This is a genomic window from Streptomyces sp. NRRL F-5650 (genome assembly GCF_000721365.1).
In the GTDB taxonomy this organism is placed as follows: Bacteria; Actinomycetota; Actinomycetes; order Streptomycetales; family Streptomycetaceae; genus Streptomyces; species Streptomyces ardesiacus.
The window spans coordinates 1-55,558 of record NZ_JOGV01000017.1 but is presented as its reverse complement, the minus strand read 5'-3'; the positions used below and the strand labels follow the sequence as shown (position 1 = coordinate 55,558).

Here is a 55,558-nt window from a genome sequence, read left to right as displayed (position 1 = left end):
GCCCTCAGGCTCATGTCGCTGCCGCGCGTCGTCGGCACCGACGCGGAGGGCGTCGAGATCACCGCGCAGAACGGCCGCTACGGCCCGTACCTGAAGAAGGGCACGGACTCGCGGTCCCTCCAGACCGAGGAGCAGCTCTTCGACATCACGCTGGAGGAGGCGCTGGCGATCTACGCCCAGCCCAAGCAGCGTGGCCGGGCCGCGGCCAAGCCGCCGCTGAAGGAGCTGGGCACCGACCCGGTCAGCGAGAAGCCCGTCGTGGTCAAGGACGGCCGCTTCGGCCCGTACGTCACCGACGGCGAGACCAACGCGACCCTGCGCTCGGGCGACAGCGTCGAGGAGATCACGCCCGAGCGGGGCTACGAACTGCTGGCCGAGAAGCGCGCCAAGGGTCCCGCCAAGAAGACGGCGAAGAAGACCACGAAGAAGACGGCCACGAAGAAGACGGCCGCGAAGAAGGCCCCGGCCAAGAAGGCGACGGCGGCCAAGAAGACGGCCGCCGCGAAGACGACGGCGGCCAAGAAGACCGCCGCCCGGAGCACGGCGAAGAAGACGACCGCCAAGACGGCCGCCAAGAAGGCGCCCGCGTCGAAGACGACGGAGGACTGAGTCCCGCTCGGAAGGCGCCGGTGCCCCCGCCCTCTGCGTCACACGCTCTTCTCGTCACACGCTCTTCGCAAAACGAACGCCCCGGCATCAATTCGGTGTCGGGGCGTCCGTACGTTCGGCCGGGCACGCCGGACTGTCGGCGGCGACCGATAGGCTGAACGCATGACGCGAGCCGAGCAGCCAACGGCCTCTCCCCCCGCCCCGGACGACGCCCTGGTCGCGGACTCCCGCGAGCGCGCCGTCCGCGCCCTGCTGCGCCGTCCGCAGTTGAGGCGGTTGTGGAGCGCACAGCTCGTGGGGGGTGTCGGCGACATCCTCGCCCTCCTGGTGCTGGTCCTCCTCGTCGTGCAGGCCGCGATCGGCGCGGGCTCCTTCGGCGGGGGCTACCGGGGCGTGGCGTTCGCAGTGGCGACCGTTTTCGGCGTCCGCATCCTGGCGACGCTGCTCTTCGGCGCCGTCCTGCTCGGGCCCCTCACGTCACTCACCTCGCAGGACGGCCCGCTCGACCGGCGCTGGACCCTGGTCGGCGCCGACGGGCTGCGGGCCGCGCTGCTGATCGTCGCACCGCTGTGGATCGACTGGACCCCGGACAACGCGCCCGCCGTCCTCCTGGTGACCGTCTTCCTCACCGGGGTCGCCGAGCGCTTCTGGACGGTGTGCCGGGAGAGCGCGGCCCCCGCGCTGCTGCCCGCCCCGCCGCTGGAGGGCGCGACGGTACGGCCGCTGCCGGACCACATGGACGCGCTGCGCCGCCTGTCGCTGCGCACGAGCTTCGTCGCCGTCCCGCTCGCGGCGGTCGCCCTGGTCGTCGCGGGGCTCCTGAACAACCTGCTGGGGGCGGGGGTCGACTGGTTCGCCGAGCACCAGGCGGCACTCGGCTCGTACGTGGCGGCCGGACTGTTCGCCGCCTCCCTGTCCGTCGTGAGCTTCCTGGAGCTGCCCGCGGTGCGCACCCCGCGCGCGCGGTCGCCGCTGGAGGGCATGCGCCGTCCCAAGAGCGGCGGCGGCAACAGCGGCGGCGTCGACAAGGGCCGTACCGGCGTGCTCCCGCTGCTGGTCTTCGCCTGCGCCGCGGTCGCCGCGGTGGTGGCCGCCGCGGTCGCCGTGGCGGTGCTGCACGCCAAGGACCTGGGCGGCGGCCCGGTGCTGTACGGCCTGGCCGTGGGCGCGCTGACCGGTGGCGTCGTCGTCGGCATCCGCACCGCCCCCGCCCTGCTGCCGTCCCTGTCCCGCCGACGGCTGCTCGCCCTGGCGATCGCCTTCGCCGGGGTCGCGCTGCTGGCCGCCGGGCTCGTCCCGGACGACACCACCGTGCTGCTGCTCCTCGCGCTGGCCGGGGTCGGCGCGGGCGTGGCCGCGAACACCGGGCACGCGCTGCTCGACCAGGAGACCGAGGACCACCGCCGGGGCCGGATCACCGAGCACCTGCACGCGGTCGTCCGGGTCGGCGTCGCGCTGGGCGCGGTCGTCGGGCCCGTGCTGGCCGCGGCGATCGGACCGCACCGGCTGGAGAACGGCAAGTTCGTCTTCGCCCACGGCGGCGCCGCGTTCGTCCTGATGCTGCTGGGCGCCCTGCTGCTGCCGCTGGCCGCGCTGGTGCTGGCCAAGGTCGACGACCGCTCGGGCGTCCCGCTGCGACACGACCTGCGGGACGCGCTGCTCGGCGGCGACGACCCGGTGCCGACGCCCGCGGCGAACGGTTTCTTCATCGCCCTGGAGGGCGGTGACGGCGCCGGCAAGTCCACCCAGGCCGAGGCGCTCGCCGAGTGGATCCGCGGCAAGGGCCACGAGGTCGTGCTCACCCGCGAGCCCGGCGCCACCCCGGTCGGCAAGCGGCTGCGCTCCATCCTGCTGGACGTCTCCAGCGCCGGACTGTCGCACCGCGCGGAGGCGCTGCTGTACGCCGCCGACCGCGCGGAGCACGTCGACACCGTGGTCCGGCCCGCCCTGGAGCGCGGCGCCGTGGTCATCTCCGACCGCTACATCGACTCCTCGGTCGCCTACCAGGGCGCCGGCCGCGACCTGTCGCCGACCGAGATCGCCCGCATCAACCGCTGGGCCACCAACGGGCTCGTACCGCACCTGACCGTCCTGCTGGACGTCTCCCCGGAGACCGCGCGCGAGCGGTTCACCGAGGCGCCGGACCGGCTCGAGTCGGAGCCCGCCGAGTTCCACGCGCGCGTGCGCTCCGGTTTCCTCACCCTGGCCGCCGCCGACCCCGGGCGCTACCTGGTGGTGGACGCCGGCCAGGAGCCCGAGGCCGTCACCACCGTCGTGCGCCACCGGCTCGACCAGGTGCTGCCGCTGTCCGAGGCCGAGATCAAGGCCCAGGAGGAGGCGCGCCGCAAGGCCGAGGAGGAGGCCCGGCGCAAGGCCGAGGAAGAGGCCGCGCGCAAGGCCGAGGAGGAGCGTCTGGAGCGCGAGCGCCTCGAGGAGGAGGCGCGGGTGCGCGCCGAGGAGGAGGAGCGCAAGCGCCGCGAGCTGGAGGAGGCGCAGCGGCGCGAGGCGGAGCGGCAGGCCGAGGAGGCCAGGCAGCGGGCCGAGGAAGCGCGCCGCAAGGCCGAGGAGGAGCGGGCCCGGCTCCTGGCGGAGGAGAAGGCGCGCGCCGAGGAGGAGGCGCGGCTGCGGGCCGAGGAGGAACGGCGCCGCAAGCAGGCCGAGGAGGAGGAGCGGCTGCGCGCCGAGGCCGAGGCCCGGCGCCTGGAGAAGCAGCGCAAGGCCGAGGAGGCACTGCTGCGCGCCGAGGCGGCACGCCGGGCGGCGGAGGAGGCGGCGGCCGCGGCCGCGGCCGGTCCGAAGCCGGTCGCCCCCGCGGCGGCGGACGCGCCCCGCCCGAAGCCGGCGGCCTCGTCCCCCTCCGACGCGGTGACCGTGCCGACCCCGGTCGTGACCCCGGCCGATGCCCCGGGCGGTCCGGGGGAGGACACGGCGGTACTGCGGCCGGTGCGGGACACGCCGGACCAGGACCGGGCGGAGGAGGCCGGGGACGGCGCCCGGCGCGGGCGGGACGGCGGTGACGACCACGGCCTGGCGTCCGGCGGGTCGGCCGAGTCCGAGTCCGAGGTGACGACCGAGCTGCCCAAGCCGTCGTTCCCGACCGGCGCGGCCGACGAGACGGCGGTGCTGCCCGCGGTGCAGCCGCGCGAGGCGGACGAGACCGCGGTCCTGCCGCCCGTGCCGCCGCCGGGGCCCGCCGAGGAGACCGCCGTACTGCCGCCCGTGCGCGGCGCCGACCCCGCCGACCGGGTGCCGCCGGGCTACTTCCGCGAGGAGGAACCCGCCGGGGAGGCCCAGGACCGCACGCGCGAGCTGCCCCAGGTCGACCCCGACCAGGCACCGCCCCGCAGGCGCCGCTCCGACTGGGCCGAGGAGACCCCGCTGGACGATCTGCCGACGCTGGCGGACGAACTCCTCGGGCCGCACGACGAGCACGAGGGCGGCCCGGACGACGACGGCCGCGGCGGTCAGGGCGGCCGCAGGGGCGGCAGGGGCCGGGGACGGCGCTGAGCACCTGAGGACCGGGGCGTCCGGGGCCCCGCGCCCCGGGCGCCCCGCCGCGTTGTCAGTGCCGCCCCGCACAATGGAGGGCGTGCCGCGGATCAGCGCGGCGCCCAGTGGGCGACCGGTGTGACGGAAGGACGGCGTGACCCATGACCGTGTGGGACGACCTCGTCGGGCAGGAGAAGGTGTGCGAGCCGCTCGCCGCCGCTGCCCGGGACGCCGACGCCTTCGTCACCGCCGCCGCGTCCGACAGTCCGCTCCCGCAGTCGACGAGCATGACGCACGCCTGGCTGTTCACGGGGCCGCCCGGCTCCGGCGTGGCCCAGACGGCACGGGCCTTCGCCGCCGCCCTGCAGTGCGTCAGCCCCGACCGCGCCCTCGGCGGCGTCCCCGGCTGCGGCTTCTGCGACGGATGCCACACGGCGTTGGTCGGTACCCACGCGGACGTCAGCACGGTGGTGGCCATGGGCGCCGAGATCCGCGCCAAGGACATGCGGGACACCGTCCGCAAGTCGTTCACCTCACCCGCGAACGGCCGCTGGCAGGTCATCCTCGTCGAGGAGGCCGAGCGGCTCAACGAGAAGTCGGCCAACGCCGTCCTGAAAGCCGTGGAGGAACCGGCCCCGCGCACGGTCTGGCTGCTGTGCGCCCCCTCCGTCGAGGACGTCCTGCCCACGATCCGCTCCCGCTGCCGCCACCTGAACCTGCGCACCCCGTCGGTCCAGGCCGTCGCCGACATGCTCGTACGGCGCGAGGGCGTCGAGCCCGACGTCGCCGCCGCGGCGGCCCGCGCCACCCAGGGCCACATCGACCGTGCCCGCCGCCTGGCCACGGACCGCTCGGCGCGGGCCCGCAGGGAGGCCGTGCTGAAGCTGCCGCTGCGGGTCGAGGACGTCGGCGGGGCCCTCAGGGCGGCCCAGGAGCTGGTCGACGCGGCCGCGGAGGACGCCAAGCAGCTCGCCGAGGAGATGGACACCAAGGAGACCGAGGAGCTGAAGGCGGCGCTGGGCGCGGCCCAGGGCGGTCGGCTCCCCCGCGGCACGGCAGGCGTGATCAAGGAGCTGGAGGCCGACCAGAAACGCCGCAAGGCGCGCACCCAGCGCAACAGCCTCGATCTCGCCCTGAGCGAGCTCACCGGCTTCTACCGCGACGTCCTCGCCCTCCAGCTCGGCTCCCGCGTGGCGATCGCCAACGCCGACGCGGAGGACGCGCTGGAGCGGCTCGCCCGCGGCAGCACCCCCGAGTCCACGCTGCGCCGCATCGAGGCGATCGCGGCCTGCGGCGAGGCCCTCGACAGCAACGTGCCGCCGCTGCTCGCGGTGGAGGCGATGACGATGGCCCTCAGAGCGGGCTGAGCGCGCCTTCCCGGCCCGTCCCCGTCCGGCAGCGGCCAGCGGTCGTCACCGGCCGTTGGCGACCGGCCGTTGACGCCTGCCCTTTGGCGCCGCTCTTTGACACCGTCCGCCGGCACTGGATGTTGACGCCGTACCCCGTACGAGCCACGCGGCGCATCACGCACCGCGATGGTGCGGTCGCCGAGCGTTACGCTCGACGGATGCACACAAGGCGCACTCATCGCAGGACCCGCACCGGCAGCACCCGTTTCCGAGCCGCGCTGTTCGTCACCGCGTTGCTCGCCACCGCCTGCTCGGCCCAGGGCGCGTCGACGTCCGCCGGGTCCCCCGCGGCCGGGTCGGCCGGCTCCACGGAGGCGGCGACGGCGACGCTGGCCGCGCTGCCGAAGGCCACGCCCTCCGCGCTGGCCCCGTACTACGAGCAGAAGCTCGCCTGGCGCGACTGCGGCGTCCCCGGCTTCCAGTGCGCCACCATGAAGGCACCGCTCGACTACGCCAAGCCCACCGAGGGCGACGTCCGGCTGGCGGTGGCCCGCAAGAAGGCCACGGGGCCCGGCAAGCGGCTCGGCTCACTGCTGGTCAACCCCGGCGGACCGGGCGGCTCGGCGATCGGCTACCTCCAGCAGTACGCGGGCGTCGGCTACCCGGCCAAGGTCCGCGCCCAGTACGACATGGTGGCCGTCGACCCCCGGGGCGTGGCCCGCAGCGAGCCCGTCGAATGCCTCGACGGCCGCGAGATGGACGCCTTCACGCAGACCGACACCACGCCCGACGACGCGGGCGAGACGGACGCGCTGGTCGACGCGTACAAGAAGTTCGCCGAGGGCTGCGGGGCCGACGCGCCGAAGCTGCTGCGCCACGTCTCGACGGTCGAGGCGGCGCGCGACATGGACGTCCTGCGCACGGTACTCGGCGACGACAGGCTGAACTACGTGGGGGCGTCGTACGGCACGTTCCTGGGCGCCACCTACGCCGGGCTGTTCCCGGACCGGACGGGCCGGCTGGTCCTGGACGGCGCGATGGACCCCACCCTGCCCGCGCGCCGCATGAACCTGGAGCAGACGGCGGGCTTCGAGACGGCGTTCCAGTCCTTCGCGAAGGACTGCGTGAAGCGGTCGGACTGCCCCCTCGGCGGCAAGGGCACCACCCCGGAACAGGTCGGCAAGAACCTCAAGTCCTTCTTCGGCGACCTGGACGCCAAGCCGATCCCCGCCGGCGACGCCGACGGCCGCAGGCTCACCGAGTCCCTCGCCACCACCGGCGTGATCGCGGCCATGTACGACGAGGGCGCCTGGCAGCAACTGCGGGAGTCCCTCACCTCGGCGATCAAGGAGAAGGACGGCGCGGGCCTGCTGATCCTCTCCGACAGCTACTACGAGCGCGGGGCCGACGGCGACTACAGCAACCTGATGTACGCCAACGCCGCCGTGAACTGCCTCGACCTCCCCGCCGCCTTCTCCTCCCCGGACGAGGTGCGCGACGCCCTCCCCGACTTCGAGAAGGCGTCCCCGGTCTTCGGCGAGGGCCTCGCCTGGGCCTCGCTGAACTGCGCGTACTGGCCGGTGAAGCCCACGGGGGAGCCGCACCGCATCAAGGCGGCCGGCGCCGCCCCGATCGTCGTGGTCGGCACCACCCGCGACCCGGCCACCCCCTACCGCTGGGCGGAGGCCCTGGCCGGCCAGCTCTCCTCCGGCCGCCTCCTCACCTACGAGGGCGACGGCCACACCGCCTACGGCCGCGGCAGCGCGTGCATCGACTCGGCGATCGACACCTACCTGCTGCGCGGCACCGCCCCGGGGAACGGCAAACGCTGCTCGTAGCCCCCGCCGGCCCGCGCCCCGCCCCGGAACCCACGCCTCCGGGGCGGGTTCGGAGCACCCCGGGAAACTGTGTAGACTAACCGTCGTTGCTGATCGCACCATGGGTGCACAGCGCGCCGCCTTAGCTCAGATGGCCAGAGCAACGCACTCGTAATGCGTAGGTCTCGGGTTCGAATCCCGAAGGCGGCTCCACTCGAAGCCCAGCCCGGACAATGTCCGTGCTGGGCTTTCGCGTCTCCGCGGCCGTGCGGACCGTCAACGCGCCAACGGCTGTACCGACGCTCCCGTCGGGGCCGGCCGCGGTGCGCTCGTGCCGGTGGAGTCTCTGACTGATGAGCAGGCCGAGGCGACGGGAAGTTCGCCAGGAGCCGACCCGGCCCTGAGCCGGAGCGGTTCTTCCAGTACGACGATGCGGAGTGGGCTCGGCGGTTCCGTACGTTCCTGCACGGGCGCGCCGTTGCCCGTGATCCGAAACAGACCCGCCAGGTCGGTCACAGGAGGGCGCCGCCGGAGACCTCGACGCGCTGGGCGGTCATCCAGCGCAGGCCGTCGGACGCCAGCGTGGCGATGGCGTCGCCGATCTCCTCGGGTTCGCCGACGCGGCCGAGCGCGGTCTGGCCGGCCAGACCCTGGCGCACACCGGCGTCATCCCGCATGGCGCCGCCGTTGAAGTCGGTGGCGGTCGGTCCCGGGGCGATGCTGTTGACCCGGACACCTCGGGGGCCGAGTTCTGCGGCCAGAGTCCGGCTCAGGGCCTCGACGGCGGCCTTTGAGGCGGAGTAGACCGAGGTCGCGGGGCTGGTGTGGCGAGTCAACGACGACGAGACGTTGATGACGCGGGCACCTTCCGCCAGCAGCGGCACAAGCGACTGGATGAGGAAGAACGTGCCCCGCACGTTCGTGCCGAACACCGTGTCGAAGTCATCGGTCGTGACGGCTTCCAGTGGGCCGAAGACACCCACTCCCGCGTTGTTGACCACGATGTCGAGCCGCGAAGCCCCCCAGCGCTCAAGCAGTCCGCTCAGCTCGGAAGTGAAGGCTCCGAAGGAGGAGACGTCGCTGATGTCGAGACGCACGACAGCGGCGGTCCCGCCCGCAGCGTGCACGTGCTGCGCCGTCTCCTCGGCCCCGGCCGCATCACCGCGATGAGTGACCACGACCCGCACCCCGCGCGCCGCCAGTGCAAGAGCCGTACTCCGGCCCAGGCCACGGTTCGCACCGGTCACCAAAGCGATCCTGCCTGCTGTCATCCGCTGCTCCCTCATCGCACGGCACCGGAGAGACATCGGGCACCGCCATCAGATGCGAGTCGATCGACTCGCCTTTCCGTTGCAGCGTAGGCAGGCCCAAAGAGGCGAGTCAAGTGACTCGCCTCGGGTCTGGGGCATACTGCAGGCATGGCAGCAGAGCTCTCCGCACACCACCGCCGTCTCGCGCAGCAAAAGCGTGAGGCGATCATCTCCGCGGCCACGGACCTCTTCCTGAACCACGGTTACGACGGCACGTCCCTCGCGCGCATTGCCGAAGGTGCGGCGGTCTCGAAGTCCACCTTGTTCAAACAGTTCCCGACCAAGGCGGCCCTCTTCGAGGCCATCGTCACCGAGTCGTGGCAGCGTGACGCCACCGAGTCCGTCGCGCGGCCCCAGGCCGGAGACCTGCGTTCCGGCCTGACCTCCATCGGCCACCGTTACGCCGACCTGATCGGCCGGCCCGGCATGACAGCCCTGTTCCGCATCGTCATCGCCGAGCTGCCTCGCTTCCCCGAACTGGGACGGATGCAGTTCCAGCTCGGCAAGCTGCCCTACTTCACCTCTGTCCAGCGCTACCTGGAGTCGGAGCACGAGGCCGGTAACGCCGACGTCCCGGACGCCGAGAGCGCCGCCAACCAGTTCCTCGGGATGATCGCCAACTACGTCCTGTGGCCCCGCATGCTGCTGACCGACTGGAACCCCACAGCCTCCGACATCCGCTACGCCGTGGAGCAAGCGGTAGAGACCACGCTCGCCCGCTATGCCTCCGATCGAGCAGCATGATCCGAAGCTGGGATTCGTACGCCGCCGCCCCAGCGCCGGAGGGGCCCGCGGAGACGCGACCGTGCGGGTCGTCCCTGTCGGTGAATGTTTGACGACAGGCGGCCGACGCGTCCACCCGTGCAGTCCGGGGTTCAAGGCGGCGCGAATCCCATCAGGTCCGAGATGCTCCGCCTGGGGCGCGGCGCTGGGCACATCCTCGACGTGCTCGACGTCCTCCACCGCGACCAGCTCGCGCTGCGCATCCGCGACGGCGCGTGCTCCGCGATGGACCTCGGCGCCCGCCACCCGCGCACCGGCGAGCTGCTGCCCGCCCTGAAGTTCACGGTGCAGACCCTCGCCACCGGTGAACTCCAGCACGACCTCCACCACACCGTCACCGAGGAGGACGCCCCGGCCCCGGAGCTGCCGGTCGCCCTCGACATGCCAGGCAAGGTCGCCGACTTCCTCCGCACCGCGGACCCTCAAGGCGCCCCCTCACCGGGACCGGTGGCCCGGCGTGCGGGAAGTCCCCAGGTCGGGAGAGGCACGACCTGGGGACTTCCGGTTTGGGGGGTCAGGCCGGGAGTGCGGCCGGGGCGGCGGGTTCTTCCGTCGCCCACTGCTGGCTCTCCACCAGGTCGCGGTAGTGGGCGTTCGTCTTGATCAGGTCCGCGTGGGTGCCGGTTCCGGCCACCGAGCCGTCCTTGAGGACCACGACGTGGTCGGAGTGCATCACCGTCGACATCCGGTGGGCCACCACCAGCACCGCCCGGTCGCGCGCGAGGGTGTCGATGACGTCGCGCAGCCGCAGCTCGTTCAGGGCGTCCAGTTGGGAGGTCGGCTCGTCCAGCAGGATGATGTCGGCGGGGCTGAGCAGCGCTCTCGCGAGGGCCAGGCGCTGGCGCTGGCCGCCGGAGAGGTCGGTGTCCCGGCCCAGCATGGTGTCCAGGCCGTCGGGCAGCGACCGGACGGTCTCGGCGAGGTCGACCGACTCCAGCGCGCTCATCAGCCAGTCGTCCCCGCCGCTGACGCTGTCCTCCTCGTCGGGTTCGAAGCCCAGCAGGAGGTTCTCCCGGATCGTCGCCTCCAGCAGGGTGAACGCCTGGTCCACGTACCCGAGGCGGGCGCGCAGGTGGGGCAGCGGCCACTGGGAGACCTCCCGGCCGAGCACGCTCAGCGTGCCGCCCGTCTCCTTCATGAACCCCTCGATGAGCCCGAGGAGGGTCGACTTGCCCGCGCCGGAGTGCCCCACGACGGCGGTCAGTCCGTGCCGGGGAACCCGGAAGCTGACCTCCTTCAGCACGGGCATGCCGTCGTAGGCGAAGGAGACCCGGTCGAACCGGACCGCGTCCGGCGAGTCGGCGGCGACGGGCTCGACGGCCTTCTCCCGACGCGGTGCCTCCGCCGGCTCGACGGGCACGGCCAGGAGTTCCTCGAAGCGTCCCTTGGCCGCCAGACCGGTCTGCAGCTTCCCGAACCCCATCACCATGATCGTCAGAGGACTGACGAGCTGCAGCAGGTAGAGCAGGAAGGCGATGAAGTCGGGCAGGGCGAGCGCGCCACCGGTGATCCGGGCGCTGCCCACGATCACGATGCTGGCGAGGGCGATCTCCTGGCCCAGGGACATGATGGGCAGGACGACCGACTGCAGACGGGAGGCGTGGAGCATCGTCCTCGTGATGCCCGCCGCGTCCTGGGTCAGCGACTCGGCCGTGCGGCGTTCCGCCCGGTACGCCTTCACCGTCAGCAGGGAGGTGAGGGCGGTGGTGAACCGCTGCGCTAGCCCGCCGGTCGCGATCTGGATGGCCTCGTAGCCCTTGCGGACGCGGCGCAGGACGTACCAGATGGCACAGCCGGCGAGGGCGAACGCGGCGAAGGTGATCAGGACGAGCACCCAGTCGATCATCGCCATGAGCACGATGGTCGCCAGCCCGGTGAGGACGGCGACCGGGATCTGCACGGCACCCGCGTCGACGACGGAGCGGAGCAGCATGGCGTCGGAGGTGATACGGGCGACCAGGTTGCCCGCGCCGGCCGCGCGCACGGTCTGGAGGGGCATCCGCAGGGTGTGTTCCATCACCCTGGCCCGCAACTGGAGGATGAACTGCTCGCCGGCGCGGGCCAGCAGGTAGCCCGAGAGGGAGGAGGCGAGTGCGCCGCTGAGGGCCAGCGGCACCATCCACAGCAGGATCCGCGTGATGCCCTCCTCGCGCGTCAGGGCCTCGATCAGCTCGCGCACCAGCAGGGGGATGGCCAGGGTGGAGGCCGCCGCGACGAGGCTCAGCAGGAGGGCGAAGAGGATCTGCGGGAGTTTGTCCCGCAGCAGGGCGCTGAGGATGTCCGGGCGCTGCCGGACGCTCCCAGCGGTGGGGCCGAGCCTCATGGCGTGTCCCTTCCAAAGGAGTCCGAGAGGGGGAGTGGAACCGCGGCCGGTGTTCCCGGTGCAAGGTGCCGGGAACACCGGCCGCGGAGATCAGCAGCCGCTGGAGATGGTGTAACCGGCGCTGAAGCTGGCGGCACCGCCGATGGAGAAGACGGCGCTCTCGACCGACACGATGGTGATCGTGGTGGTCGGGGTGATCGCGGGGGCCTCGGCGGAGGCGTCGGCGGCGATCTCGGCCGAGTCGGTGTAGGCGGTGTAACCGGCGATGAGCTGGTCGGTGTTGTTCATTTTTCCTCCGTGAAGAGAAGGTGATTAATCTGACGGGGTATTTCTCTCACGAGTCCCGCGCGGGCGACCACCTCGTTACTTTGCGGCAGGTGTGACTTCTACTGCGGGAACGGCGGGGCAATATTCTTTACTGGCTCACTTCGGACCGGCTGATGCTTGGATTCCGTTTGTGTCGCGTGATGTGCCGCCGGGGCGTGCGACGCGTGGGGAATGGCAGGAGCGGCAATGGACGGGAAAACCGGTGGCAGCACTTCGCGAGTGGTGCCACCGGTGGGACCGGCCGGGCGGCGGCTCCTTCAGACGGCGCGGAGGTCCGGGGTGCCGGCGGCCGCGGTCAGCACCACGCCGGAGAACGCCTCGACCGGGTAGTGGCGGGCGAGGACGCCGGTCACCTCGTGCGGTGTCACGGCCCGGAGCTGCTCGGGAAAGTCGTGCAGCCAGCCCGGGTCCAGCCCGCCCGCGAGCACGCCGGCCAGGGCGGAGGCGAGCCCGGCCTGCGACGTCTGGCCGATGTAGGTGACCCCGATCATGTACTCGCGGGCCGCGTCGATTTCATGGCCCGTGGGCGGTCGCAGAAGGAGCCCCTCGATCTCGTTCCGCAGGTTCGTCAGGGTTTTCCCGGCCTTTTCCGGTGCCGTGGCACAGGTGATGACGGCGGCCGGGTTGGCCAATATTTCATCGATGGTTGATTCGATCTGGTAGACGAGTCCGTCCCGTTCGCGCATCCGCTGCATGAGGCGCGAGGAGAAATAGCCTCCGAAGAGGCAGTTGCCGATGCTCAGTGCGGCGAAATCGGGGTCCGTGCGGGGCGGTACGGGGGCCGCCAGAGCGAATTGGGCCTGCACCACCCCTTTCCGCTCGCGTACGTCGATGCCCTGGTCCGACCACGGTGGCGGGAGTTCTCCGGCGGGTGCCCCGGTGTCTTCCCAGGACTCGAACGCCGCGGTGCTCGTGGCCAGCGCCCGGCCGGGGCCGCCCGGACCGACCACCACGAGGAACGCGTCCCGCGGGCGGGCCGTGGCCCGGTGCACCGCGGCGACCTGGTGCGGGGTGACGGCGGCGAGCGCATCGGGGGACGGCTGCCGGGCGTGGGGGGAGGAGGGGAAGCAGTGCGCGACCAGTTCCTCCTGGGCGCTACGGCCGAGGGGGGCGGGCGCGCGCCGCGTGCGCTCGGCGAGCCCGTGCGCGACGGCCGCGCAGGCCGCGGGGGTGTGGTGCGGGTCCGTGAGGATACCGGCGAACAGGCCGAGGCACTCGCGGAGCCGGTCGGCCGGGACCGAGGCGCTGAGGACGAGGTGGTCTCCCGCCCGGGCCGCGCCGATGACCGAGCCGTCGTGGGCCGGTGCCGCTCCGGCCGCGGACGTCCGACGGGCGATGCGCGCCGAGACCAGGGCGGTGAGGACGGCGGCGGCGGCCGGGTCCGTGGTGTGGGCCGGCAGGGGAAGGAACAGCCGTACCTCCGCGAGGTGGGTCGTGGCCGCGTGCACGGCGACGACCCGCAGTCCGTTGGGGAGCCGGGTGTCCAGATGCGGAGGCAGCGGGATCGGGGGATGCGGGGCCAGCGGCGGGATCCCGCCCGCGCGGGTGGCGGCGCCGCTCATACGCCGGCTCCCTGACGGGTGCGCAGGCACAGGACCGCGCGGGGGTGGGCGAGGAGGCGGCCGGCCGCCGCGGCCACGTCGTCGGCGCCCACCGCGTCGACGAGGGAGGGCAGACGGTCCACCAGACCCGGCTGTCCGTGCAGCAGCTCGAAGGCGCCCAGGTGCCGGGTCCGGGTGAGCAGGCTGTCGTAGCCGCGGGCCGTGGAGGCGCGCAACCGGGCCGCCGCGCTGGTGAGTTCGGCCGGACCGGGTCCCCGCCGGGCGAGGTCGCGCAGCACGTCGTCCGTCTCGGCGACCACGTCCTCGACGGCCGCCTGGGGGAAGTGGGTGACGACGAACTGGAAGGTGTCGGGGTCCCGGGCCTGCAGCGGTCCGAAGGAACCGCACCCCGAGCGCACGGCGGTGGCGAGCCGGGTCTCCGTCAGCAGTCTCCGGCTCAGCGCGCACTGGTCGGTTCCGGTGAGGAGCGTGGAGAGGACCATGAAGGCGACGTACGCGGGGAGTTCGGAGACCGGGTCGGGCATGCGGTGGCCGAGGGCGAGCGCGGGCAGCGGCGCGTTGGCGTCCTCGTACGTCCCCCGCAGGACGGTGCTCGGCAGCGGCTCGGCGAGGCTCGCGGCGGGAGCACCGGTCCCGGCCGGGATCGCGCCGAAGTACCGGACGACGAGGTCCTCGGCCCGGCGGTCGTCGAAGCCTCCGGAGACCGTCAGCACGGCGTTGTCCGGCAGGTAGTGCTCCCGGTGGAAGGCCACGCAGTCCGGCAGCGTCGCCCGGGCCAGGTCGCTCAGGTCGCCGTAGCCGTTGTGCGCGTTGGCGTACGAGGAGTAGAGGACACCGGGGAGGACGGTCCAGGGGAAGCCGCCGTAGGGGCGGTTGGTGACGTTGGTGAGGATCTCCTCGCCGACCACGCGGCGCTGGGTGTCCAGGGCGTGCTGCGTCAGGCGCAGTCCGGCCATGCGGTCCGCCTCGAGGAACAGCAGGCGCTCCAGGGCCGCGGCCGGGGCGATCTCGTAGAAGTCCGTGTAGTCCTGGTGGGTCGACCCGCCGGCCGTCCCCCCGGACCGCTGGACGTGGGAGAAGTGCTCACCCGCCGCCACCCGGGCGCTGCCCTGGAACATCAGGTGCTCGAAGAGGTGGGCGAACCCGCCCCGGTCCACGGGCTCGCTGCGGAACCCGACACCGTAGTGCACGGCCACGCCGACGACGGGAGCAGCGGCCCGGGCGTCGAGTACGACGCGCAACCCGTTGTCCAGTGTGAGCCGCCGCATGGTCGAGTACGTCTCCTCGGTGAGGGGTTCGGGCCGGCGCCCTGGAGGCAGGGCGCCGGCCCGGAGTTCCGGTTCGCGCGTGGCGGAAGGGTCAGCAGCCCTTGCCGACGGTCCAGCCGACGCTCAGGCTGATGCCGGCGCCGCACGCGTACGAGGACTCGGTGATGGAGACGGCGATCGAGAGGCTGACCGGGCTGATCTCCGGAGCGCCACCGTCGAGGGTCGCGGCGATCTCGTCGGCGGAGGTGTAGGTGGCGTAGCCGGCCATCAGGTTGTCGGAGGTGTTCATAATGATTCCTCTGGTGAGTGGGCTCCGGCGGGAGAATTCCGCCGTCGAGATATTTCTACACCGGTGCCGAGAGGGGGGCCAGGAAAAAATAATGATGGCTCATTGTTCCCGGCTCATAAATTGGGTCCGGGTGTCGCGGTGGGCGGTCGCACCTGGTCTTTTCGTTCCGGTGGTCCCCCGGCGGCCGAGAATCATTCTTGGGATGCTGGCTCGGAGAATTCGGGGAAGCGCCTTCCGGTTGCCGGAAAGCAGCGGCGCGGCCGAACCGGCTACCGGTTCGGCCGCGCCGCGTGCGGAGGGGGAGCCGGCGCCACCGGCCCCTCCCCAGCGCCGGAACTCGTCAACCTACGAGGGAAGTTCCTCCACGTACCGCTTCGCGAAGGCGAGCGACACGTAGGGGTAGTTCTCTCGGACCACCTTGATGGCGGACACGTTGCCCTTTTCCCGGCGGACCCTCTGGATCTTTTCCTCGTCGACCTGGGAGCGGAATCCCTCAAACGTTCCGTAGCGCTCCTTGAAGGCCTTCTTTCGCTTGTTCGCCGTGCGGTCGGTGGCTACTCCGAGCGCACCCGTCACGCCAAGGGCGACGGCTCCTGCGATTCCCTCGATCATGTCCCTCCTCAATCTTTTTCACTAGTGCCGGGCAGTGCTCAATTTACCCTCTCGTAGACAGAGATATGCCGCGGGCTGGCCGCCGTGTAGGGAGTCCGGCGCCAGTCGCTCCAGCGCTCCACGAGCTTCAGGCCGGCCAGTTCGGCCAGGGAGTCGATCTCGAACGGGAAGGCGTACCGGATCACGTGCTGGGTCGTCTGCGGCGGTCCGCCGTCCACGATGGTGTGGGTGGCGACCATGAGCTGCTGCGCGCGGTCGACCATCATCGTGTCGAGCATCAGCGAGCTCTCGCTCAGGTGACGCACCGACAGCTCCGGCTTGGTCATCACGTGGTACGGCGACGGGTCGAAGGCCTCCAGGACGAACCGGCCGCCCTCCGCGAGCTGCCCGGCGGCGCCGCGCAGGCAGTTCAACTGGGCCTCGCGGGTGACGGCCACGAAGAACGTGTTGAGGACGACGGTGACCAGGTCGAAGCCGCCGCCCATGTCGAGCCCGGGCTGGGTGAAGTCGCCCAGTTCCACCGTGACGGCGCCCTCGGGGTCCCGCTCGGTGAGCTTGGCGAGCATCGCCTCGGAGGCGTCGATGCCGTGCACCCGGTGCCCCTCCTCGGCCATCGGGAGCGCGATGCGCCCCGTGCCGACGCCCAGTTCCAGCACCTTGGACTCCGGCTTGACCAGGGAGGACAGGAAGGCCACGGCCGCCGTGGTGTCGAAACCGATGGGGTACATCTGTTCGTAGACGCTGGCCATCTTCTCGTCGTAGTGCGCGTTCTGCGAGATCACTGGTCCTCCGTTGGGTGGGTGGGGCCGGGCGCGGTCTGTCCGCCGGTCGCGGCCTCCAGGGCCGCGCGGGGGTGGTCGATCAGGTCTGCGAGCAGACCCAGGTAGAGCGACAACTGGTCGGTCCACTGCACGAACGCGGCGAAGTCGTGGGCGTGGGCCAGGATCCGCAGGACGGCGACCCGGGCCAGTGCGTCCGGGTCGGCCGCGGGCGTCTCCCGGCCCGCGGCGGCGCGATATCCGTGCAGCAGGGCGGCACCGGCCTTCGCGCAGTGGCGGGCGGTGTCCTCCGCCGCGCCGTCCGCGAAGTGCAGCAGCCGGAACTCGGCCAGCTCGCCGAGTGCCCAGCCCAGGTCGTAGCCGGCCGGGCCGCGGGCGAGTTCCTCGCCGGCCAGGACGTGGCAGCCCCTCCCGTCCCGCGTGGGCACCACGGAGCCGAGCGTCAGGCCGCCCAGCAGCAGGACCTGTGGCCCGGTCCGGGAGTTCAGCGACGAGCACCACCGCGCCGCCCGATCCAGCCGGGCCTCTCCCAGCCGCCCGCGCGCCAGGTCGCGCAGTCGCCCGGAGTGACCCGGCGCGGCGCGCCCCGCCAGCCAGTCGGCCAGCCGGCCGGAGCCGCGGGGGGCCGCCAGGGCGGCCGGGGCGGGAGCCCGGGTGTGCACCTCGCCGAGGAGCCGGCCGCAGTGGCCCAGCAGTTCGGGCAGCGCGTCCCACTGCCGGGGCGCGGCCTGCGGACCGGCCAGCACGTGGCCGAGGGAGTAGGGGGACTCGACGCGGTACCGCCGTTCGGCGACGGAGCCGCCGTCCGGTCCGGTCCCCTCCGTGCCGAGCACCAGCCGTGCTCCGGGCCGGGGGCCCGCGGCGGCGCCCAGCGCCGCTCGCACCGCGGGCGGGACGCCGGTGAAGCCCGGGTCGCGCGCGGCACCCGGGGAACGGATCCACAGGTGGTCCGGACCGTCCGCCAGGATGCGGGTGCTCAGGTAGCCGGTGGCGAACTCGGCGACCGTGACGGGAGCCGCTGCCCCGGTCACGTCCGGCCGCCCGGTTCCGCGGCCGCCATGGTGCCGCGCAGGGCCTCGGCCGCGGCGAAGACGGCGGGCAGGGGCGGGTTGATCGTCGCGTCCCAGCGTCCCGTCGTCGCACTCAGCCCCGGGACGGGAGGGACCACGGTGACGTGGGGCATCTCCCCGATCACGGACAGGGCCCTGCGGTAGGCCACCGACTCGGCGCCCCCCGGCGGCAGGGACGGCGCGAGTGCCACCGGCGCCCGCGTGCACTGCAGGGCCAGCAGCAGGGGACTGTCGGTCAGACCGGCGGCCAGGCGGGAGCAGAACCCCAGCGTCGCCGGGGTGACGACGAACGTGTCCGCCCACTCGGCGAGTTCGACGTGGGGTGCCTCGGCCGCCGGGTCCTCGGGCCAGCCGTCGACCATGACGTCCGTGCCGCTGAGGGAGGCCAGTGCCTGCCGGGTGACGAACCGCTCGGCGGAGCGCGTGACCAGCATCCGGACGCTCACCTCGGGGTAGTAGAGGCGGACCCAGTTCACCCAGAACGGGGTGTGCGCGGCGGTCAGCGCCCCGGTGGCCGCGTAGAGCAGGCGGCGGCCCGTGAACGCCGGCAGGTCCTGGGGCGCGGGGGCGGTCGTGTCAGTCATCGGCCCGGACCGCCTCCAGGATCTCCCGCAGGTCCTCCATCGCGGAGCGGGGACCCTCGGTGAGGTAGACCCCGCAGACGTTGATGACGACCTCGTCGACGCCCGCGTCGCGGTGGGCGCGCACCACCTTCGCGATGTCCCCGGCGCTGCCGTGGGCGAAGACCTGCGCGTCGAGCAGTGCTTCGGCGCCCTTGACCGGCTCCTTGGGGTCCGCGGCCAGTCCGCCGCGGCGCAGCATGTCGGTGTAGTGCGGCGAGCCCAGGTGGGGGCCGGCGGCGGCGAATACCAGCCGCCGCAGATTGCGCCCGGGCCGGTCGAGGGCGGCGTGCACGATGCTCGCCACGCGGGGGGTGCGGGGCCGTTCGGCCTCCTCGGCGCCCTTCGCGATGGCGGGCATGAGCTGTTCGCCGATGTACCAGTGCGGGGTGAGCCAGGTGATGGCCACGTCCGCGACCTGCCCGACGGTCTTGGCCATGCCGGGGCGCAGCACTCCCAGACCCACCTCCACGGGCGGGGCCGGCACGTGCATCATGGGGCAGCTCGACGTGAAGTACTCGCCGTCGTGGACGACGTGTTCGCTGTCCAGCAGCCTGCGGATCACGCCGACGTACTCGGTCATGGCACGCAGCGGCTTCGCGTACGGCTCTCCGAGGAACTGCTTCTGGGAACCGACGGCTCCCGGTCCGAACCCGGCGACGTACGGGGCCTGCGACAGGGTGCTGAGGGAACGGGCCTCCACCGCCGCCTGGTAGGGGTGGCGCAGGATCGAGAGCGCCACGCTGCTGCCGAGCGGGACGCCCGGGACCCGGGCCGCGAACGCGGCGAGCGCCAGGTGGGTCTCCACCCGCAGGGACTGCCCGAGCCAGAGGCGGCGCACGCCGGCGTCGCGGGCGAAGGTCCCGAACTCGACCATGGGGTCCAGCGCGTCCGGCTGGATGGGGAAGATCGCGGATATGTGCCGAAGGGGCCCGGTCATTGCGATGCCTCAGCTCTCTTGGGTCGGGTACCGGTCGCCCGGCGGGTCATGCGCTGCAGGATCCGGGGAGCGATCAGGAAGCCCGCGACCGCCCACACGGTGTTGATCAGGTAGACCTTGGGCAGTTCCCAGGCTCCGACGGTCTCGGAGCCGAGCGCCGCGTCGGGCAGGAGCGCCGCCCGCACTCCCTGCCCGGTCCACTTCAGGGGGAAGGCCTGCACGACGTCCTGGACCGCGGCCGGCAGGTTGGACAGGGGGAAGTAGAGGCCGGAGAAGACCATCAGGACGAGCAGCGGGATCATCAGGAACCCGAGTGCCTCCCGGGCGTTGGGCAGGATCGCGCCGAGGATCGCGCCGAACGGGACGACCGCAAGCAGCCCGAGGAGCGTGACCGACACCAGGATCAGCCAGTGCCGCGGGCCGGAGGGCAGGGAGGAGCCGACGAACAGCGCCCCTCCCGCCAGGGTCAGCACGCTGCCGCCGAGCGCCGTGACCGTGACGACGACGGTCTTCGCGACCAGGTAGACGCCGATCCCGTGGGGGACGGCCCGCATCCTCGCCAGGGTCCCGTCCTCGCGTTCCACCGCGAGGGTCTGGGTGAGGGTGAGGAGGCCGGCCTGGACCACCATGGTGGCGATGCCGCCGGCCACCATCAGGTCCGCCATCGGGACGGGGGAGCCGGGGATGTCCCCGTCGATCAGGGTGCCCAGGACGACGAAGAGCACCGGCGTGCTGAGCAGGCCGAACGCTTCCCGGGGGCTGCGCAGCAGGTGGAGCAGTTCGAGGAGGCCGCGCCGGACCCCGGCGGCGGCCGTGCGGCGCGGGGAGAAGGTCCGCGCGGTGGACTGGGTGCTCACGGACACGGTCACGGTCAGTCCCCCGTTCCCGTGATCATGCGCAGGTAGATGTCCTCCAGCGTGGGCCGCTGCACGACCAGGCCCGGGATCGGGCCCTCGTGCTTCTGGTGCAGCTCCCACACGTACTGGGAGGGGTCGGCGGTCCGTTCCTCCTGCTGCCTGCCGTCCTCGTCGACCCACCGGACGCTGGCCTCCGCGCGGGCGGAGGCCGCCAGTTCCGCGCTCGTGCCGAAGGCGGTGATCCTGCCGTCCACGAGGATCGCCGTGCGGTCCGAGAGGCGTTCGGCCTCGTGCAGGTCGTGGGTGGTGAGTACGAGCGTCATGCCGTCGTCCTTGAGTCGTTCGATGAGTTCGTGGAACTCCCGCCGGGCAACGGGGTCGAATCCGGCGGTCGGTTCGTCGAGGAAGAGCAGCTCGGGGTCCCCGATGATGCCGAGGGCCACGTCCAGCCGCCTGCGCTGGCCGCCGGAGAGGCGCTGGCAGGTCTGTTGCGCCTGGGAGGTGAGACCGAGGGTGTCGAGGGTCTCGGCCACGGAGCGCGGTGCCGGGTAGCAGGAGGCCACGTGTTCCAGCAGCTCCGCCACGCGCCAGCGTGCGTGGTCGCGCCAGGACTGCAGCACGATGCCCACCCGGGAGCGCCACTCCTGGCCGGCCCGCTGCGGGTCCTCGCCCAGGACCCGCACGTCGCCGGCGGTACGGGCCCGGAAACCCTCGAGCACCTCGATCGTGGTGGTCTTGCCCGCCCCGTTCGGTCCGAGCAGCCCCAGCACCTCACCGCGCCGGACGTTGAGGTCCACCCCGTGCAGCACGGTTCTGTCCCCGTAGCGCATGGTGAGTCCCCGTACTTCAATCGCCGGCGGGTCCGGTTCCGTCGGGCCGGGCATCGTCATGGTTCACCTGTCCTCTGTGCTGCTGCAGCCTGCGGGTGTACGTGCGGCGCGGAATCCCCAAGATCACGCAGAACCTCGAAACACTGATTCCTAGTTCCGTGCGAACTGCTTCGAGGTGCCGGAAGGGACATGCCGGGGGACTCCGACCCGTCGGCAGGCCATCAGCTCCACGTACGCCTCTCCCAGCGCCTGCTTGAGCCGGTCCACCTCCTTCCGCAGCGCCGCCTCGCGTTGGCCGGCGGGACTGGCCGGCGCGCGGCCGGCCAGCGCGACGCTGCCGCCCTCGACGAACTGGCGGCGCCAGTTGGCGATGGACTGCTCCGAGACCCGGGCCATGCGGGCCGCCTCGGACACCGAGTGCTCCTTGGACAGCACGGCGAGCACGAGGCGCGTCTTCTGCTCGGCGGGGAGCGCCGGCGGACGCGGCATCTCTCAGTCCTCCTTCCGGGAGTCGGCGTGGGGTCGTCCCAGGCTCCGGGCCGGGTGGGCGGGGTCCACACCCGCCTCCGCGAACGCGGCCGCCACGGCCGCGGCCGCCGACCGGTGCCGGGGGGCGGTCCGGTGCGAGGTCAGGCCCGCCGCGACCGCGGCCGCCCGGTGCTGCCCGAAGCTCATGGTCCTGCGGCCGGGCCGGTCGTCGTCGGGTTCCCAGGCGGCGGCGAAGCCGGCGGTGATCCGGTCGGCGAAGGGCGAGGTCTCCGCCCCGATCCCCGCAAGGCCGTCCACGGCCGCGCCGACGGTGTCCACGGCGTGCAGAGCCTCTTCGCCCAGGTAGACGACGAGCGCGTCCCGGCGGGGGTAGAGCAGCGGCGAGGAGCTGATCTTGGCCCGGTACGGAACCCCCGCCGCCTCCAGGGCCGTGAGCACCGCACGCCAGACGCCCGGGGCGTACGTCGCCGCCACGACGTGGACGTACAGCCGCAGCACCGAACCCCGGGACGGCCGGCCGCGGGAGCCGTCCACCAGGAAGAAGCCCGGTGAGAGCGCGGGGCGTGCCGACGCGATGCGCACCTGCGCGTAGACGGCTTCGGCGCTGCGGGCGGAACGTTCCGCCGCCTCGAGCAGGGAGGCGGCCGCGGGCGCCCCGTCCTGGTCCTGGACGGCGGCGTCTGCCTCAGCGGCGGGGATCCGGACCCGTACGCCGTCGATCTCCACCACCGGAGAGCCCTCGACGACTCCGTGCAGCCTGCCGCGGCAGGGCGTCGTGGGGTGCGGGGTGGCCTCGTGCAGCAGGGACTCCAGAGCCCTGTCGCGCAGACTCCGGGGCATCGGGGCGTCGTTGTGGGGGCGGCCGGCGTGCAGGTGGTCGTAGAGGGCGACGGAGAGCCGGTCGCGCAGCCGGACAGGGGTGTCCGCGGTGATCTCGCGGCCGTCGACGTCGGCGGACAGGCAGTCCGGCGCCACCCGTATCCGGGTGAGGGCCTCGGCGACACGGCCGTTGAGGCCGTCGACCGTGGCGGGGGCGTCCTTCAGCGAGGTGGTCATCCGGTCTCCTCAAGACCCAGGGCGGACACGAACGTCTCGGGGTTCAGCAGCGCGTTGCGTCCGATCCCCATCGCGGCGCGCGCGACCGCCGGGAGGGTGCTGGCGCGTGCCGCCGTCGCCATGGCGCGGTCGATCATGTGCCAGCCGGCGAAGGCCGTGGCCCGGACGGCGAGTTCGGCGTCGCCCGGCCGCACGGAGCGGTAGCCGGACCAGAAGGCGGAGATCAGGGGCCTGGCCCGGTCCAGTTCCCGCACTCCCCGGGCCACGATCTCCTCGTGCGTGGGATCGGCGGGGGACAGGTCCTCCTCGTCCCGTCCGGTCAGTCCGGTGACCGCGCGGTAGAGCCATTCCCCGGCCATGGCACCGACGTCGCGTGCCGCGTCGGCCAGCCGGAACTCCTCGCCGTCGGTCAGGTACAGGTCACCGTCCGACCGCAGGAACTGGTCGAAGCGCAGGTCGCAGTGGGCGGGCACGACCGGCGCCGTGTCCTCCGCGGCGCGCAGCCGTTCCGTGGCGCGGGCGAGCACCGGATCGCCGTGCAGGATCTGCCAGAGGCTGGTCTCGGCGAACGTGAGCCCCATGAAGCCCGCCAGGGGCAGCGCCCGCATGAGCCCGAGGCTGGGGAAGGGAAAGGGCGAACGGTCCACCGGGGGTTCGGCGCCGTCGGCGTCGAGGGAGTGCAGCGCCGCCGTGGCCCGGCCCGCCCTGCGAGCGAGGGCGGGATCGGCCTCGTCGTCCGAGACCAGCTCCGCGAACGTCCGGGTGTTGTCGAGGAGCCGGTACACCAGGACCCGGGAAGCGGTGTCGAAGCCGATGAGCTGAGGGCTCATCAGGTCCCGGGAGCCCTGTTCCTCGATCAGCGCGGCGAACGAGCGGGACCGGGCGAGCCGCAGGGCGGCGTCCTCGGGACCGCCGTCGAGTGACACCCGCTTGACGAACACCCCCACGCCGACGGTCGTGGTGCCGGCCCAGTTCTCGTTGCGTCCGAAGAGAGAGTCGACGTCGTCCGTGACCAGGCGGCCGACGCCGATCCTGGTGAGCACGTCGTTGACCTCGGGTGCCGCTTCGAGGTCAACAGGTGCAAATACGCTGCGCCGCGAGAGCACATGTCCCCCTGTTGTCATGGTCGTGTGCCGGACTCTGCCGACGTGTCGATCATGCGTGTCCGCGGTGCGCGGCGCATCGGCAGAACGGCCGGTTCCAGCCCCCTGACCAGGGGGCGCACCCCCGCCAAGTGGGGGTGGTGACGGGGTGGTTGGCTGCTTTTCGGGCAGTTTTGACACCGGAAATGATCACTTTGGGTGGCATGGGCAACGATCGCGGTTTCCGCCTTCCCTCAAGTAACCCTCAATCTTGGAGAAGGAGTGGGGACGTCTGGTGAACTCGGTCGCAGGATGTGCGAGAGTCACTGCAGTTCGTTACGCATCACGGGGGTGAGCGGATGATCCGCGTTCTAGTCGCGTACGAGGCGGCGATCGTGAGAGCGGGGCTGGGTGCCCTGCTGGGAGAGTCGGCGGACATTGATGTGATCGACGGTTGTGATCCGTCCGACGTCATCGACGTCACGGCGCGACGGCGTCCCGACGTCGTGGTGATGGGGGGTCGGGCGGGGCTCCGCACGACCCTGGCGAAACTCGCCGAGTTGCAGCGCCTGCCCACGCGTCCGGAGACCATTTTGCTGGCTCACGACTGGGAGGGGACGCCCTTGTCGGAAGCGCTGCTCAACGGGGCCGCGGGGGTGCTCAGCCCGGACGCGGACTCCCAGACCATTCAGGACACGATCCGGGTCGTGGCCGCGGGGAACCGGGTCCTCACCTCGGCCGCCACGCAGTCCCTGATCGACGAGGTGGGGCGCGAAGGGGTGCCGCGCGAGATCAGGGAGCGGGCGCGTGCCCTGACCCGGCGGGAGCGGGACGTGTGCACCATGCTCGCCGCCGGCCTCTCCAACGTCGAGATAGGCCGGTCGCTCCTGCTCAGCCCGGCGACGATAAAGGACCACATCAGCGCCATCTACTCCAAACTCGGCACGGGGAACCGGGTGTGCACCGCCGTGCTCGCCTACCGCCTGGGGCTGGGACAGACCGGCGGCGGCCTTCCCTACCGGCCCCGGGGACTGCCGAAGGAGGCGCTGATCTCCTCCTCGACACCGGACCGCAAGCGCCGTTCACGCGCGGACGGTGAGACGCCGCTGGGACGCGAGAACACCGCTGCGGGTCCGCGAGGCTCCTCCGGCGCGGTCCTCGGCGCGGGCGCCTGAATCACGCGCCCCCCGACGCCCTGACGCCCGGCACACGCCGGACGTCAGGGCGCGGCCCGCACGTGGGGTGTTCAGGGCGTGGCCCGCATGCCGGGTGTCAGGGCGTGGACCGTGCCGGGTGTCAGGGCGTGGATGCGCGTCGGGTGTGAGGGTGCGGTCCGCGTGCCGGGTGTCAGGGCGTGGATGCGCGTCGGGTGTCAGGGCGTGGATGCGCGTCGGGTGTCAGGGCGTGGCCCGCGTGCCGGGTGTCAGGGCGTGGACCGTGCGTCGGGCGTCAGGGTGCGGAACCGCGTGCCGGGTGTCAGGGCCGGACCGCGCGCCGGGTGTCAGGGCGTGGACGCACGTGGGGTGTCAGGGCGCGGACGCCCGTCGGACGCCAGGGCGTTGACGCGTGCCGGACGCCAGGGCGTTGACGCGTGCCGGACGGGCCCGCACCGCCGTCGGTCACTTCGCGTCCGCGTAGCACTCCACCACCGCCGTGGTGAACGGAAACCGCACCGGCGTCGGCCCGAACGTCAGCCGCCCCGCCAGCTCCGCCGCCTCCCGGATCGCCGCGACGACGGCGGCGGCCTCCTCCTCGGGACAGTGCACGATCACCTCGTCGTGCTGGAAGAAGACCAGCTCGGCCGCCATGTCCGCACAGGCCCGGCGCAGCGCGGCGAGCAGCAGCAGGGCCCAGTCGGCCGCGCTGCCCTGGACGACGAAGTTGCGGGCGAAGCGGCCCCGGGCGCGGGCGTCGGCGGACGCGTAGCCCGGCACCCACTCCTGCGGGCGGACCGCGGGGCCCGCGGGGTCGTCCTGCGGCAGGCCCGCCTCCTCCGTGCCGTCGGCCGCCGAGACCGCGGGCGGGCAGGTGCGGCCCAGCCAGGTGCGCACCAGCCGGCCCTCCTCGCCCGCGCGGGCCGCGTCGTCGACGTACGCCACCGCCCTCGGGAAGCGGCGTCTGAGCGTGGCGAGGTTCTTCAGGCCGTCGCCGGAGGTCTGGCCGTAGACGGCGCCGAGGACGGCGAGCTTGGCGTGGGCGCGGTCGCCGGAGAAGGCGCGGTCGGAGACGGACTGGTAGAGGTCGGTCTCCCGGCCGGCCACCTCCATCAGGCCGGGGTCGCGGGAGACCGCCGCGAGCACGCGCGGTTCCATCTGGTCGGCGTCGGCGACGACCAGCCGCCAGCCCGGGTCGGCGACCGCGGCCCGCCGGATCACCTTGGGGATCTGCAGCGCGCCCCCGCCGTTGGTCACCCAGCGTCCGGTGACGGTGCCGCCGGCCAGGAACTCGGGGCGGAAACGCCCGTCGCGCACCCAGTCCTGGAGCCAGGACCAGCCGTGGGCGACCCAGATGCGGTACAGCTTCTTGTACTCGAGCAGTGGTTTCACCGCCGGGTGGTCCACCGACTCCAGCTCCCAGCGGCGGGTGGAACCGACCTTCACGCCCGCCTGCGCGAACGCCTTGACCACGTCCGCCGGCAGGTCGGGCCGCACCCGTCGGCCGAACGCCGCCGACACCTCCCCGGCCAGCTCGGCCAGGCGGCGCGGCTCGCCCCCGCCCGCATACCGCTCGCCCAGCAGTCCGTGCAGCCCCTCGCGGTGCACGTCGGCCCGCCAGGGCAGCCCCGCGTGGTTCATCTCGGCGGCCACCAGCATCCCCGCGGACTCCGCCGCCGTCAGCAGCCGCATCCGCTCCGGGTGCGCGCAGCGCTCGTGCCGGCGCTGCTGCTCGGCGTAGACGGCGAGCAGGTCGTCGAGCGGGAGGTGTCCGGACTCGGGCTCGAACAGCGAGGACTGCGCGCCCGGCTCGGCGGAACGCTGCGGCGGGTCGGGCGGCACGGGCCCGCCGCGCAGCCGGGCCAGGGCGGCCGCGGCCGAGCGCGGCTCGCCGTACCGCCCCTCGTGGCCGAGCAGGAGGGTCTCGGCGGCCTCCACGTCGTAGCACCGCTCCACCCGCACGCCCGCGTCGAGCAGGTGCCGTGCGATCTCGGCGGTGGACCGCCACACCCAGCGCGTGACCTCCGGCCTGGCCCGTACGGCCTCGGCGGGGCCGGGCTCCCGACGCACCGGTCCGGCGGGCAGCCCGTCGGGGCCGAGGGGCGCGACGTCCACGCCACCGCCCTCGGCCACCGCGAGCGCCCACCTGCCGGCCATGTCGCGAGTGTCGCACCCGGGTCCGACAACGGCCCGGGGGCCGCCGGGGCTCAGGCTCCCGCGCCGCCCGGTGCGCCCTCCCCGGCCCGGCCGCCCGCCGTGCCGCCCGTGCCCTCCTCGCCCTGCGTGTCCTTCCCGCCCCCGGTGTCCTTCTCGGTCACCCCGATGAACTGCGCGATCGCCGCGGTGACGTGGCGCTCGACGGCCTCCTTGCCGATGCCGAGCCCGCTGAGCACGCCCTCTCCGTGCTCGTGCTCCAGCAGGGCGAGCAGGATGTGCTCGGTGCCGATGTAGCTGTGGCCCAGGCGCAGGGCCTCGCGGAAGGTGAGTTCGAGGACCTTCTTGGCGGCGGGGCCGTAGGGCACCAGCTCGGGGACCTCGGGGACGGCGGGCGGGAGGGCGGCGAGCGCCGCCTCGCGGACCGCGTCGAGGGTGACGCCCTGGGCGGCGATCGCCTTGGCGGACAGGCTCTCGTGCTGCGTGAGCAGCCCGAGCACGAGGTGCTCGGGCAGGCCCTCGGCGTTGCCGGCGGTCCTGGCCGCGTGGTGGGCGGCCAGCACGGCCTCGCGCGCGCGGGGCGTGTAGCGGCTGAAGCCCTGGCTCGCGTCCAGGTCGGTGGACTCCTTGGGCACGAAGCGCTTCTGCGCCGCCTGCCGGGTGACGCCCATGCTCTTGCCGATGTCCGTCCAGGACGCGCCCGAACGCCGGGCCTGGTCCACGAAGTGGCCGATGAGGTGGTCGGCCACCTCGCCGAGGTGCTCGCCGGCGATGACGGCGTCCTGGAGCTGTGCCAGGGGTTCCTGGTGCACCTTCTTGATCGCGGTGATGAGTTCGTCGAGGCGTACGGATGACGTGATGCTCGGGTCGGTCGTCATGTGTCAACCGTAGGTTGCGCCCCAGGTGCTGTCAACCGATGGTTGACAGTCGTCTTCCGCTGCGCGGGTCGTGGCACCATCGCCGGGTGAGTACGCCCCGCACCGTCGACCGCGCCTTCGAGGCCGCCCTGTACGACACCGCCGACGACGCCCTCGACACGGCCGCTTCGCTGCTCGCGGCCGACCCGGCGGCGGACACCGAACTCCTCGCGCGCGGCGAGGAGTTCGTGGCCACGGCCTGGCGGCGCGGCTGGCAGCCCGCCGACCTGGTGCGGATCGTGCGGCGCGAACTGGACGAGGTGCACGTACGGCTGGTGGCCGCGCTGATCCGCGCCCGGGCGCCGCACGACCGTCCGCGCGGACCGCGCTGGGCCGCCCAGCTCGACGCCGTGCCGGACGAGGCGGCGCCCCGCACCGACCGCTTCTCGCACGCCACGGCCGTACTGGAGCTGTACCGCCTGCTGCTGCGACTGCCCGCGCTGGAGCCGCTGGAGCCGCTGGAGCAGCCGGGCGCACCGCGCCGTGCGGTCCGGCCGGAGTCCCGTGCCCTCGCCCGCATCCGGGCGCTGCTGGCCAAGGCGGAGGCGACCGGGTACCCCGAGGAGGCGGAGGCGCTGAGTGCCAAGGCCCAGGAGCTGATGACCCGGCACAGCGTCGACGAGGCGCTGCTGGCCGCCGGCGCCCCGGCCCCCGACGCCCCGGGGGCCTGCCGGATCGGGGTGGAGCCGCCCTACGAGCAGGCCAAGGCGGTGCTGCTGGACGCGGTGGCCGACGCCAACCACTGCAGGGCCGTGTGGAACGAGCCCTTCGGCTTCTCCACCGTCGTCGGTTTCGAGGCCGACCTGGAGGCTGTCGAACTCCTCTACACCTCCCTGCTGGTGCAGGCCGAGGCCGCGATGACGAAGGCGGAGGCCGGCCAGCGGGCCGGCGGGCGCAAGCGCACCAAGACCTTCCGGCAGTCGTTCCTCGCCGCCTACGCCCACCGCGCGGGCACCCGGCTGCGGGCCGCGGCCGAGGCGGCCACCTCCGCCTCCGCCACCACGGGCGCGGCGGCGGAGGCGGACCTCCTGCCCGTACTCGCCTCCCGCGAGGCCGCGGTCGCCGACCGCGCGGAGCGCATGTTCCCGCAGACGACCACGACCCGGCTGCGCGGCGGCGCCGACGCGGCCGGGTGGACCGAGGGCACCCGCGCGGCCGACGCGGCCCGGGTCGGCCGCCGCAAGCCGCTGGGGTAGCGCCCGGTCGTCCGCTCAGGAACCGAGGCCGGCCGTCGGCAGGCCCGGCGGCAGGGAACCGCCCTCGGACCGCTGGTACGTCTCCTCGCCGAGGCCGCCCTCCCAGACCACCGTGAGCGAGGTCGCGCCGACCGCCCCGACCTTGCCGACCGTCCGCTCGTCGCTGCCGCCGGTGCAGGTGAGGCGGATGGTGCGGGTGCCGGAGGTTCCGGCCGTCGTGCCGCTGCACACGGTCCCGCCGGTGGCGAAGAGGGCCGCCTTGCCGCCGTTGACCATCAGCGCGACGGCCTGGCCGTCCCTGGTCGCCAGCCAGCTTCCCTCCAGGTCGCCGGCGGTCCCCGACGACGGCGTCCCGCCCGCGTCGCCGTCCTGACCCGGGCTCGCGGACGCGCCGGGTGCCGTGGCGGAGGCGGCGGCGCCCCCCGGTCCGTCGTCGCCGGAGTCGCCGGAGTCGCCGCCGTCCGAGCACGCGGTCAGCGCCAGGGCCAGCGCCAGCCCCAGGGCCGGCGCGGCCCCCCGCGCGTACCGCCGCCTTCGCCCCCGGGGCCGCCGGGGCGGGGCTCCCGCGCCGGACGTGCTCGCCGTGTTCGCCGTGCTCGCCGTTCTCCGCGCGGTCACCCAGGTCACCGGAAGCTCCAAGCTGTAGCCGGACGGCCGGTTCGGCCCCGAACAAGCGGCAAGCTACCAGGACGACTTGCGCACCCCGGGAAGATGCCCGGCGTGCGCCTGCTCCCGCAGGTTCACCCGGGAGAGCCCGAAGTCCCGGAAGTATCCGCGCGGGCGTCCGTCGACCTGGTCGCGGTTGCGCACCCGCGTGGGACTCGCGTCGCGCGGCTGCCTGCGCAGTTCCCGCTGGGCGGCGAGCCGTTCGGCCTCCGTCGACGAGGGGCGGCGGACGATCTCCTTCAGCTCGGCCCGGCGCTCGGCGTGGCGCGCGACGGTCGCCCGCCGCTGCTCGTTCTTCGCGATCTTGCTCTTCTTCGCCATCAGATCCTCACTCCCCGGGCACGGATGCGCGCCACCGCCGCCTCGACGCCGATCGCGTCGAGCGTCCTGATGCCCTTGGCGCTCAGCCGCAGCCGCACGTGCCGGCGCTCGCCGGGCAGCCAGTAGCGCTTCGTCTGGACGTTGGGGTCGAAGCGGCGCGAGGTGCGCCGGTGGGAGTGGGAGACGCGGTTGCCGAAACCGGGCCGGGCCCCGGTCAGCATGCAGTGGGCGGACACGGTGACGTACCTCTCCTCCGGGCCCGAGAGCCCTAACTGTTAATGGAATTCATTTTCAGTAAGATAGCAGGCATGGCACGCAACGAACTCCGACCGGTCGTCAGGCTCAGGTCCACGGCCGGGACCGGCTTCACCTACGTCACCCGCAAGAACCGCCGCAACGACCCGGACCGGCTGGTCCTGCGCAAGTACGACCCGAAGGCCGGCCGGCACGTCGACTTCCGAGAGGAGCGCTGAGACGCCGTGCGCAAGGGAATCCACCCCGACTACCGCCCGGTCGTCTTCCGTGACCGGGCCGCGGGCTACGCCTTCCTCACCCGCTCGACCATGACCGGCGGGTGCACGGTCGAGTGGGAGGACGGCCGCACCCACCCGGTCGTCGACGTCGAGGTCTCCCACGTCAGCCACCCCTTCTGCACCGGCACCGCCCGCGTCCTGGACACCGCCGGGCGCGTGGAGCGCTTCGAGCGCCGGTACGGCAAGGGGGGCGGGGCGTGAGCCGGCCGGAGCCCCGCCACGCGCTGCCGGTGGTGATCGTCGGCGGGCTGCACGCCGACGCGCGCCGGGCGGCCGTGGCACGGCTGCTGGCCGAAGTGCCCGGCAGCGTCGTCCTCCACCACGACCTCGCGACGGCCGCCGCGGGCACCGTCGTACGCACCGTGCGGGACGCCACGGGTGTCCTCCGCGCGGGCGAGGCGCCCCTGGTCGACGACTGCGCGTGCTGCGCCCTGCGCGAGGATCTCGTCCCGGAGCTGGTGCGGCTCGCGGAGGCCGGGGTCACCCCGCTGGCCGTCGTCGAACTGTGGGACTCCGTCGAGCCCAAGGCGATGGCGGAGGTGGTGGCCAACGGCGGCTTCGCCGTGACCGGCGTGATCACCGCCGTCGACCCGGCCCTGGTCCTGCCGTACCTCGGCAACGGCGACGACCTCGCCGAGGGCGGTCTCGCCGCGGCGGCCACCGACCGGCGCACCGTCGCGGACACCTTCGCGCGGCAACTGGAGTACGCCTCCGTCCTCGCCCTCGCCGAGTCCCTCCCCGGCTCGCCGCAGGCGGACGACGAGGACCGCGAGCTGCTCACCCAGCTCCATCCGACCGCCCGCCGGGTCACGGTCGGCGAGGGCGGCCCGGCGGGCTCCCCGGAGGCGTCCCCGCCCTCGGAGCTGGCGCGGGCCGCGCTCGCCGGGTTCGACGTGGAGGCAGCGGCGGCCGCACAGCACCCGGCCTGCGCCCTGCTGCCCGCCGAGGCCGACGCGCACGGTGTCGCCACCCTGGTCTGGCGCCGCCGCCGTCCCTTCCACCCGGAGCGGCTGTACGCCGCGCTCGAGGACCTGACCTGCGCCGCGGCCCGCAGCCGGGGGCGGTTCTGGCTCGCCGGCAAGGGGGACACGCTGCTGCACTGGGACGCCGCGGGCGGTGCCCTGTGCGTGGAGGGCGCGGGGCCGTGGCTCGCCGCGCTTCCGGACGCGGCCTGGGACCTGGTGCCGCCGGTGCGCCGTGCCGCCGCCGCGCTCGACTGGCACCCCGAGCACGGCGACCGCTGTCAGCACCTGGTCTTCACCTCCCCGGGCCTCGACCGCGACGGCCTGGAACGGCTCCTGGACTCCTGCCTGCTGACCGACGCCGAGTACGCCGCGGGGCAGGACGCGTGGGAGCGGCTGCCGCCCGCCTTCGACACGTTCCTGGAGGTCTGAGCGGGAGCGGACGCGGCATCCGCCGGCCGCTCCGCCGTACCTTGCTCACCAGCCACCGCACCGGGGTCCGTCCGTACCGGCCGGGCCCCGGTGCTGTCGTATGTTGTTGCATATTCTTCGAATCCGGGGGCACATGAGGGAACGACTTTCCCGGGCCCGGCGTCGTAGTGGGCAGGGCCCGCCAGGTTGGCCGCCACTGCTGTAACCGCGGGACCACCGCGCGTGCACGTGCATTTGCTCATGCATCTGCACGTGAACAGGGTTATGATCCGGATCAGTTGACCACTGCATCAATGGCCACATCAGCCAGTGCACCCCGGGGAGCGACCTGTGGACCACGACGTGTACGACGTGTACAACGGCATGGCCGCCACGCAGTTGCGCGACGCGGCCTGGCAGAAGAGCCAGCACAGCAACTCGCAGGGTTCGTGCGTGGAGTTCGCGCGCCTGCCCGACGGGGCGGTGGCGGTGCGCAACTCCCGCTTCCCCGACGGTCCCGCCCTCGTCTACACGCGCGCGGAGATCGAGGCCATGCTGCTGGGCGTCAAGGACGGCGAGTTCGACCACCTGATCGCGAGCTGAACCGGCCCCGGCCGGGCCCGCGCTAGACGCGGAACAGCGCCCAGACCACCTTGCCCTGCAGCGTCCCGGCGAGCGGGTGCCAGCCCCAGCCGTCGCTGAAGGAGTCGACGAGGAACAGGCCGCGGCCCGACTCGGCCGAGAAGTCGTCCGTCTCCCGGGCCACCGGGCTCTCGTGGCTGGGGTCGCGCACCGCGCACACCAGCCGCTCGGTCCAGCGCATCAGGTGCAGCCGGACGGGCCCGTGCCGCTCGTCGTGGCGCGGGGCGTCCGCGGGCAGCGCGTGGCGCAGGGCGTTGGTGACGAGTTCCGACACCACCAGGCAGACGTCGTCGAAGCGGTCGCCGGTCTCCCAGCCGTCGAGCGTCCTGCGGGTGAACCGCCGGGCCTCGCGCACCGCTTCGTGGCGGGGCGGCAGGGCGCAGGAGGCGGCGTTCGACACGGCCGCGGGGTCGAGTGGTGGAAGGCCCTGCCGTAACGGCTCGAGCATGGTCGATCCATTCGTCCCCATGCGAGGCACTCCCGGGAGTTCGCGGTCGTAGCGATGCGGCGCGGTGGTGCGGGGACCATGGTTTCGGATGCGTACGACAGATGCAAGGGCAGATGCACGTGCACGTGACCGAATTGGACCTGCCCGTACCGCTTGTTGGCCAATTTTTCCGTCATCTTCGCCCCCTCTTCACCTCCCGCGGCGGCTGATTCCGGTCCGGTGCGTGCAGAATCCCGCACGCTCCCGTTGGCTCGATTCCGTTTCCGTAACCGGACGAGTACTGCTCGAAGTGTTTTAGTGGCAGACTTCGGCCCCTGAACACGGTTGGGGAGGCTGGCGAACGTGAGCGCGGGAGAGCCCGGATCGGTGGTGCGGCGCATGCTGCTCGGATCACAACTCAGGCGACTGCGTGAGACGCGGGGGATCACGCGGGAGGCGGCGGGCTACTCGATCCGCGCCTCCGAGTCGAAGATCAGCCGGATGGAGCTGGGCCGGGTGAGCTTCAAGACCAGGGACGTCGAGGACCTGCTGACGCTGTACGGCATCACGGACGAGCAGGAGCGGGCCTCCCTGCTCTCCCTCGCCAAGGAGGCCAACGTCGCGGGCTGGTGGCACAGTTACTCGGACGTGCTGCCGAGCTGGTTCCCCACCTACGTGGGCCTGGAGGGCGCCGCCTCGCTGATCCGCGTCTACGAGGTGCAGTTCGTGCACGGCCTGCTGCAGACCCCGGAGTACGCCCGCGCGGTCGTCCGGCGCGGCATGAAGGGCGCCGGCGAGGAGGACGTCGAGCGGCGGGTCGCGCTGCGCCTGGAACGGCAGAAGCACCTGGTCGCGGAGAACGCACCCGAGTTCCACATCGTGCTCGACGAAGCGGCCCTGCGGCGTCCCTACGGCGACCGCGAGGTGATGCGCGGCCAGCTCCAGCACCTGATCGAGGTGTCCGAACGCCCCAACGTGCGCCTCCAGGTGATGCCGTTCGGCTTCGGCGGGCACTCCGGCGAGAGCGGCGCGTTCACGATCCTCAGCTTCCCCGAGTCCGACCTCTCGGACGTCGTCTACCTGGAGCAGCTCAGCAGCGCGCTGTACCTGGACAAGCAGGAGGACGTCACCCAGTACGAGCGGGCGCTGAAGGAGCTCCAGCAGGACAGCCCGGGCCCCGACGAGAGCCGGGACGTTCTGCGCGGTCTGCTCCAACTCTCCTGAAACATAAGTACGATGACGCTCCATCAGGCGGTCCGCGCTCGCGGCGGCTGCGGCAGTTGAGGGGATTGAGGGTTCTCATGTCGTCGTACTTCACCGACCTCGCCCAGCAGTACATCGACGGCGAGTGGCGCCAGGGCAGCGGCTCCTGGGACATCATCGACTTCAACCCGTACGACAACGAGAAGCTCGCCTCGATCACCATAGCCACGGTCGACGAGGTCGACGCCGCCTACCGGGCCGCCGAGCGCGCGCAGAAGCAGTGGGGCGCCACCAACCCGTACGCGCGCCGCGCGGTGTTCGAGATGGCGCTGCGCCTGGTGGAGGAGCGCGAGGAGGAGATCAGCGAGGCGATCGTCGCCGAGCTGGGCGGCACCCGCCTCAAGGCCGCCTTCGAACTGCACCTGGCCAAGGAGTTCCTGCGCGAGGCGGTCCACCTGGCGCTGGCCCCCGAGGGCCGCATCATCCCGTCCCCGGCCGACGGCAAGGAGAACCGCGTCTACCGCGTGCCGGTCGGTGTCGTGGGTGTCATCAGCCCCTTCAACTTCCCCTTCCTGCTCTCCCTGAAGTCGGTCGCCCCGGCCCTCGCGCTGGGCAACGGCGTCGTGCTCAAGCCGCACCAGAACACGCCGGTCGTCGGCGGGACCCTGGTCGCGAAGATCCTCGAGGACGCCGGACTGCCGGGCGGCCTGCTCAACGTCGTGGTCACCGACATCGCGGAGATCGGCGACGCCTTCATCGAGCACCCGGTGCCGAAGGTGATCTCCTTCACCGGCTCCGACAAGGTCGGCCGCCACGTGGCCACCGTCTGCGCCGCCCACTTCAAGCGCGCCGTCCTCGAACTGGGCGGCAACAGCGCCCTGGTGGTCCTCGACGACGCCGACGTGGACTACGCGGTCGACGCCGCCGTCTTCAGCCGCTACGTCCACCAGGGCCAGGTCTGCATGGCGGCCAACCGGGTGCTGGTCGACCGCGCGGTGGCCGACGAGTTCACCGAGAAGTTCGTCGCCAAGGTGAAGAGCCTCAAGGCCGGTGACCCGCGCGACCCGTCGACCGTCATCGGTCCGGTGATCAACTCCTCGCAGGCGGACGCCCTCTCCGGCGTCGTCGAGCAGGCGCTCGCCGAGGGCGCGACCGCCCTGGTGCGCGGCACGGTCACGGACAACCTGGTCGAGCCGTCGGTCCTCACCGGCCTGCCCGCCGACTCCGCGCTGCTGCGCCAGGAGGTCTTCGGCCCGGTCGCCTTCCTCGTCCCCTTCGACGGCGAGGAGGAGGCCGTGCGCCTCGTCAACGACACGCCGTACGGGCTGAGCGGCGCCGTGCACACCGGGGACGTCGAGCGCGGCGTCAACTTCGCCAAGCAGATCGACACCGGCATGTTCCACGTGAACGACGGCACCGTGCACGACGAGCCGATCGTTCCCTTCGGCGGCGAGAAGCACTCCGGCGTCGGCCGCCTCAACGGCGACACCATGCTGGACGCCTTCACGACCCAGAAGTGGATTTCGGTGCAGCACGGGCGCAGCGGGTTCCCGTTCTGAGAGTGCCGAGGGCCGCGAGGGCCCCGGCGGGCGGACCGCGGCGCGGGATCTAGGCTGGCCCCATGTCAGCGATCCGTCTCCTCGTGCTCGGCGCGGTCCGCCAGCACGGGCGGGCCCACGGCTACCAGGTGCGTAACGACCTGGAGTACTGGGGCGCGCACGAGTGGTCGAACACCAAACCCGGTTCGATCTACCACGCGCTGAAGCAGATGGCGAAACAGGGGCTGCTCCTCGCACACGAGATCGCCCCGTCCACGGTGGGCGGACCGCCGCGGGTGGAGTACGAGATCACCGAGCGGGGCACCGAGGAGTACTTCGCCCTGCTCCGCGCCTACCTCACCGCCTACGACCAGCGGCCGGACGTGCTCACCGCGGCGCTCGGCTTCATGGTCGACCTCCCGCGCGAGGAGGTCCTCGGGCTCCTGGAGGAGCGGGTGCGGAAGATCGAGGAGTGGCGGGCCGCCGTCACGGAGTACTACCTGCCCGCGGAGGGGCCCGGCCAGTACGGGCACATCGGCGAGATCATGAACTACTGGCTCCACTCGGCCGACTCGGGCGCCGAGTGGACCCGCGGCCTCGTCGAACGCGTCCGGGACGGCGCGTACACCTTCGCCGGCGAGGGAGCCCCGTTCGTCGGCGTACTGGCGGAGGGCGAGGAGAACCCCTTCGCCACGGGGCGGCCGCACGACGGGGACACCCGCTAATCAAGTTTGACCAACCGGAGGGCGGGCATTATCGTCCGCGGAGGTAGTCAAATTTGGCTAGCTTGTGTTCGCAAGCACAGTGGGGGGAGTGACAGTGGCCGACACGGCGATCACCGTCGAAGGCGCACGCAAGAGGTACGGCAGCAAGGACGCGCTGGACGGGCTCGACCTGACCGTCACGCGCGGCACGGTGCACGGCGTGCTGGGCCCGAACGGAGCGGGCAAGACGACCCTGGTCCGCATCCTGTCCACCCTGCTGCGGCCCGACGCGGGCCGCGTCGAGGTGGCGGGTCACGACGTCGTCGCCCAGCCGTACGCGGTTCGGCTGCGCATCGGCCTGCTCGGCCAGCACGCGGCGCTCGACGAGGAACTGGGCGGCCGGCAGAACCTGGAGATGTTCGGCCGTCTCCACCACCTGGGCGCCCGGCGGGCACGCGCGCGTGCCGACGAACTGCTCGCCCGTTTCGGCCTCGGCGACACCGGACGCAAGCCGGTCGGCGCCTACAGCGGCGGCATGCGACGCCGCCTGGACCTGGCCGCGTCCCTCATCACCGAACCGGAGGTGCTCTTCCTCGACGAGCCGACCACCGGCCTCGACCCGCGCGGCCGCGCCGAGGTGTGGAACTCGGTCCGCTCCCTGGTCGGCGGGGGCACGACGGTCCTGCTCACCACCCAGTACCTGGAGGAGGCCGACCAGTTGGCCGACCGCATTTCGGTCGTGGACGCGGGCCGCGTCGTCGCCGACGGCACGGCCGACGAGCTGAAGGCGGCCACCGGCGGCGACCGCGTCGACGTCGTCCTGCGCGACGCCGGCCGACTGGACGCCGCGGTGGCCCTGCTGCCGCTGCCCGGCATCCGCGTCGACGCCGACCGCCGGCTGCTCAGCGCCCCGGTCACCGACCGGATGGCGGCGCTCTCCGGCGTCGTACGGGCGCTGGAGGAGGCCGGCATCGAGGCCGAGGACGTGGCCCTGCGCCGCCCGACCCTGGACGAGGTCTTCCTTCACCTCACCGACCGCACGAAGGAGGCGGCGTGAGCACCACCACCCCCGCGCCCCGCATGTCCCACGCCCTGTCCGACTCCTGGACCATGACCCGCCGCGAGCTGGCCCGCTGGCAGCGTCAGCCGGTGACGGTCGTGGTCGGCCTGGTCTTCCCGGTCATGCTGCTGCTGATGTTCGGCTACCTGGTCGGCGGCGGCCGGGGCGTGAGCGGCGAGTACGTCGACTACCTCGTCCCCGGGATGCTCGCGCTCACCATGGCGTTCGGCCTGGAGGGCACGATGATCGCCGTCACCCGGGACCTCGACAAGGGCGTCGTCGACCGCTTCCGCTCCCTGCCGATGGCCAACGGTGCGGTCCTGGTGGGCCGTTCCGCCGCCGACATGCTCCAGTCGGCGCTCGGCCTCGTCGTGCTGATCGGCGTCGGCTCCGCGCTGGGCTGGCGGGCCCACGGCGGTCCGGGCGCCTTCCTGGGCGCTGTCGGCCTGCTGCTGCTCTTCCGCTTCGCCATGCTGTGGATCGGCATCTTCCTGGCCCTGGTGGCCGGGAAGCCCGAGCTGGTGCAGGCGGTGCAGATCCTGGTCTGGCCGGTCGGCTTCCTCTCCAATGCCTTCGCCACGCCCGACTCGATGCCCGGCTGGCTGGGCACGGTCGTCCAGTGGAACCCGCTGTCCCAGACCGCCACCGCCGTGCGCGACCTGTTCGGCAGCCCCGGCGGCGAGTCCGGCCACGTCTGGGCGGCCCTCGCCTGGCCGCTGGCCCTGCTCGCCGTGTTCTTCCCGCTGGCGGTGGCACGGTTCGCGCGGCTCAGCCGCTGATGCGGGCGGCCCCGGCCATCGGAGCGGGCGTCAGTGCACCGGTGCGGGGCGCCCGGCGGCGAGGCGGGCGGTGAGGCAGCGGGCGGCGCGGTCGAGCGCGGCGTCCGCCTCCTCCGGCCGGCCGTAGTGCTGCTGGAAGACGCGGGGGAGGCCGGGCCCGACTTCGAGCGTGACCTCCGCGCCACCTCCGGAGGCGGGCTCCCACGGCAGCCCGGGCCGGCGCGGACCGCCGTCAGTGGTGGAACCCCGTCGCCGCGCCCTTGTCCCGGGTCAGTGGGTGCGGCTGACGGCGCAGCTCCGGGAGCAGCCGCTCCAGGTCGTCCAGGAGCAGGTCCGCCAGGTCCGCCGAGAAGCCGTTGCGGCACACCACCCGCAGCACGGAGAGGTCCTCGCGGTGCGGCGGGAAGGTGTACGCCGGCACCAGCCAGCCGCCCTCCCGAAGCCGCCGGGACACGTCGAAGACGTCGTACGCCGTCACGTCGTCGGCCGTCGTGAAGGCGAACACCGGCAACTGGTCGCCGCGCGTCAGCAGCCGGAAGTCGCCCAGCGCCGCCACCCGCCGCGCGAGCGAGCCCGCGATGTCCCGCGCGTTCTGCTGCACGGCCCGGTAGCCCTCGCGCCCCAGCCGCAGGAACGTGTAGTACTGCGCCACCACCTGCGCGCCCGGCCGGGAGAAGTTCAGCGCGAAGGTCGGCATGTCCCCGCCCAGGTAGTTCACGCGGAACACCAGCTCCTCGGGGAGCGCCGCCGAGTCCCGCCACAGTGCCCAGCCCACACCCGGGTAGACCAGCCCGTACTTGTGCCCCGAGGTGTTGATCGAGGCGACCCGCGGGAGCCGGAAGTCCCAGACCAGGTCCTCGTCCAGGAACGGCGCGACCATGCCCCCGGAGGCCCCGTCGACGTGCACCGGGACGTCCAGCCCGGTCCGCTCCTGGAGGGCGTCCAGGGCCGCGCACAGGTCGGCGACCGGCTCGTAGGAGCCGTCGAAGGTGGAGCCCATGATGCCGACGACGCCGATGGTGTTCTCGTCGCACAGCTCGGCGGCGGCCTGCGGGTCCAGGTGGAAGCGCTCGCCCTCCAACGGGACCTGCCGGGCCTCCACCTCCCAGAACGTGCAGAACTTCTCCCAGCAGACCTGGACGTTCACCCCCATCACGAGATTGGGCCGCACGTCCTTCGCCGGGTAGCGGTCGGCGTTGCGCAGCGCCCAGCGCCGCTTCAGCGCCATCCCGGCCAGCATGCACGCCTCGCTCGACCCGGTCGTCGAGCAGCCCACGGCCTTCTGCGGGTCGGGCGCGTGCCACAGGCCGGCGAGCATCGCCACGCACCGCCGTTCCAGCTCGGCGGTGCGCGGGTACTCGTCCTTGTCGATCATGTTCTTGTCCCGGCACTCACCCATCAGCACCCCGGCCTGCGGCTCCATCCAGGTGGTCACGAAGGTGGCCAGGTTCAGCCGCGCGTTGCCGTCCAGCATCAGCTCGTCGTGGACCAGCCGGTACGCGGTCTCCGGCGGCAGCGGGGAGTCGGGCAGCCGGTGCGTGGGCGGGGCCTCGGTCATGCCGCCGAGGGGGTCCGCCGTCGCGTAGAAGGGGTTCAGGGCGAGCCGGCGCCGCTTCGGGTCGTCGTCCCGCGGCGGGCGGGGCCCGTGGTGCAGTGGCATACGACCGACGGTAGGACGGGGCCCCGGTCGCCGCACCCGGGGCCGTACCGGCCGGGCGGAGCCGTACCGGTTGGGCGGGGCGGCGCCGGCGGGACTTGCACCTCACGTCACGTGAGGAGGCAGCGTGGACGGCGTCACAGAAGGGAGCGGAAGTGAGCTACTCCGTGGGACAGGTGGCCGGCTTCGCCGGGGTGACGGTGCGCACGCTGCACCACTACGACGACATCGGCCTGCTCGTACCCGGCGGGCGCAGCCACGCGGGCCACCGGCGCTACAGCGACGCCGACCTCGACCGGCTGCAGCAGATCCTGTTCTACCGGGAGCTGGGCTTCCCGCTCGACGAGGTCGCCGCCCTGCTCGACGACCCGGCCGCGGACCCGCGCGCGCACCTGCGCCGCCAGCACGAGCTGCTGACCGCCCGGATCGAGAAGCTGCAGAAGATGGCGGCGGCCGTGGAGCACGCCATGGAGGCACGCAGCATGGGCATCAACCTCACGCCCGAGGAGAAGTTCGAGGTCTTCGGCGACTTCGACCCCGACCAGTACGAGGAGGAGGTCAAGGAGCGCTGGGGCGACACCGACGCCTACCGCCAGTCCAGGGAGAAGACCGACTCCTACACCAAGGAGGACTGGCAGCGCATCCAGGACGAGGCCGACGCGCTCACCCGGCGCTTCGTCGCCCTGATGGACGCGGGCGAGCCCGCCGGCTCCGAGGGGGCCATGGACGCCGCCGAGGACCACCGGCGGGGCATCGCCCGCAACCACTACGACTGCGGGTACGAGATGCACGCCTGCCTGGGCGAGATGTACGTCTCGGACGAACGTTTCACGCGAAACATCGACGCCGCGCGGCCCGGCCTCGCCGCCTACATGCGCGACGCGATCCTCGCCAACGCCGCCCGGCACACCCCCTGACCGGTGGTCGTGGCCCGGGTCTCACTCCCGGGCCACGACCACCGCCGTCCCGTACGCGCACACCTCGGTGCCCACGTCCGCCGCCTCCGTCACGTCGAAGCGGAAGGACAGCACCGCGTTGGCCCCCCGCGCGCGTGCCTGCTCGACCAGCCGCTCCATCGCCTGGTTGCGCGTCTCGACCAGCGTCTTCGTCAGCCCGCGCAGCTCACCGCCGACCAGCGACTTCAGCCCGGCGCCGATCTGGCTCCCCAGGTGCCGGGAACGCACGGTCAGCCCGAAGACCTCCCCGATCACCTCCTGCACCCGGTGGCCCGGCAGGTCGTTGGTCGTCACCACGAGCACGTCGGGCTGCGGGCCCTGGCCGCCGCCGTATTCTTCAATTCCCATGGTCCTCAGGTTTCCCCGGGAAACGTCGCAGTGCACCCCGAGGTACCCCGTGGAACCTGGGACACCGCGGCTGCGTTGTACGTTTGGGCAGCCAGGTCCAGCCCGCATCCCCCCTCCCAGCAGCAGGAGCCACATCCCGTGACCACCCTTGCGCTCGGTCCCGAGTGGATCAGCCCGGACTACCTGATCGAGACGTTCAGTCTGCCGGGCATCCTGCTCATCGTCTTCGCCGAGTCAGGACTCTTCGCGTTCCTGCCCGGCGACTCGCTGCTCTTCACCGCGGGCCTGTTCGTCGCCCAGGGCGAGTTCATCAGCCAGCCGCTGTGGCTGGTGTGCACCCTGATCGTGGCCGCAGCCGTCCTCGGCGACCAGGTCGGCTACACGATCGGCAAGTTCTTCGGGCCCCGGCTCTTCAGCCGCCCCAACTCCAAGCTCTTCAAACAGGAGAACCTGGAGAAGGCGCACGAGTTCATGGACAAGTACGGCCCCAAGGCGATCGTCCTGGCCCGCTTCGTGCCCATCGTGCGCACCTTCGCCCCCATCGTGGCGGGCGCCGGCCGCATGAAGTACCGCACCTTCCTCACGTACAACGTCATCGGCGGCGTCGCCTGGGGCACCGGCGTCACCCTCGCGGGCTACTGGCTCGGCCAGATCGAGTTCATCCGGAGCAACGTCGAGGCGATCCTCGTCCTGATCGTCGTGGTCTCCGTCGTCCCGATCGCCATCGAGTACCTGCGCGAGCGCAAGAAGAAGCAGCGCGCGGCCGAGGCCGCACCGGCACCGGCCCCCGCGGCCGCCCAGCCGCACCAGTCGCCGTACCCGGTCATGGACGACGCCACGACCCGGCTCCGCAGGGTCGACCCGTACGACGAGCCGCAGCAGCCCCGGCAGTACCAGCAGCCGCAGCAGTACGACGGGCCCCAGCAGTACCAGCAGCCCCAGCAGCCGCAGCAGTACGACCGGCCGCAGCAGTACCAGCAGCCCCCGCAGCAGCCGTACGCCCAGCAGTACCCGCGGGGCTACGGCGACCAGCCCCAGCAGTACGGCGACCAGTACCCGTACAACCAGGGCCGCTGACCCCGCGCTAGAAACCCCTCGTCCGCTTGGCAGCCCGGCGTCCCGCCGCACTCGCGGCGCCGGGCACCCTCAGGAACAGCCGCGAGATCTCCCCGCCCAGGTTCACCCCGATCGCGATGGCCATCGCCAGCGCCACCGCGTTGGACAGTGACAGCAGGCCCGCGTCGACCTCGCCCTGCGCGATCCCGAGCAGACCGAAGTACGTCGCCGAACCGGGCAGCAGCGGCCCGATCGCCGCCGTCGTGTACGGCAGCGCCGACGCGAACCGGTAGCGGGACATCAACTGCCCGAACAGGCCCACCAGCCCCGCCGCGGCGGCCGTGGAGGCCACCGGCGAGATGTCGCCCGCGTAGTGCATGGCGCCGTACACGCACCAGGCGATGCCGCCGTTCAGGGTGACCGCCAGCACCGTGGACCGCTCCTGCTGGAGCAGGATCGCGAAGGCCAGCGACAGCAGCATCGAGGCGAAGATCTGCACGAACGGTTCGTCGCCGGTGCCCAGCGCGGCGTCCGGATTGAGCTGGGCGCCGAGCTGGACGCCGAAGTACAGCACCACCAGCACCCCGGCGACGATGCTCACGAAGAAGTACATGACCTCCAGCAGACGCGCTGCGGCGGTGATGTAGAAGCCGGTCAGGCCGTCCTGCACCCCCGCGACCAGCGCCCGCCCGGGCAGCAGCGCGAACAGCCCACCGGTGATGACCGCGGACGCCTTCACGTCGACGTGGGTCACCGTCAGCGCCACGCCCATCGCGGCCGGCGGCATCGCGGCCACCGCGAACTGGTAGAACTCCGGCAGTCCCCGCCCGGCGCACAGCCAAGCCAGCCGGTCGCCGAGCATCGAGCCGAACATCGCCGCGAAGAACACGGTCAGGCCGCCGCCGACGAGCAGCGAGGCGCCACCGGCGAGCAGACCGCTCGCCACGGTCAGGACCCAGGTGGGGTACGGGTGCCGGTTGCGGCGGATCTCCGCGAGGCGCCGGTAGGCCTCCTCCAGCGAGATGTTCGTGTCGGGGTCGCTCAGGTCGTCCACCAGATGGAAGACGGCCGCCAGCCGGGTGTAGTCGGTGCCGCGGCGGCGCACCGTCCGCGACGCGGTCACCGGATCGTCGACCAGCGACGGCTGGTGGGAGATCGACAGCAGGGTGAAGGTGACGTTCGGCTCGCAGCGGTCCAGGCCGTAGGAGCGGCAGACGGCGAACATGGCCGCCTCCACGTCCTCGGCGCCCTCACCGCCCGCCAGCAGCAGCTCCCCGATACGCAGCGTCAGGTCGAGCACGCGCGGGACGGCGGGGCCGGTCTCGTCGTCGTGCTTCTGCGAGGGCTCCGGCGCGGGCCGCTCGGCCACCGGCATGCGCAGCATGGCGCGCATCCGGTCCTGCCAGGGCACGTCCGCCAGGTTGACCGCCGGGAAGCCGCTGGCCGGGGTGAAGGCGGCCGGTGCGGTCCACGCGCTGTGCGTGCTCGGCATGCTGAACGCCGAGCCCTCGGTGTCCGCGGGAGCGGCCGGCGGCGCCTCCAGGCCCTCGGGGAGCGAGAACTCCGAGGTCGTCTCGGACTCGCCGCCGGTGTGCCGCGGGACGGCGAGTCCCTGCGGGATCTCGAACTCGGACGTCGTCGACGACTCGCCGTCGGCCACCGCCGGGACCCCACTGGGCTGCCGGAAGGCACTGCGGGCCTCGTCCGACTGCGGCTTGGGCTCCTCCGCCTCCGTCACCTGCGCAACGCTCCCTGGTACCGACACACCCTCCTGTTGACCTCAGTATGGTCACTCAAACGCGAACGGGCCGCACGCGTGTGCGTGCGGCCCGTTACGGGAAGCCGACTGCTCAGTGGCCGCCCTGGTCCTTGAAGCGCTTGTAGGACCGCTCGATCTCCGCCTCGGCGTCGGCGCGGCCGACCCAGTCGGCGCCCTCGACGGACTTGCCGGGCTCGAGGTCCTTGTAGACCTCGAAGAAGTGCTGGATCTCCAGGCGGTCGAACTCCGACACGTGGTGGATGTCACGCAGGTGCTCCACACGCGGGTCGGTCGAGGGGACGCACAGCAGCTTGTCGTCGCCGCCGGCCTCGTCCGTCATCCGGAACATGCCGATCGCGCGGCAGCGGATGAGGCAGCCCGGGAAGGTCGGCTCGTCCAGGATGACCAGCGCGTCCAGCGGGTCGCCGTCCTCGCCGAGGGTGTTCTCGACGAAGCCGTAGTCGGTCGGGTAGGCGGTCGAGGTGAACAGGCGGCGGTCCAGGCGGATACGACCGGTCTCGTGGTCCACCTCGTACTTGTTCCGCGAACCCTTCGGGATCTCGATCGTGACGTCGAACTCCACCGGACGCTCCTCCATGATCAGCACATAGTTCTGGTGGTTAAGTGTCCCTCACGCAGGCGTGTGATCGCGAAAGGGGCTGGTGACAGTGCCAGAGCTGAGACCGTGGCGGACCGCGGGACCGCATCTGGCGCGGGCCGCCGAAGCCGTACGTCCCCGTCTGACCCGGTTCGCCCGGAGTGCCCGACCGCGGGTCGCGCGCTTCGCACGGGCCACGGCGCCGCAGCTCGCCCGGATCACGCGGCCCGGGACCTGGCAGTACACCGCCGGTGCCGCCACCGCCGGGCTGGCACTGGCCGCCGGTGTGGTGACCGCCGCCGGCCCCTGGGACTCCACGGGTCAGCGTACGGCCGAGCGGGACCGGGCCGCCGCGCTGGAGCGCACGGGTGGCGCAGATCACGGCCGCGGACCCGGGGCCTCCGGTACGGCGTCCGGTTCGCCCCGTCCCGCACCCAGCGCCGGGCCCGTCCTGACCGGCCTGGGCGGCGCCACCACCCCGGGCGGTGTCAGGGCCGCACCCGGCACCGAGAACCTCGCGGACCTCCTCGGCCCCCTGCTGAAGGACGACCCCGCGCTGGGCGAGCACCGCGCGGCGGCCGTCGTCGACCTGACCACCGGCAAGCGCCTGTACGGCCTCGACGCCGACGCCGCCCTCGTCCCCGCCTCCACCACCAAGATCGCCACCGCCGTCGCCGCCCTCACCGCCCTCGGCCCCGACCACCGCCTCACCACCCGCACCGCCCTGGAGGCCGACACCGGCGAACTCGTCCTGGTCGGCGGCGGCGACCCCACTCTCACCGCCCGCGAGGACACCCGGGGCCTCGCCGGCCTGCGTCCCCTCGCCGAGCGGACCGCCGCCGCCCTGAAGAAACGCGACGTGCGCAAGGTGACGCTGTCGTACGACACGACGCTCTACGCCGGCCCGGAACTCCACCCGATCGGAGTCAACGAGAACCTCGCCCCCGTCACCGCCCTGATGGCCGACGAGGGCCGCACCGACGACTCCACCAGCGGCCCCGCCCCGCGCGTGCCCGACCCCGCCGCCGACGCCGCCCGCACCTTCGCGGACCTCCTGAAGCAGCACGGCATCACCGCCTCGCCCCCCGGCCCCTCCAAGGCCACGGCCCGCGCCGCCACCCTCGCCACGGTCTCCTCGCCCCCGCTGTCGGCCCTGGTCGAGCGGATGCTGACCAACAGCGACAACGACCTCGCCGAGGCCCTGGCCCGCCACACCGCCGTGGCGACCGGCGAACGCGCCGACTTCGCCGGGGCCGGCGCGGCCGTCGCCGCCCGCCTCGAACAGCTCGGCCTGCCGGTGCGCGGTGCCCGCTTCCACGACGGGAGCGGCCTGGACCGCACCGACCTGATCACCCCCGGCCTGCTCACCGCCCTGCTGACCGAGGCCGCCGCCCCCGACCGCCCCCGGCTCCGCCCGGTGCTCACGGGCCTGCCCGTCGCCCACTTCACCGGCACCCTGGCCGCCCGCTACACGGACGGCGCAGCGGGCCTCGTCCGCGCCAAGACCGGCACCCTCACCGGCGTCAACACCCTCGCCGGCACGGTCACCACGCCCGACGGCCGCCTCCTGGGCTTCGCCTTCCTGACCAACGACACGACGGACCCGTGGGCGGCGCAGTCGGCTCTGGACGGGGCGGCGACGGCGTTGGCGCTTCCGTGACCGCGGGCCGTCGCGGGTGGCGCGGCCGGCACCCCGCCGGCGCCGGGCCGCGCACCCACCGCGCCCGCACAGGCCCCCGCACGACTGCCCTCCGGCGGCGGCGCTCCCGTACCGTTGACCCATGACGAGCATCGGCGCACAATCCGGCATGGTCGACTGGAACCTCGCGGTGGCGACCGCGACCCGGCTCGTACGTCCGGGCCCCGAGGTGAGCCGCGACGAGGCCAGGGCCGTCGTCGCGGAACTCCGCCGCCATGCCGAGTCCGCGGAGGCGCACGTCCGTGGTTTCACCCGGATGGGCACCGAGGAGACCCACGACACCCCCCTCCTGGTGGTCGACCGGCCCGGCTGGGTCCGGGTCAACGTCGCCGGCTTCCGGGAACTGCTCAAACCCCTGCTGGAGAAGATGCAGGAGCGGCGCGGCAGCGGCCCGGGCAACGCGGTCCTCGGCGCCGTCGGCGGCAAGGTCACCGGCGTGGAGCTGGGGATGCTGCTGTCGTTCCTGTCCTCCCGTGTCCTCGGCCAGTACGAGACGTTCGCCCCGGCCACCCGCGAACTCCCCGCGGGCGCGAACGGCGGCGGGCGGCTGCTCCTGGTCGCGCCCAACATCGTGCACGTGGAGCGCGAACTCGACGTCCAGCCCCACGACTTCCGCCTGTGGGTCACCCTGCACGAGGAGACCCACCGCACGCAGTTCACCGCCGTGCCCTGGCTGCGCGACCACATCGAGGGCGAAATCCAGTCGTTCCTCGCCGAGACCGACGTCGACCCCATGACCGTGCTCGAACGGATCCGCGAGGCCGCCCAGTCCCTCGCCGGAGGCCGCCCCGACGCGGAGGAGGACGACGGCGGCCGCTCGCTCGTCGAACTGGTGCAGACCCCGGCCCAGCGCGAGGTGCTCGGCCGCATCACCGCCGTGATGTCCCTCCTGGAGGGCCACGCCGACTACGTGATGGACGGCGTGGGGCCGGAGGTCGTGCCGAGCGTCGAGGAGATCCGCGAGAAGTTCCAGCAGCGTCGCGCCAAGGGCGCCTCCCGCCTCGACCTGGCGCTGCGCAGGCTGCTCGGCCTCGATGCCAAGCTCCGCCAGTACCGGGACGGCGAACGCTTCGTACGGGCCGTCGTCGACGAGTGCGGCATGGACGGCTTCAACCGCGTCTGGACCTCGCCCAACACGCTCCCCACCAAGTCGGAGATCGCCAAACCGGCGGACTGGATCGCGCGGGTGCACCGCAAGCCGGAGGCGTGAGCGGCGCGTGCGGGCGTGCACGATTCCGGCCGACGGCAGACGAACGACCCTCCAATCACCCGTCCGAGGGACCGTGAGCCTTCGGCAGGCGTGCGATGCTCGGGGAACGGCCCGTTTCTGTCACCATCTACACACTCTGCGTGACCGAACCTCGGGCTCACCCCCGACAACTTCATGAAGGGCACCGGACATGGGTCCCCATCCTGCGGTCGCGGCGATACGCCTGGCGGTCCGCCGCGTCCTCCACGACATCCTCACCGAACTGAACACCCCGGCCGGCGTTCCCGCCACGACGGCCGCCGGACGCCCGCCCGAGGGCGCGTCCGCACTCCCCGACTCCCCGCTCGTCCTCGTGGCCTGCTCCGGCGGCGCCGACTCCATGGCGCTCGCCTCCGCCCTCGCCTTCGAGGCGCCCCGGCTCGGCATCCGCGCCGGCGGCGTCACCGTCGACCACGGCCTGCAGCACGGCTCCGACCTGCGCGCGGAAGAGGTCGTCCTGCGTCTGCGCGCACTCGGCCTCGACCCCGTGGAGGCCACCGCCGTCACCGTCGGCCGCGAGGGCGGCCCGGAAGCCGCCGCCCGCGACGCACGCTACGCGGCGCTGGACGCGGCCGCCGCCCGGCACGGCGCCGCCGCCGTGCTGCTCGGCCACACCCGCGACGACCAGGCCGAGACCGTCCTGCTGGGCCTCGCCCGCGGCTCCGGAATCCGCTCCCTGTCGGGCATGGCCGCGGTCTCGGGGGCCGGCGGCCGTTACCGGCGCCCCTTCCTCCAGGTCGACCGCCAGACCGCCCGCAAGGCCTGCATGGTCCAGTCCCTCCCCGTCTGGGACGACCCCCACAACGCCGACCCCGCCTACACCCGCTCCCGGCTGCGCCACGAGGGCCTGCCCGCCCTGGAGAAGGCCCTCGGCAAGGGCGTCGTCGAGGCCCTCGCCCGTACGGCCCAGCTCTCCCGGGACGACGCCGACGCCCTCGACACCTGGGCCCGCCAGGCCGAGGCCGGCGTCCGCGACGCCACCGGCGGACTGGAGTGCGCCAAGCTGTACGCCCTGCCGCCCGCCGTACGCCGCCGGATCCTGCGCCGCGCCGCCCTGGAGGCCGGCGCCCCCGGCGGTGCCCTGTTCGCCCGGCACATCGAGGAAGTCGACCGGCTGATCACCGGCTGGCGCGGCCAGGGGGCCATCAACCTCCCCGGCAAAGTCGTCGCCCGGCGGCAGGGTGGCAGACTGGTGATCCGGCAAGGCTGAATCCGGACCCTCCCACCGATCCGCGCACGGATCGCCGGGACGTTCCGGAGTGGCCGGTGGGACGACCGAAAGTGATGCGGGTGGACGCGAACGACATGGGTGCCGACCTCGAGAAGGTACTCATCACCAAGGAAGAGATCGACGCGAAGCTGGCCGAGCTGGCCGCGAAGATCGACGCGGAGTACGCGGGCAAGGACCTGCTCATCGTCGGCGTGCTCAAGGGCGCCGTGATGGTCATGGCCGACCTGGCGCGCACGCTGTCCACCCCCGTCACGATGGACTGGATGGCGGTGTCCTCGTACGGCGCGGGCACCCAGTCCTCCGGTGTGGTGCGGATCCTCAAGGACCTCGACACGGACATCAAGGGCCGCCACGTCCTCATCGTCGAGGACATCATCGACTCCGGCCTGACCCTGTCCTGGCTGATCTCCAACCTCGGCTCGCGCGAGCCCGCCTCCCTCAAGGTGTGCACGCTGCTGCGCAAGCCCGACGCCGCGAAGGTCGCCATCGACGTGGAATGGGTCGGCTTCGACATCCCCAACGAGTTCGTCGTGGGCTACGGGCTCGACTACGCCGAGAAGTACCGCAATCTCCCGTTCGTCGGTACGCTCGCGCCCCACGTGTACGGCGGCTGACGCTCCCGCAGCGCGTCCGGCGGCGTTTCGGCGGGCCACGGGAACCCCTGGGGCCCCCGCACCGTTGGAGGATGCAGACGGGACGTCGGCCCGCCCGTGCGGCTGAGGGCCGCCACGCTGGGGTACCGTCAGAAGAACTGTCTTATCAAACTCACTATGGCAGGAGGGACGGGGCGACACCGCTCCGTGTGGATGGACGTGAAGCGATACTTCCGTGGGCCAATCATGTGGATCGTGCTGGCCGTCCTTGCCGTGGTCGTGTTGATGCAGGTCGTGGGCTCGTCCGGCGGCTACAAGACGGTGGACACCGGCCAGGTCGTCCAGGCGATCAACGACAACAGGGTCGAGTCGGCCAAGCTGACCACCGGTGACGAGCAGAACATCAAGGTTCAGCTCAAGGACGGCCAGAAGGTCGAAGGCAGCTCGAAGATCCAGGCGAGCTACATCGGCGACCAGGGCGTGACCCTGGCCAACACCCTTCAGAACAAGTACCAGGACAAGCAGATCCCCGACGGCTACACGGTCTCGCCGTCGAAGCAGAACCCGTTCGTCGGGCTGCTGATCACCCTGCTTCCCTTCGTCCTCATCGTGGTCATCTTCCTGTTCCTGATGAACCAGATGCAGGGCGGCGGCTCCCGGGTCATGAACTTCGGCAAGTCCAAGGCGAAGCTCATCACCAAGGACACCCCGAAGACCACGTTCGCCGACGTCGCCGGGTCCGAGGAGGCCGTCGAGGAGCTCCACGAGATCAAGGAGTTCCTGCAGGAGCCGGCCAAGTTCCAGGCCGTCGGCGCCAAGATCCCCAAGGGTGTGCTGCTGTACGGCCCGCCCGGTACCGGCAAGACCCTGCTCGCGCGCGCCGTCGCGGGCGAGGCGGGCGTGCCGTTCTACTCGATCTCCGGTTCCGACTTCGTCGAGATGTTCGTCGGTGTCGGTGCCTCCCGGGTGCGTGACCTGTTCGAGCAGGCCAAGGCGAACGCCCCGGCCATCGTCTTCGTAGACGAGATCGACGCGGTCGGCCGTCACCGCGGCGCCGGCCTGGGCGGCGGTCACGACGAGCGCGAGCAGACCCTGAACCAGCTCCTCGTCGAGATGGACGGCTTCGACGTCAAGGGCGGCGTGATCCTCATCGCCGCGACGAACCGCCCCGACATCCTCGACCCCGCGCTGCTGCGTCCCGGCCGCTTCGACCGGCAGGTCGCCGTCGACCGCCCCGACATGCAGGGCCGGCTGGAGATCCTCAAGGTCCACCAGAAGGGCAAGCCGGTCGCGCCCGACGTCGACCTGTCGGCCGTCGCCCGCCGCACCCCCGGCATGACCGGCGCCGACCTGGCCAACGTCCTGAACGAGGCCGCGCTGCTGACGGCCCGCAGCGACCAGAAGCTGATCGACAACCACATGCTGGACGAGGCGATCGACCGCGTGGTCGCGGGCCCGCAGAAGCGGACCCGGATCATGTCGGACAAGGAGAAGAAGATCACCGCGTACCACGAGGGCGGACACGCCCTGGTCGCGGCGGCCTCCCCGAACTCCGACCCGGTCCACAAGATCACGATCCTGTCCCGGGGCCGGGCCCTCGGCTACACGATGGTGCTCCCGGACGAGGACAAGTACTCGACCACGCGCAACGAGATGCTCGACCAGCTCGCCTACATGCTGGGCGGCCGCGCGGCCGAGGAGCTGGTCTTCCACGACCCGACGACGGGTGCGGCCAACGACATCGAGAAGGCCACCGGCCTGGCCCGTGCGATGGTCACCCAGTACGGCATGACCGAGCGCCTCGGCGCGATCAAGTTCGGCGGCGACAACAGCGAGCCGTTCCTCGGGCGTGAGATGGCCCACCAGCGCGACTACTCGGAAGAGGTCGCCGCGCTGGTCGACGAGGAGGTCAAGAAGCTCATCGAGACGGCGCACAACGAGGCCTGGGAGATCCTGGTCGAGAACCGCGACGTCCTCGACAACCTCGTCCTCGCGCTGCTGGAGAAGGAGACGCTGGGCAAGGAGGAGATCGCCGAGATCTTCTCCCAGATCGTCAAGCGCCCCTCCCGGCCCGCCTGGACCGGCTCCTCCCGCCGTACGCCCTCGACCCGTCCGCCGGTGCTCTCCCCGAAGGAGCTGGCCCTGACGAACGGCGCGAACGGCACGGCGGCGGCGATCTCCACCACCAAGAGCAGCCCGGCCGACCCGGCACCGGAACGCTCCCCGGAGGACCGCCCCGAGAGCTGATCCCGGTCGCTCCCGGCCCGGAATGTATGCCGCACCCCCCAGGTTCTAGCCTTGGGGGGTGCGGCATTTCGGTATGCCGTTCGCAGGACGGATCAGGAACGAGGCATCAGATGACCGACCCCGTGACGCTGGACGGCGAGGGCCAGATCGGCGAGTTCGACGAGAAGCGGGCCGAGAACGCCGTACGCGAGCTGCTGATCGCGGTCGGAGAGGACCCGGACCGCGAGGGCCTGCGGGAGACGCCGGCACGCGTGGCGCGGGCGTACCGGGAGCTTCTGGCAGGGCATACGCAGGAGCCCGAGGATGTGCTGACGACGACGTTCGACATCGGGCACGACGAGATGGTTCTGGTGAAGGACATCGAAATCGTCAGTTTGTGCGAGCATCACATGCTGCCGTTCCACGGTGTGGCCCACATCGGATACATTCCGGCGGAGAACGGCAAGATCACCGGCTTGTCGAAGCTGGCGCGGCTGGTTGAGGTGTTCGCGCGTCGCCTGCAGGTGCAGGAACGTCTCACCACGCAGGTCGCCGACTCGCTCATGCGGATCCTCGAGGCCCGGGGCGTGATCGTCGTCATCGAGGCCGAGCACATGTGCATGTCGGTACGCGGGGTTCGTAAGCCGGGCGCCAAGACCACGACGTCGGCAGTGCGGGGTCAGCTCCGGGACGCTACGACCAGGGCCGAGGCCATGAGCCTGATACTGGCGCGCTGACCCGATCGTCGGCGGTACCCGATACCGTCCTTGATCGGCGGGATGATCGCTGGTCAAGGGGGTGACGGTGGGGGTACGGGCTGCCCAGCAGGCAGACCGTGAACGCGGTTGCCAGCCGTACACCCTCTACAGCTACCGACTCGATCCTCACCCCAGGGTTCCTCGGCAGCGGTCACCTGGCTCGGCAGCCCTGGTGAGTCGGGTGCGTCAGGCCGCTGTGGCCGCGCCCGGGTGGTCGTCGTCCTCGTCCTCCGGGAGTTTGCAGACGCGTTCCATGAAGAGGGCGGCCGCTATGACGGCGATGCCCGCCACGACCGAGGCGCCGGCGTAGATGGCCTGGTCGCGCCGGGCCGGGATGTCGAGGTGGCTCAGGAGGAAGACGCCCACGCCGCCGTACATCCCGGCGACGAGGGCGGCCACCAGGGCGCTGGCCTGGCCGAAGACGACCGCGCGGGCCGCCATCATCGGGTCGACGCCCTTGGCGCCGGGGACCCGCTCCCGCTGGGCCTTGAGGCGGGCGCGGATCGAGAGCGCGGTGGCCAGCAGGATCGCCGCGATCAGGGCGAGGACGACGGGGGCGGCCAGGGGGACGCTCGGGAGGGTGCCGACGGAGTCCCACAGGCGGGCCGCGGCCCAGGACAGCACCCCCGCGACGACGAACACGCCGGCCAGCACCCTGATGCGCAGCTCTTTCACGGTGTCCCGGTGTCCCTTCGCTTCCCCTGCGTGACCGTCCTGGCCTCGTCGACCTTAACGACTACTCGGGCAGCCGGAGTTCCAGGTCGGCGCGGGGCGCGACGCCGTCGCGGGTGACCTGGGCCAGGAGGTCGGCGACCCTGCCCTGCCCCGGCAGGGTCGCCCCGGGGTCCACGTCCAGCCAGGGGGCCAGGACGAAGGCGCGCTCGTGGGCGCGCGGGTGGGGGAGGGTGAGCTGCGGGTCCTCGGAGACGACCTCGGCGTACGACACGATGTCGACGTCCAGGGTGCGCGGGCCCCAGCGCTCGTCGCGGACCCGGTGGAAGGCCTCCTCCACCGCGTGCGCCCGCTCCAGGAGCGAGGACGGGGGCAGGGTCGTCTTCACGATCACGACGGCGTTGAAGTAGGAAGGCTGGCTGTCGGGTGCGACGCCCCACGGCTCGGTCTCGTAGACCGGCGAGACCCCTTTGACGCGCACGCCCGGGGTGTCCTCCAGGGCGTCGATGGCGCCCTGGAGGGTCTCCAGGCGGTTGCCCAGGTTGGCGCCGAGGGCGATCACCGCGCGTTTGGGGTTGGACAGGGTGGTGTCCGCGGCGTCGACCTGCTCGATGACGGAGGCGGGCACGGGCTGTACGGTCGGGTCGCTCGGACCCTCGGTGAAGGGGGCGCTCATACACGGCTCCGGATGATGGTGACGGTCACGTCGTCGAAGGGGACGGTGATCGGTGCGTCCGGCTTGTGGACGCAGACCTCGACCTCCTCGACCCCTTCGTGCTTCAGACAGACCTGGGCGATGCGCTCGGCGAGCGTCTCGACGAGGTCGACGGGCTCGCCTTCGACGACGGCCACGACCTCCTCGGCCACGACGCCGTAGTGCACGGTCTTCGCCAGGTCGTCGTCGGCGGCGGCCGGGCGGGTGTCCAGGCCAAGGACGATGTCCACGAGGAAGGTCTGGCCGTCCTCGCGCTCCTTGGGGAGCACACCGTGGTGTCCACGGGCCTTCAGGCCGCGCAGCGCGACACGATCCACGCGAATCACTCCTGCAGTCGTCGGTCTCGGCCGGTCGTTTCCACGTGCGGGTGGTACGGCGGCCCCAGTCGAATCTACCTGTGGGGACCGACAGGGCCGGGCCGCGGGGGTGCCGGGCGGGGCGGTGCGGGTGGTCAGGGGAGGCGGTCAGGGGGTGATTCCTCGGGGTCCTCGTCGTCGGTTTCGGCGAGCACGGGGGAGGCGTGGTGGGACCAGAGCTTCCAGCCGGCCGGGGTGCGCCGGAAGGTGTTGGTGGCGACCACGAGCTGTCCCACGAGCGGGCCGAGTTCCTCGTCGCCGTCGGGGGCGGGGCCGCCACTGAGGATGTTCTCGGTGCAGGTGACCAGGGCGGTGTCGCCGGTGACGGAGACGTGGACGTCGGTCAGGAAGAACTGGATGTAGTCCGTGTTCGCCATGATCAGGGCGTACGAGCGCAGCACCTCGCCGCGGCCGGTCAGCACCGGCCAGCCCGGATGCACGCAGGAGACGACGCCGGCGTCGGCCGGGTCGTGGTACGACTCGTCGATCCCCAGGTCGGAAGGGGTGAGCCAGAACTCGGAGACCTTCTCGAAGTCGCCCTCCTCCAGTGCCTCGTAGTAGGCGGTGTTCGCGGCCTCGACCTGTTCGACGTCGAGGTGCGGCGCGTTCACCGGGCGCCTTCGACGGCTCGGGCGACGCGTACGGCGTCGGCGGTGGCGCGGACCTCGTGGACGCGTACGGCCCATGCGCCGGCGTGCGCCGCGAGCGCGGAGACCGCGGCGGTGGCGGCGTCGCGCTCCCGCGCGGGGGGCGGGGTGGCCTCGGGGCCGGCCAGGACCCGGCCGAGGAACCGTTTGCGGGAGGCGGCGACGAGGAGGGGGTGACCCAGGGCGAGGAGACGGTCGAGGTGGGCCAGGAGGACGAGGTCGTGCTCGGCGTCCTTGGAGAAGCCGAGGCCGGGGTCGACGACGATGCGGTCGGGGGCGACGCCGGAGTCCAGGACGGCCTCCACGCGTGCGTGCAGTTCCTCGACGACCTCGGTGACGACGTCGGTGTAGGTGCCCCTGACGTTGCCGCCCTCCAGGAGGCCGCGCCAGTGCATGACGACGAACGGGGCGCCGGAGTCGGCCACGACCGGGAGCATGCGGGGGTCGGCGAGGCCGCCGCTGACGTCGTTGACCAGGGCGGCGCCGGCGGCGAGTGCCTGCTCGGCGACGGAGGCGCGCATGGTGTCGACGGAGATCGTGACACCCTCGGACGCGAGGCCGCGGACGACCGGGACGACGCGCCTGAGTTCCTCGTCCTCGTCGACTCGGGTCGCTCCGGGGCGGGTGGACTCGCCGCCCACGTCCACCAGGTCGGCTCCCTCGGCGACCAGGTCGAGGCCGTGCTTGATGGCGGCCGTGGTGTCGAAGAAGCGGCCGCCGTCGGAGAAGGAGTCGGGGGTCACGTTGACGACGCCCATGACCGCGCAGCGGTCCCAGGCGGTCAGTCCGGCGAGAGGGCGGCGGCGGCCGGTCTGCTTGCTCATGTGTTCAGCGTAGGTGGTGGGCGGGGGGTGCGGTGCGGGTGCCTGCGGCGCCTGCGGGGTTCGGTGGGGGTGCGGGGTGCCTGCGG

General features: G+C 72.6%; 55 protein-coding genes and 1 tRNA gene (1 of these 56 cut by a window edge). 25 read left to right on the top strand and 31 right to left on the bottom strand.

Going from position 1 to position 55,558, the window contains the following annotated elements:
* The 5 genes from topA to IG88_RS0117965 form a co-directional block, all read left to right on the top strand.
* A protein-coding gene (gene topA / locus IG88_RS0117985) for a type I DNA topoisomerase (RefSeq protein ID WP_031041790.1) crosses the window boundary here: on the top strand, positions 1-609 show its 3' portion. 2,265 nt of this gene lie to the left of the window's left edge; only the last 609 of its 2,874 coding nucleotides appear in the window; the start codon falls outside the window, past its left edge; its stop codon occupies positions 607-609.
* A gap of 162 nt (positions 610-771) precedes the next feature.
* Positions 772-4,116 carry a dTMP kinase gene (gene tmk, locus IG88_RS0117980; RefSeq protein WP_031041787.1) on the top strand — a complete coding sequence of 1,115 codons (3,345 nt, stop codon included), beginning with the start codon at positions 772-774 and terminating at the stop codon, positions 4,114-4,116.
* A 143-nt stretch (positions 4,117-4,259) separates the two neighbouring features.
* Entirely contained in the window at positions 4,260-5,465 is a 1,206-nt protein-coding gene (locus IG88_RS0117975) for a DNA polymerase III subunit delta' (RefSeq protein ID WP_031041782.1), read from the top strand.
* 200 nt (positions 5,466-5,665) lie between these two features.
* On the top strand, positions 5,666-7,285 hold the full coding sequence (locus tag IG88_RS0117970) for an alpha/beta hydrolase (RefSeq protein WP_031041779.1): 1,620 nt from the start codon (positions 5,666-5,668) through the stop codon (positions 7,283-7,285).
* 115 nt (positions 7,286-7,400) lie between these two features.
* Positions 7,401-7,477: transfer RNA gene (locus IG88_RS0117965), tRNA-Thr, on the top strand.
* Positions 7,478-7,776: 299 nt separating this feature from the next.
* Here the strand turns inward: IG88_RS0117965 and IG88_RS0117960 are convergent.
* Positions 7,777-8,535: an SDR family NAD(P)-dependent oxidoreductase gene (locus IG88_RS0117960; RefSeq protein ID WP_031041776.1), complete on the bottom strand. Its 759-nt coding sequence runs from the start codon at positions 8,533-8,535 to the stop codon at positions 7,777-7,779.
* A 147-nt stretch (positions 8,536-8,682) separates the two neighbouring features.
* Here IG88_RS0117960 and IG88_RS0117955 point away from each other — a divergent pair, with 147 nt between their 5' ends.
* Positions 8,683-9,318 (top strand): TetR/AcrR family transcriptional regulator, encoded by a 636-nt coding sequence (locus IG88_RS0117955; RefSeq protein ID WP_031041774.1) that lies wholly within the window; start codon positions 8,683-8,685, stop codon positions 9,316-9,318.
* A 553-nt stretch (positions 9,319-9,871) separates the two neighbouring features.
* On the opposite strand, the gene IG88_RS0117950 is transcribed toward IG88_RS0117955, so the two are convergent.
* The 15 genes from IG88_RS0117950 to lxmK all read right to left on the bottom strand — a co-directional run bounded on the left by IG88_RS0117950 (position 9,872) and on the right by lxmK (position 23,503).
* Positions 9,872-11,680: an ABC transporter ATP-binding protein gene (locus IG88_RS0117950; protein ID WP_051851946.1), complete on the bottom strand. Its 1,809-nt coding sequence runs from the start codon at positions 11,678-11,680 to the stop codon at positions 9,872-9,874.
* Positions 11,681-11,770: 90 nt separating this feature from the next.
* Positions 11,771-11,968 (bottom strand): LxmA leader domain family RiPP, encoded by a 198-nt coding sequence (locus tag IG88_RS0117945; RefSeq protein WP_031041768.1) that lies wholly within the window; start codon positions 11,966-11,968, stop codon positions 11,771-11,773.
* A gap of 296 nt (positions 11,969-12,264) precedes the next feature.
* Positions 12,265-13,569: a M16 family metallopeptidase gene (locus IG88_RS0117940; RefSeq protein ID WP_031041764.1), complete on the bottom strand. Its 1,305-nt coding sequence runs from the start codon at positions 13,567-13,569 to the stop codon at positions 12,265-12,267.
* The gene (locus tag IG88_RS0117935) at positions 13,566-14,837 is read right to left on the bottom strand and encodes a M16 family metallopeptidase (RefSeq protein ID WP_031041761.1); all 1,272 of its coding nucleotides are present in this window, start codon (positions 14,835-14,837) and stop codon (positions 13,566-13,568) included. Before IG88_RS0117935 ends, IG88_RS0117940 begins: the two co-directional genes overlap by 4 nt.
* Positions 14,838-14,928: 91 nt before the next feature.
* Positions 14,929-15,126 (bottom strand): LxmA leader domain family RiPP, encoded by a 198-nt coding sequence (locus IG88_RS0117930; protein ID WP_031041759.1) that lies wholly within the window; start codon positions 15,124-15,126, stop codon positions 14,929-14,931.
* A 345-nt stretch (positions 15,127-15,471) separates the two neighbouring features.
* Positions 15,472-15,738, bottom strand: a complete 267-nt coding sequence (locus tag IG88_RS0117925; protein ID WP_031041758.1) for a hypothetical protein — start codon at positions 15,736-15,738, stop codon at positions 15,472-15,474.
* Between the two features lie 38 nt (positions 15,739-15,776).
* A complete protein-coding gene (locus IG88_RS0117920) occupies positions 15,777-16,520 on the bottom strand; it encodes a class I SAM-dependent methyltransferase (RefSeq protein ID WP_107452212.1) in 744 nt (247 codons plus the stop codon).
* The gene (locus tag IG88_RS0117915; protein WP_031041755.1) at positions 16,517-17,548 is read right to left on the bottom strand and encodes a hypothetical protein; all 1,032 of its coding nucleotides are present in this window, start codon (positions 17,546-17,548) and stop codon (positions 16,517-16,519) included. Before IG88_RS0117915 ends, IG88_RS0117920 begins: the two co-directional genes overlap by 4 nt.
* Entirely contained in the window at positions 17,545-18,171 is a 627-nt protein-coding gene (locus tag IG88_RS0117910; RefSeq protein WP_037836112.1) for a flavoprotein, read from the bottom strand. The genes IG88_RS0117915 and IG88_RS0117910 overlap by 4 nt, the downstream gene beginning before the upstream one ends.
* The gene (locus IG88_RS0117905) at positions 18,164-19,147 is read right to left on the bottom strand and encodes an LLM class flavin-dependent oxidoreductase (protein WP_031041753.1); all 984 of its coding nucleotides are present in this window, start codon (positions 19,145-19,147) and stop codon (positions 18,164-18,166) included. Before IG88_RS0117905 ends, IG88_RS0117910 begins: the two co-directional genes overlap by 8 nt.
* Positions 19,144-20,004, bottom strand: coding sequence for an ABC transporter permease (locus tag IG88_RS0117900; protein WP_037836127.1), 861 nt, complete (start codon positions 20,002-20,004; stop codon positions 19,144-19,146). Before IG88_RS0117900 ends, IG88_RS0117905 begins: the two co-directional genes overlap by 4 nt.
* A 14-nt stretch (positions 20,005-20,018) precedes the next feature.
* Positions 20,019-20,894, bottom strand: coding sequence for an ABC transporter ATP-binding protein (locus tag IG88_RS0117895; RefSeq protein WP_051851945.1), 876 nt, complete (start codon positions 20,892-20,894; stop codon positions 20,019-20,021).
* 90 nt (positions 20,895-20,984) lie between these two features.
* Positions 20,985-21,323 (bottom strand): helix-turn-helix domain-containing protein, encoded by a 339-nt coding sequence (locus IG88_RS0117890; RefSeq protein WP_031041737.1) that lies wholly within the window; start codon positions 21,321-21,323, stop codon positions 20,985-20,987.
* 3 nt (positions 21,324-21,326) lie between these two features.
* Positions 21,327-22,379 carry a T3SS effector HopA1 family protein gene (locus IG88_RS0117885; protein ID WP_051851944.1) on the bottom strand — a complete coding sequence of 351 codons (1,053 nt, stop codon included), beginning with the start codon at positions 22,377-22,379 and terminating at the stop codon, positions 21,327-21,329.
* Positions 22,376-23,503 carry a class V lanthionine synthetase subunit LxmK gene (gene lxmK, locus IG88_RS0117880; RefSeq protein ID WP_031041732.1) on the bottom strand — a complete coding sequence of 376 codons (1,128 nt, stop codon included), beginning with the start codon at positions 23,501-23,503 and terminating at the stop codon, positions 22,376-22,378. Before lxmK ends, IG88_RS0117885 begins: the two co-directional genes overlap by 4 nt.
* A 317-nt stretch (positions 23,504-23,820) precedes the next feature.
* Here lxmK and IG88_RS0117875 point away from each other — a divergent pair, with 317 nt between their 5' ends.
* Positions 23,821-24,636, top strand: coding sequence for a response regulator transcription factor (locus IG88_RS0117875; RefSeq protein WP_158853971.1), 816 nt, complete (start codon positions 23,821-23,823; stop codon positions 24,634-24,636).
* Positions 24,637-25,080: 444 nt separating this feature from the next.
* Here the strand turns inward: IG88_RS0117875 and IG88_RS0117870 are convergent, their stop codons facing one another.
* Together IG88_RS0117870 and IG88_RS0117865 are read right to left on the bottom strand one after the other, a co-directional pair.
* Positions 25,081-26,772, bottom strand: coding sequence for a bifunctional 3'-5' exonuclease/DNA polymerase (locus IG88_RS0117870; RefSeq protein WP_031041727.1), 1,692 nt, complete (start codon positions 26,770-26,772; stop codon positions 25,081-25,083).
* A 50-nt stretch (positions 26,773-26,822) separates the two neighbouring features.
* The gene (locus tag IG88_RS0117865; RefSeq protein WP_031041726.1) at positions 26,823-27,647 is read right to left on the bottom strand and encodes a Clp protease N-terminal domain-containing protein; all 825 of its coding nucleotides are present in this window, start codon (positions 27,645-27,647) and stop codon (positions 26,823-26,825) included.
* A gap of 86 nt (positions 27,648-27,733) precedes the next feature.
* On the opposite strand from IG88_RS0117865, the gene IG88_RS0117860 reads away from it, so the two are divergent.
* The gene (locus IG88_RS0117860) at positions 27,734-28,882 is read left to right on the top strand and encodes a DUF2786 domain-containing protein (protein ID WP_031041718.1); all 1,149 of its coding nucleotides are present in this window, start codon (positions 27,734-27,736) and stop codon (positions 28,880-28,882) included.
* A 15-nt stretch (positions 28,883-28,897) separates the two neighbouring features.
* Here IG88_RS0117860 and IG88_RS0117855 read toward each other — a convergent pair whose 3' ends face one another.
* From IG88_RS0117855 to rpmB, 3 genes are read right to left on the bottom strand one after another with little or no spacing between them, the layout of a single operon-like run.
* A complete protein-coding gene (locus IG88_RS0117855; protein WP_078861525.1) occupies positions 28,898-29,509 on the bottom strand; it encodes a hypothetical protein in 612 nt (203 codons plus the stop codon).
* Between the two features lie 54 nt (positions 29,510-29,563).
* Entirely contained in the window at positions 29,564-29,869 is a 306-nt protein-coding gene (gene rpsN, locus IG88_RS0117850) for a 30S ribosomal protein S14 (RefSeq protein WP_031041714.1), read from the bottom strand.
* A complete protein-coding gene (gene rpmB / locus IG88_RS0117845) occupies positions 29,869-30,105 on the bottom strand; it encodes a 50S ribosomal protein L28 (protein WP_031041711.1) in 237 nt (78 codons plus the stop codon). The genes rpsN and rpmB overlap by 1 nt, the downstream gene beginning before the upstream one ends.
* A gap of 72 nt (positions 30,106-30,177) precedes the next feature.
* On the opposite strand from rpmB, the gene rpmG reads away from it, so the two are divergent.
* The 4 genes from rpmG to IG88_RS0117825 all read left to right on the top strand — a co-directional run bounded on the left by rpmG (position 30,178) and on the right by IG88_RS0117825 (position 32,378).
* Positions 30,178-30,342 (top strand): 50S ribosomal protein L33, encoded by a 165-nt coding sequence (gene rpmG, locus IG88_RS0117840; RefSeq protein ID WP_030404981.1) that lies wholly within the window; start codon positions 30,178-30,180, stop codon positions 30,340-30,342.
* Between the two features lie 6 nt (positions 30,343-30,348).
* The gene (locus tag IG88_RS0117835; protein WP_031041708.1) at positions 30,349-30,603 is read left to right on the top strand and encodes a type B 50S ribosomal protein L31; all 255 of its coding nucleotides are present in this window, start codon (positions 30,349-30,351) and stop codon (positions 30,601-30,603) included.
* Positions 30,600-31,796, top strand: a complete 1,197-nt coding sequence (locus IG88_RS0117830) for a CobW family GTP-binding protein (RefSeq protein WP_031041705.1) — start codon at positions 30,600-30,602, stop codon at positions 31,794-31,796. Before IG88_RS0117835 ends, IG88_RS0117830 begins: the two co-directional genes overlap by 4 nt.
* A gap of 330 nt (positions 31,797-32,126) precedes the next feature.
* Positions 32,127-32,378, top strand: coding sequence for a DUF397 domain-containing protein (locus tag IG88_RS0117825; protein WP_031041702.1), 252 nt, complete (start codon positions 32,127-32,129; stop codon positions 32,376-32,378).
* A gap of 22 nt (positions 32,379-32,400) precedes the next feature.
* Here IG88_RS0117825 and IG88_RS0117820 read toward each other — a convergent pair whose 3' ends face one another.
* Positions 32,401-32,865 carry an ATP-binding protein gene (locus IG88_RS0117820; RefSeq protein ID WP_031041699.1) on the bottom strand — a complete coding sequence of 155 codons (465 nt, stop codon included), beginning with the start codon at positions 32,863-32,865 and terminating at the stop codon, positions 32,401-32,403.
* Positions 32,866-33,243: 378 nt separating this feature from the next.
* Between IG88_RS0117820 and IG88_RS0117815 the strand changes: the two genes are divergently transcribed.
* The 5 genes from IG88_RS0117815 (at position 33,244) to IG88_RS0117795 (ending at position 38,128) form a co-directional block, all read left to right on the top strand.
* On the top strand, positions 33,244-34,068 hold the full coding sequence (locus IG88_RS0117815) for a helix-turn-helix domain-containing protein (RefSeq protein WP_051851949.1): 825 nt from the start codon (positions 33,244-33,246) through the stop codon (positions 34,066-34,068).
* Between the two features lie 77 nt (positions 34,069-34,145).
* Complete coding sequence (locus IG88_RS0117810; protein ID WP_031041693.1) at positions 34,146-35,606, top strand: aldehyde dehydrogenase family protein; 1,461 nt, start codon at positions 34,146-34,148, stop codon at positions 35,604-35,606.
* A gap of 62 nt (positions 35,607-35,668) precedes the next feature.
* A complete protein-coding gene (locus IG88_RS0117805; RefSeq protein ID WP_031041689.1) occupies positions 35,669-36,310 on the top strand; it encodes a PadR family transcriptional regulator in 642 nt (213 codons plus the stop codon).
* A 94-nt stretch (positions 36,311-36,404) separates the two neighbouring features.
* Positions 36,405-37,346: a daunorubicin resistance protein DrrA family ABC transporter ATP-binding protein gene (locus IG88_RS0117800; protein WP_031041686.1), complete on the top strand. Its 942-nt coding sequence runs from the start codon at positions 36,405-36,407 to the stop codon at positions 37,344-37,346.
* Positions 37,347-37,369: 23 nt separating this feature from the next.
* The gene (locus tag IG88_RS0117795) at positions 37,370-38,128 is read left to right on the top strand and encodes an ABC transporter permease (protein ID WP_031041683.1); all 759 of its coding nucleotides are present in this window, start codon (positions 37,370-37,372) and stop codon (positions 38,126-38,128) included.
* Positions 38,129-38,360: 232 nt separating this feature from the next.
* Here IG88_RS0117795 and IG88_RS0117790 read toward each other — a convergent pair whose 3' ends face one another.
* On the bottom strand, positions 38,361-39,788 hold the full coding sequence (locus tag IG88_RS0117790) for a glutamate decarboxylase (RefSeq protein WP_031041681.1): 1,428 nt from the start codon (positions 39,786-39,788) through the stop codon (positions 38,361-38,363).
* Between the two features lie 152 nt (positions 39,789-39,940).
* Here IG88_RS0117790 and IG88_RS0117785 point away from each other — a divergent pair, with 152 nt between their 5' ends.
* Entirely contained in the window at positions 39,941-40,702 is a 762-nt protein-coding gene (locus IG88_RS0117785) for a MerR family transcriptional regulator (RefSeq protein WP_031041678.1), read from the top strand.
* Positions 40,703-40,723: 21 nt separating this feature from the next.
* On the opposite strand, the gene IG88_RS0117780 is transcribed toward IG88_RS0117785, so the two are convergent.
* Complete coding sequence (locus IG88_RS0117780) at positions 40,724-41,089, bottom strand: YbjQ family protein (protein ID WP_030404993.1); 366 nt, start codon at positions 41,087-41,089, stop codon at positions 40,724-40,726.
* A gap of 138 nt (positions 41,090-41,227) precedes the next feature.
* Between IG88_RS0117780 and IG88_RS0117775 the strand changes: the two genes are divergently transcribed.
* Positions 41,228-42,166, top strand: a complete 939-nt coding sequence (locus IG88_RS0117775; protein ID WP_031041674.1) for a DedA family protein — start codon at positions 41,228-41,230, stop codon at positions 42,164-42,166.
* Between the two features lie 7 nt (positions 42,167-42,173).
* Here the strand turns inward: IG88_RS0117775 and IG88_RS0117770 are convergent, their stop codons facing one another.
* Both IG88_RS0117770 and IG88_RS0117765 read right to left on the bottom strand, forming a co-directional pair.
* On the bottom strand, positions 42,174-43,883 hold the full coding sequence (locus IG88_RS0117770) for a threonine/serine ThrE exporter family protein (RefSeq protein ID WP_031041672.1): 1,710 nt from the start codon (positions 43,881-43,883) through the stop codon (positions 42,174-42,176).
* A 112-nt stretch (positions 43,884-43,995) separates the two neighbouring features.
* Positions 43,996-44,487, bottom strand: coding sequence for an inorganic diphosphatase (locus IG88_RS0117765; protein ID WP_030404996.1), 492 nt, complete (start codon positions 44,485-44,487; stop codon positions 43,996-43,998).
* Positions 44,488-44,566: 79 nt separating this feature from the next.
* Here IG88_RS0117765 and dacB point away from each other — a divergent pair, with 79 nt between their 5' ends.
* The 6 genes from dacB (at position 44,567) to folE (ending at position 52,237) form a co-directional block, all read left to right on the top strand.
* Entirely contained in the window at positions 44,567-46,162 is a 1,596-nt protein-coding gene (dacB, locus tag IG88_RS0117760; protein WP_234332184.1) for a D-alanyl-D-alanine carboxypeptidase/D-alanyl-D-alanine-endopeptidase, read from the top strand.
* Between the two features lie 121 nt (positions 46,163-46,283).
* On the top strand, positions 46,284-47,411 hold the full coding sequence (locus IG88_RS0117755) for a zinc-dependent metalloprotease (RefSeq protein WP_037836109.1): 1,128 nt from the start codon (positions 46,284-46,286) through the stop codon (positions 47,409-47,411).
* A 190-nt stretch (positions 47,412-47,601) separates the two neighbouring features.
* Positions 47,602-48,660 carry a tRNA lysidine(34) synthetase TilS gene (gene tilS, locus IG88_RS0117750; RefSeq protein ID WP_031041664.1) on the top strand — a complete coding sequence of 353 codons (1,059 nt, stop codon included), beginning with the start codon at positions 47,602-47,604 and terminating at the stop codon, positions 48,658-48,660.
* 95 nt (positions 48,661-48,755) lie between these two features.
* Complete coding sequence (gene hpt, locus IG88_RS0117745; protein ID WP_226027733.1) at positions 48,756-49,295, top strand: hypoxanthine phosphoribosyltransferase; 540 nt, start codon at positions 48,756-48,758, stop codon at positions 49,293-49,295.
* Positions 49,296-49,487: 192 nt separating this feature from the next.
* Positions 49,488-51,521, top strand: coding sequence for an ATP-dependent zinc metalloprotease FtsH (gene ftsH / locus IG88_RS0117740; RefSeq protein ID WP_031041659.1), 2,034 nt, complete (start codon positions 49,488-49,490; stop codon positions 51,519-51,521).
* Positions 51,522-51,631: 110 nt separating this feature from the next.
* Positions 51,632-52,237 carry a GTP cyclohydrolase I FolE gene (gene folE, locus IG88_RS0117735; protein ID WP_031041657.1) on the top strand — a complete coding sequence of 202 codons (606 nt, stop codon included), beginning with the start codon at positions 51,632-51,634 and terminating at the stop codon, positions 52,235-52,237.
* Positions 52,238-52,444: 207 nt separating this feature from the next.
* Here the strand turns inward: folE and IG88_RS0117730 are convergent, their stop codons facing one another.
* From IG88_RS0117730 to folP, 5 genes are all read right to left on the bottom strand, one after another.
* The gene (locus IG88_RS0117730) at positions 52,445-52,933 is read right to left on the bottom strand and encodes a DUF3180 domain-containing protein (protein WP_031041655.1); all 489 of its coding nucleotides are present in this window, start codon (positions 52,931-52,933) and stop codon (positions 52,445-52,447) included.
* Positions 52,934-52,994: 61 nt separating this feature from the next.
* Entirely contained in the window at positions 52,995-53,606 is a 612-nt protein-coding gene (folK, locus tag IG88_RS0117725) for a 2-amino-4-hydroxy-6-hydroxymethyldihydropteridine diphosphokinase (RefSeq protein ID WP_031041653.1), read from the bottom strand.
* The gene (gene folB / locus IG88_RS0117720; protein WP_031041651.1) at positions 53,603-53,962 is read right to left on the bottom strand and encodes a dihydroneopterin aldolase; all 360 of its coding nucleotides are present in this window, start codon (positions 53,960-53,962) and stop codon (positions 53,603-53,605) included. The genes folK and folB overlap by 4 nt, the downstream gene beginning before the upstream one ends.
* A gap of 134 nt (positions 53,963-54,096) precedes the next feature.
* Positions 54,097-54,612: a nuclear transport factor 2 family protein gene (locus IG88_RS0117715; RefSeq protein ID WP_031041648.1), complete on the bottom strand. Its 516-nt coding sequence runs from the start codon at positions 54,610-54,612 to the stop codon at positions 54,097-54,099.
* Positions 54,609-55,472: a dihydropteroate synthase gene (gene folP, locus IG88_RS0117710; protein WP_031041647.1), complete on the bottom strand. Its 864-nt coding sequence runs from the start codon at positions 55,470-55,472 to the stop codon at positions 54,609-54,611. Before folP ends, IG88_RS0117715 begins: the two co-directional genes overlap by 4 nt.
* Between the last annotated feature and the right edge of the window lie 86 nt (positions 55,473-55,558).

Excerpts from the sequence above, each read along its gene's own strand:
- tmk (WP_031041787.1), top strand. The coding sequence starts at position 772 with ATGACGCGAGCCGAGCAGCCAACGGCCTCTCCCCCCGCCCCGGACGAC.
- IG88_RS0117975 (WP_031041782.1), top strand. The coding sequence starts at position 4,260 with ATGACCGTGTGGGACGACCTCGTCGGGCAGGAGAAGGTGTGCGAGCCG.
- IG88_RS0117970 (WP_031041779.1), top strand. The coding sequence starts at position 5,666 with ATGCACACAAGGCGCACTCATCGCAGGACCCGCACCGGCAGCACCCGT.
- IG88_RS0117960 (WP_031041776.1), bottom strand. The coding sequence starts at position 8,535 with ATGACAGCAGGCAGGATCGCTTTGGTGACCGGTGCGAACCGTGGCCTG.
- IG88_RS0117955 (WP_031041774.1), top strand. The coding sequence starts at position 8,683 with ATGGCAGCAGAGCTCTCCGCACACCACCGCCGTCTCGCGCAGCAAAAG.
- IG88_RS0117950 (WP_051851946.1), bottom strand. The coding sequence starts at position 11,680 with ATGAGGCTCGGCCCCACCGCTGGGAGCGTCCGGCAGCGCCCGGACATC.
- IG88_RS0117945 (WP_031041768.1), bottom strand. The coding sequence starts at position 11,968 with ATGAACAACACCGACCAGCTCATCGCCGGTTACACCGCCTACACCGAC.
- IG88_RS0117940 (WP_031041764.1), bottom strand. The coding sequence starts at position 13,569 with ATGAGCGGCGCCGCCACCCGCGCGGGCGGGATCCCGCCGCTGGCCCCG.
- IG88_RS0117935 (WP_031041761.1), bottom strand. The coding sequence starts at position 14,837 with ATGCGGCGGCTCACACTGGACAACGGGTTGCGCGTCGTACTCGACGCC.
- IG88_RS0117930 (WP_031041759.1), bottom strand. The coding sequence starts at position 15,126 with ATGAACACCTCCGACAACCTGATGGCCGGCTACGCCACCTACACCTCC.
- IG88_RS0117925 (WP_031041758.1), bottom strand. The coding sequence starts at position 15,738 with ATGATCGAGGGAATCGCAGGAGCCGTCGCCCTTGGCGTGACGGGTGCG.
- IG88_RS0117910 (WP_037836112.1), bottom strand. The coding sequence starts at position 18,171 with ATGACTGACACGACCGCCCCCGCGCCCCAGGACCTGCCGGCGTTCACG.
- IG88_RS0117905 (WP_031041753.1), bottom strand. The coding sequence starts at position 19,147 with ATGACCGGGCCCCTTCGGCACATATCCGCGATCTTCCCCATCCAGCCG.
- IG88_RS0117895 (WP_051851945.1), bottom strand. The coding sequence starts at position 20,894 with ATGACGATGCCCGGCCCGACGGAACCGGACCCGCCGGCGATTGAAGTA.
- IG88_RS0117890 (WP_031041737.1), bottom strand. The coding sequence starts at position 21,323 with ATGCCGCGTCCGCCGGCGCTCCCCGCCGAGCAGAAGACGCGCCTCGTG.
- IG88_RS0117885 (WP_051851944.1), bottom strand. The coding sequence starts at position 22,379 with ATGACCACCTCGCTGAAGGACGCCCCCGCCACGGTCGACGGCCTCAAC.
- lxmK (WP_031041732.1), bottom strand. The coding sequence starts at position 23,503 with ATGACAACAGGGGGACATGTGCTCTCGCGGCGCAGCGTATTTGCACCT.
- IG88_RS0117875 (WP_158853971.1), top strand. The coding sequence starts at position 23,821 with ATGATCCGCGTTCTAGTCGCGTACGAGGCGGCGATCGTGAGAGCGGGG.
- IG88_RS0117870 (WP_031041727.1), bottom strand. The coding sequence starts at position 26,772 with ATGGCCGGCAGGTGGGCGCTCGCGGTGGCCGAGGGCGGTGGCGTGGAC.
- IG88_RS0117865 (WP_031041726.1), bottom strand. The coding sequence starts at position 27,647 with ATGACGACCGACCCGAGCATCACGTCATCCGTACGCCTCGACGAACTC.
- rpsN (WP_031041714.1), bottom strand. The coding sequence starts at position 29,869 with ATGGCGAAGAAGAGCAAGATCGCGAAGAACGAGCAGCGGCGGGCGACC.
- rpmG (WP_030404981.1), top strand. The coding sequence starts at position 30,178 with ATGGCACGCAACGAACTCCGACCGGTCGTCAGGCTCAGGTCCACGGCC.
- IG88_RS0117820 (WP_031041699.1), bottom strand. The coding sequence starts at position 32,865 with ATGCTCGAGCCGTTACGGCAGGGCCTTCCACCACTCGACCCCGCGGCC.
- IG88_RS0117815 (WP_051851949.1), top strand. The coding sequence starts at position 33,244 with ATGCTGCTCGGATCACAACTCAGGCGACTGCGTGAGACGCGGGGGATC.
- IG88_RS0117810 (WP_031041693.1), top strand. The coding sequence starts at position 34,146 with ATGTCGTCGTACTTCACCGACCTCGCCCAGCAGTACATCGACGGCGAG.
- IG88_RS0117805 (WP_031041689.1), top strand. The coding sequence starts at position 35,669 with ATGTCAGCGATCCGTCTCCTCGTGCTCGGCGCGGTCCGCCAGCACGGG.
- IG88_RS0117795 (WP_031041683.1), top strand. The coding sequence starts at position 37,370 with ATGTCCCACGCCCTGTCCGACTCCTGGACCATGACCCGCCGCGAGCTG.
- IG88_RS0117790 (WP_031041681.1), bottom strand. The coding sequence starts at position 39,788 with ATGCCACTGCACCACGGGCCCCGCCCGCCGCGGGACGACGACCCGAAG.
- IG88_RS0117780 (WP_030404993.1), bottom strand. The coding sequence starts at position 41,089 with ATGGGAATTGAAGAATACGGCGGCGGCCAGGGCCCGCAGCCCGACGTG.
- IG88_RS0117755 (WP_037836109.1), top strand. The coding sequence starts at position 46,284 with ATGACGAGCATCGGCGCACAATCCGGCATGGTCGACTGGAACCTCGCG.
- tilS (WP_031041664.1), top strand. The coding sequence starts at position 47,602 with ATGGGTCCCCATCCTGCGGTCGCGGCGATACGCCTGGCGGTCCGCCGC.
- hpt (WP_226027733.1), top strand. The coding sequence starts at position 48,756 with ATGGGTGCCGACCTCGAGAAGGTACTCATCACCAAGGAAGAGATCGAC.
- ftsH (WP_031041659.1), top strand. The coding sequence starts at position 49,488 with ATGGACGTGAAGCGATACTTCCGTGGGCCAATCATGTGGATCGTGCTG.
- folE (WP_031041657.1), top strand. The coding sequence starts at position 51,632 with ATGACCGACCCCGTGACGCTGGACGGCGAGGGCCAGATCGGCGAGTTC.
- folK (WP_031041653.1), bottom strand. The coding sequence starts at position 53,606 with ATGAGCGCCCCCTTCACCGAGGGTCCGAGCGACCCGACCGTACAGCCC.
- folP (WP_031041647.1), bottom strand. The coding sequence starts at position 55,472 with ATGAGCAAGCAGACCGGCCGCCGCCGCCCTCTCGCCGGACTGACCGCC.